Origin of the sequence: Malonomonas rubra DSM 5091 (assembly GCF_900142125.1) — a bacterium.
GTDB lineage: Bacteria > Desulfobacterota > Desulfuromonadia > Desulfuromonadales > Geopsychrobacteraceae > Malonomonas > Malonomonas rubra.
Window position 1 is genome coordinate 1 of record NZ_FQZT01000016.1, and the last position, 56,436, is coordinate 56,436.

58 protein-coding genes, 2 tRNA genes and 3 rRNA genes are annotated in these 56,436 nt (G+C 51.0%); 37 read left to right on the forward strand and 26 right to left on the reverse strand.

Annotated elements, in window-relative coordinates; genetic code table 11:
* The 5 genes from BUB13_RS15530 to rrf all read left to right on the forward strand — a co-directional run.
* A 16S ribosomal RNA gene (locus BUB13_RS15530) occupies positions 1-1,153 on the forward strand; the annotation flags it as partial.
* A 159-nt stretch (positions 1,154-1,312) separates the two neighbouring features.
* A tRNA-Ile gene (locus tag BUB13_RS15535) sits at positions 1,313-1,389 on the forward strand.
* Between the two features lie 9 nt (positions 1,390-1,398).
* Positions 1,399-1,474: transfer RNA gene (locus tag BUB13_RS15540), tRNA-Ala, on the forward strand.
* Positions 1,475-1,621: 147 nt separating this feature from the next.
* Positions 1,622-4,570, forward strand: a 23S ribosomal RNA gene (locus tag BUB13_RS15545).
* A 113-nt stretch (positions 4,571-4,683) separates the two neighbouring features.
* Positions 4,684-4,800: ribosomal RNA gene (gene rrf, locus BUB13_RS15550) — 5S ribosomal RNA — on the forward strand.
* 134 nt (positions 4,801-4,934) lie between these two features.
* On the opposite strand, the gene BUB13_RS15555 is transcribed toward rrf, so the two are convergent.
* The 13 genes from BUB13_RS15555 to glpX form a co-directional block, all read right to left on the reverse strand.
* Complete coding sequence (locus BUB13_RS15555) at positions 4,935-6,305, reverse strand: sigma-54-dependent transcriptional regulator (protein WP_208610190.1); 1,371 nt, start codon at positions 6,303-6,305, stop codon at positions 4,935-4,937.
* Positions 6,306-6,338: 33 nt separating this feature from the next.
* Positions 6,339-8,573: a sensor histidine kinase gene (locus tag BUB13_RS15560; protein WP_072909690.1), complete on the reverse strand. Its 2,235-nt coding sequence runs from the start codon at positions 8,571-8,573 to the stop codon at positions 6,339-6,341.
* Positions 8,574-8,706: 133 nt separating this feature from the next.
* Entirely contained in the window at positions 8,707-9,636 is a 930-nt protein-coding gene (lpxC, locus tag BUB13_RS15565; RefSeq protein WP_072909691.1) for a UDP-3-O-acyl-N-acetylglucosamine deacetylase, read from the reverse strand.
* Positions 9,637-9,829: 193 nt separating this feature from the next.
* A complete protein-coding gene (locus tag BUB13_RS15570; protein ID WP_072909692.1) occupies positions 9,830-11,521 on the reverse strand; it encodes an ABC1 kinase family protein in 1,692 nt (563 codons plus the stop codon).
* A 14-nt stretch (positions 11,522-11,535) separates the two neighbouring features.
* Positions 11,536-11,841, reverse strand: coding sequence for a phasin family protein (locus BUB13_RS15575; RefSeq protein ID WP_072909693.1), 306 nt, complete (start codon positions 11,839-11,841; stop codon positions 11,536-11,538).
* 95 nt (positions 11,842-11,936) lie between these two features.
* Complete coding sequence (locus BUB13_RS15580) at positions 11,937-12,473, reverse strand: epoxyqueuosine reductase QueH (protein ID WP_072909694.1); 537 nt, start codon at positions 12,471-12,473, stop codon at positions 11,937-11,939.
* 30 nt (positions 12,474-12,503) lie between these two features.
* Positions 12,504-14,783 (reverse strand): hypothetical protein, encoded by a 2,280-nt coding sequence (locus BUB13_RS15585; protein ID WP_072909695.1) that lies wholly within the window; start codon positions 14,781-14,783, stop codon positions 12,504-12,506.
* A 6-nt stretch (positions 14,784-14,789) separates the two neighbouring features.
* Positions 14,790-15,815 carry a Holliday junction branch migration DNA helicase RuvB gene (gene ruvB / locus BUB13_RS15590; protein ID WP_072909696.1) on the reverse strand — a complete coding sequence of 342 codons (1,026 nt, stop codon included), beginning with the start codon at positions 15,813-15,815 and terminating at the stop codon, positions 14,790-14,792.
* 9 nt (positions 15,816-15,824) lie between these two features.
* A complete protein-coding gene (gene ruvA / locus BUB13_RS15595; RefSeq protein WP_072909697.1) occupies positions 15,825-16,424 on the reverse strand; it encodes a Holliday junction branch migration protein RuvA in 600 nt (199 codons plus the stop codon).
* The gene (gene ruvC, locus BUB13_RS15600; protein ID WP_072909698.1) at positions 16,421-16,939 is read right to left on the reverse strand and encodes a crossover junction endodeoxyribonuclease RuvC; all 519 of its coding nucleotides are present in this window, start codon (positions 16,937-16,939) and stop codon (positions 16,421-16,423) included. The genes ruvA and ruvC overlap by 4 nt, the downstream gene beginning before the upstream one ends.
* 73 nt (positions 16,940-17,012) lie before the next feature.
* Positions 17,013-17,759, reverse strand: a complete 747-nt coding sequence (locus tag BUB13_RS15605; protein WP_072909699.1) for a YebC/PmpR family DNA-binding transcriptional regulator — start codon at positions 17,757-17,759, stop codon at positions 17,013-17,015.
* Positions 17,760-17,845: 86 nt separating this feature from the next.
* Complete coding sequence (locus tag BUB13_RS15610) at positions 17,846-18,673, reverse strand: cytidylate kinase family protein (RefSeq protein ID WP_072909700.1); 828 nt, start codon at positions 18,671-18,673, stop codon at positions 17,846-17,848.
* A gap of 44 nt (positions 18,674-18,717) precedes the next feature.
* Positions 18,718-19,698: a class II fructose-bisphosphatase gene (glpX, locus tag BUB13_RS15615; protein ID WP_072909701.1), complete on the reverse strand. Its 981-nt coding sequence runs from the start codon at positions 19,696-19,698 to the stop codon at positions 18,718-18,720.
* A gap of 264 nt (positions 19,699-19,962) precedes the next feature.
* Here glpX and BUB13_RS15620 point away from each other — a divergent pair, with 264 nt between their 5' ends.
* The 3 genes from BUB13_RS15620 to BUB13_RS15630 all read left to right on the forward strand — a co-directional run bounded on the left by BUB13_RS15620 (position 19,963) and on the right by BUB13_RS15630 (position 22,307).
* Positions 19,963-21,135, forward strand: a complete 1,173-nt coding sequence (locus BUB13_RS15620) for a class I SAM-dependent methyltransferase (RefSeq protein ID WP_072909702.1) — start codon at positions 19,963-19,965, stop codon at positions 21,133-21,135.
* Positions 21,136-21,206: 71 nt separating this feature from the next.
* Entirely contained in the window at positions 21,207-21,431 is a 225-nt protein-coding gene (locus BUB13_RS15625; protein ID WP_072909703.1) for a NifU family protein, read from the forward strand.
* A gap of 243 nt (positions 21,432-21,674) precedes the next feature.
* Positions 21,675-22,307 carry a DeoR family transcriptional regulator gene (locus BUB13_RS15630; protein ID WP_072909704.1) on the forward strand — a complete coding sequence of 211 codons (633 nt, stop codon included), beginning with the start codon at positions 21,675-21,677 and terminating at the stop codon, positions 22,305-22,307.
* Positions 22,308-22,362: 55 nt separating this feature from the next.
* Here BUB13_RS15630 and BUB13_RS15635 read toward each other — a convergent pair whose 3' ends face one another.
* From BUB13_RS15635 to BUB13_RS15645, 3 genes are read right to left on the reverse strand one after another with little or no spacing between them, the layout of a single operon-like run.
* Positions 22,363-23,532 carry a DUF362 domain-containing protein gene (locus BUB13_RS15635; protein WP_072909705.1) on the reverse strand — a complete coding sequence of 390 codons (1,170 nt, stop codon included), beginning with the start codon at positions 23,530-23,532 and terminating at the stop codon, positions 22,363-22,365.
* A complete protein-coding gene (locus BUB13_RS15640; protein ID WP_072909706.1) occupies positions 23,525-23,923 on the reverse strand; it encodes a secondary thiamine-phosphate synthase enzyme YjbQ in 399 nt (132 codons plus the stop codon). The genes BUB13_RS15635 and BUB13_RS15640 overlap by 8 nt, the downstream gene beginning before the upstream one ends.
* Positions 23,924-23,927: 4 nt before the next feature.
* A complete protein-coding gene (locus tag BUB13_RS15645) occupies positions 23,928-24,779 on the reverse strand; it encodes an esterase/lipase family protein (protein ID WP_072909707.1) in 852 nt (283 codons plus the stop codon).
* Between the two features lie 161 nt (positions 24,780-24,940).
* Between BUB13_RS15645 and xerC the strand changes: the two genes are divergently transcribed.
* From xerC to BUB13_RS15735, 18 genes are all read left to right on the forward strand, one after another.
* Complete coding sequence (xerC, locus tag BUB13_RS15650; protein ID WP_072909708.1) at positions 24,941-25,840, forward strand: tyrosine recombinase XerC; 900 nt, start codon at positions 24,941-24,943, stop codon at positions 25,838-25,840.
* Positions 25,841-25,955: 115 nt separating this feature from the next.
* Positions 25,956-26,558, forward strand: coding sequence for a peroxiredoxin (locus tag BUB13_RS15655; protein WP_072909709.1), 603 nt, complete (start codon positions 25,956-25,958; stop codon positions 26,556-26,558).
* A 149-nt stretch (positions 26,559-26,707) separates the two neighbouring features.
* On the forward strand, positions 26,708-27,667 hold the full coding sequence (locus tag BUB13_RS15660) for a type IV pilus biogenesis protein PilM (RefSeq protein WP_072909710.1): 960 nt from the start codon (positions 26,708-26,710) through the stop codon (positions 27,665-27,667).
* On the forward strand, positions 27,667-28,272 hold the full coding sequence (locus tag BUB13_RS15665; protein ID WP_072909711.1) for a PilN domain-containing protein: 606 nt from the start codon (positions 27,667-27,669) through the stop codon (positions 28,270-28,272). The genes BUB13_RS15660 and BUB13_RS15665 overlap by 1 nt, the downstream gene beginning before the upstream one ends.
* Complete coding sequence (locus BUB13_RS15670) at positions 28,269-28,937, forward strand: type II secretion system protein M (RefSeq protein ID WP_072909712.1); 669 nt, start codon at positions 28,269-28,271, stop codon at positions 28,935-28,937. The genes BUB13_RS15665 and BUB13_RS15670 overlap by 4 nt, the downstream gene beginning before the upstream one ends.
* On the forward strand, positions 28,930-29,304 hold the full coding sequence (locus BUB13_RS15675) for a hypothetical protein (protein WP_072909713.1): 375 nt from the start codon (positions 28,930-28,932) through the stop codon (positions 29,302-29,304). Before BUB13_RS15670 ends, BUB13_RS15675 begins: the two co-directional genes overlap by 8 nt.
* A complete protein-coding gene (gene mshL, locus BUB13_RS15680) occupies positions 29,301-31,037 on the forward strand; it encodes a pilus (MSHA type) biogenesis protein MshL (RefSeq protein ID WP_244151890.1) in 1,737 nt (578 codons plus the stop codon). Before BUB13_RS15675 ends, mshL begins: the two co-directional genes overlap by 4 nt.
* A 26-nt stretch (positions 31,038-31,063) precedes the next feature.
* Positions 31,064-31,975 carry an ExeA family protein gene (locus BUB13_RS15685; RefSeq protein WP_072909714.1) on the forward strand — a complete coding sequence of 304 codons (912 nt, stop codon included), beginning with the start codon at positions 31,064-31,066 and terminating at the stop codon, positions 31,973-31,975.
* Complete coding sequence (locus BUB13_RS15690; RefSeq protein WP_072909715.1) at positions 31,972-33,054, forward strand: tetratricopeptide repeat protein; 1,083 nt, start codon at positions 31,972-31,974, stop codon at positions 33,052-33,054. The genes BUB13_RS15685 and BUB13_RS15690 overlap by 4 nt, the downstream gene beginning before the upstream one ends.
* 22 nt (positions 33,055-33,076) lie before the next feature.
* The gene (locus tag BUB13_RS15695) at positions 33,077-34,852 is read left to right on the forward strand and encodes a GspE/PulE family protein (protein ID WP_072909716.1); all 1,776 of its coding nucleotides are present in this window, start codon (positions 33,077-33,079) and stop codon (positions 34,850-34,852) included.
* Positions 34,853-34,859: 7 nt separating this feature from the next.
* Positions 34,860-36,080, forward strand: a complete 1,221-nt coding sequence (locus tag BUB13_RS15700) for a type II secretion system F family protein (protein ID WP_072909717.1) — start codon at positions 34,860-34,862, stop codon at positions 36,078-36,080.
* Positions 36,081-36,117: 37 nt separating this feature from the next.
* Positions 36,118-36,660, forward strand: coding sequence for a prepilin-type N-terminal cleavage/methylation domain-containing protein (locus tag BUB13_RS15705; protein ID WP_072909718.1), 543 nt, complete (start codon positions 36,118-36,120; stop codon positions 36,658-36,660).
* A gap of 58 nt (positions 36,661-36,718) precedes the next feature.
* On the forward strand, positions 36,719-37,171 hold the full coding sequence (locus BUB13_RS19410) for a pilus assembly FimT family protein (RefSeq protein ID WP_072909719.1): 453 nt from the start codon (positions 36,719-36,721) through the stop codon (positions 37,169-37,171).
* 118 nt (positions 37,172-37,289) lie between these two features.
* A complete protein-coding gene (locus BUB13_RS19295; RefSeq protein WP_072909720.1) occupies positions 37,290-37,724 on the forward strand; it encodes a GspH/FimT family pseudopilin in 435 nt (144 codons plus the stop codon).
* A complete protein-coding gene (locus BUB13_RS15720) occupies positions 37,721-38,197 on the forward strand; it encodes a type IV pilus modification PilV family protein (protein ID WP_072909721.1) in 477 nt (158 codons plus the stop codon). The genes BUB13_RS19295 and BUB13_RS15720 overlap by 4 nt, the downstream gene beginning before the upstream one ends.
* 7 nt (positions 38,198-38,204) lie before the next feature.
* Positions 38,205-39,014, forward strand: a complete 810-nt coding sequence (locus BUB13_RS15725; protein ID WP_072909745.1) for a type II secretion system protein — start codon at positions 38,205-38,207, stop codon at positions 39,012-39,014.
* Positions 39,011-39,409, forward strand: a complete 399-nt coding sequence (locus BUB13_RS15730) for a pilus assembly PilX family protein (protein ID WP_072909722.1) — start codon at positions 39,011-39,013, stop codon at positions 39,407-39,409. The genes BUB13_RS15725 and BUB13_RS15730 overlap by 4 nt, the downstream gene beginning before the upstream one ends.
* The gene (locus tag BUB13_RS15735; protein WP_084092201.1) at positions 39,406-43,041 is read left to right on the forward strand and encodes a DUF6701 domain-containing protein; all 3,636 of its coding nucleotides are present in this window, start codon (positions 39,406-39,408) and stop codon (positions 43,039-43,041) included. The genes BUB13_RS15730 and BUB13_RS15735 overlap by 4 nt, the downstream gene beginning before the upstream one ends.
* Before the next feature lie 256 nt (positions 43,042-43,297).
* On the opposite strand, the gene BUB13_RS15740 is transcribed toward BUB13_RS15735, so the two are convergent.
* Together BUB13_RS15740 and BUB13_RS15745 are read right to left on the reverse strand one after the other, a co-directional pair.
* A complete protein-coding gene (locus BUB13_RS15740; protein ID WP_072909724.1) occupies positions 43,298-44,884 on the reverse strand; it encodes an acetyl-CoA hydrolase/transferase C-terminal domain-containing protein in 1,587 nt (528 codons plus the stop codon).
* 356 nt (positions 44,885-45,240) lie between these two features.
* Positions 45,241-45,990, reverse strand: coding sequence for an outer membrane protein assembly factor BamD (locus BUB13_RS15745; RefSeq protein WP_072909725.1), 750 nt, complete (start codon positions 45,988-45,990; stop codon positions 45,241-45,243).
* A gap of 211 nt (positions 45,991-46,201) precedes the next feature.
* Between BUB13_RS15745 and crcB the strand changes: the two genes are divergently transcribed.
* From crcB to BUB13_RS15775, 6 genes are read left to right on the forward strand one after another with little or no spacing between them, the layout of a single operon-like run.
* On the forward strand, positions 46,202-46,573 hold the full coding sequence (gene crcB, locus BUB13_RS15750; protein WP_072909746.1) for a fluoride efflux transporter CrcB: 372 nt from the start codon (positions 46,202-46,204) through the stop codon (positions 46,571-46,573).
* A 9-nt stretch (positions 46,574-46,582) separates the two neighbouring features.
* The gene (locus BUB13_RS15755; RefSeq protein WP_072909726.1) at positions 46,583-46,915 is read left to right on the forward strand and encodes a DUF190 domain-containing protein; all 333 of its coding nucleotides are present in this window, start codon (positions 46,583-46,585) and stop codon (positions 46,913-46,915) included.
* A gap of 17 nt (positions 46,916-46,932) precedes the next feature.
* Complete coding sequence (locus BUB13_RS15760; RefSeq protein ID WP_072909727.1) at positions 46,933-47,376, forward strand: tellurite resistance TerB family protein; 444 nt, start codon at positions 46,933-46,935, stop codon at positions 47,374-47,376.
* Positions 47,373-47,987: a tRNA 5-(aminomethyl)-2-thiouridylate-methyltransferase MnmM gene (gene mnmM / locus BUB13_RS15765; RefSeq protein WP_072909728.1), complete on the forward strand. Its 615-nt coding sequence runs from the start codon at positions 47,373-47,375 to the stop codon at positions 47,985-47,987. The genes BUB13_RS15760 and mnmM overlap by 4 nt, the downstream gene beginning before the upstream one ends.
* 21 nt (positions 47,988-48,008) lie before the next feature.
* The gene (locus BUB13_RS15770) at positions 48,009-48,917 is read left to right on the forward strand and encodes an MlaA family lipoprotein (RefSeq protein WP_072909729.1); all 909 of its coding nucleotides are present in this window, start codon (positions 48,009-48,011) and stop codon (positions 48,915-48,917) included.
* Positions 48,918-48,919: 2 nt separating this feature from the next.
* On the forward strand, positions 48,920-49,513 hold the full coding sequence (locus BUB13_RS15775; RefSeq protein WP_072909730.1) for an MlaC/ttg2D family ABC transporter substrate-binding protein: 594 nt from the start codon (positions 48,920-48,922) through the stop codon (positions 49,511-49,513).
* A gap of 99 nt (positions 49,514-49,612) precedes the next feature.
* Here the strand turns inward: BUB13_RS15775 and BUB13_RS15780 are convergent, their stop codons facing one another.
* The 3 genes from BUB13_RS15780 to BUB13_RS15790 form a co-directional block, all read right to left on the reverse strand.
* Positions 49,613-50,083: a DUF3124 domain-containing protein gene (locus BUB13_RS15780; protein ID WP_072909731.1), complete on the reverse strand. Its 471-nt coding sequence runs from the start codon at positions 50,081-50,083 to the stop codon at positions 49,613-49,615.
* Positions 50,084-50,102: 19 nt separating this feature from the next.
* Entirely contained in the window at positions 50,103-50,435 is a 333-nt protein-coding gene (locus tag BUB13_RS15785; protein WP_161947661.1) for a hypothetical protein, read from the reverse strand.
* A gap of 98 nt (positions 50,436-50,533) precedes the next feature.
* The gene (locus BUB13_RS15790) at positions 50,534-51,052 is read right to left on the reverse strand and encodes an SH3 domain-containing protein (protein WP_072909733.1); all 519 of its coding nucleotides are present in this window, start codon (positions 51,050-51,052) and stop codon (positions 50,534-50,536) included.
* A 191-nt stretch (positions 51,053-51,243) separates the two neighbouring features.
* Here BUB13_RS15790 and BUB13_RS15795 point away from each other — a divergent pair, with 191 nt between their 5' ends.
* The 4 genes from BUB13_RS15795 (at position 51,244) to BUB13_RS15810 (ending at position 52,442) form a co-directional block, all read left to right on the forward strand.
* Positions 51,244-51,516, forward strand: coding sequence for a type II toxin-antitoxin system Phd/YefM family antitoxin (locus BUB13_RS15795; RefSeq protein WP_072909734.1), 273 nt, complete (start codon positions 51,244-51,246; stop codon positions 51,514-51,516).
* Positions 51,497-51,766 (forward strand): Txe/YoeB family addiction module toxin, encoded by a 270-nt coding sequence (locus BUB13_RS15800; protein WP_072909735.1) that lies wholly within the window; start codon positions 51,497-51,499, stop codon positions 51,764-51,766. The genes BUB13_RS15795 and BUB13_RS15800 overlap by 20 nt, the downstream gene beginning before the upstream one ends.
* A 173-nt stretch (positions 51,767-51,939) precedes the next feature.
* Positions 51,940-52,191 (forward strand): YoeB-YefM toxin-antitoxin system antitoxin YefM, encoded by a 252-nt coding sequence (gene yefM / locus BUB13_RS15805; RefSeq protein ID WP_072909736.1) that lies wholly within the window; start codon positions 51,940-51,942, stop codon positions 52,189-52,191.
* Positions 52,188-52,442 carry a Txe/YoeB family addiction module toxin gene (locus BUB13_RS15810; protein ID WP_072909737.1) on the forward strand — a complete coding sequence of 85 codons (255 nt, stop codon included), beginning with the start codon at positions 52,188-52,190 and terminating at the stop codon, positions 52,440-52,442. Before yefM ends, BUB13_RS15810 begins: the two co-directional genes overlap by 4 nt.
* A gap of 118 nt (positions 52,443-52,560) precedes the next feature.
* On the opposite strand, the gene BUB13_RS15815 is transcribed toward BUB13_RS15810, so the two are convergent.
* The 5 genes from BUB13_RS15815 to BUB13_RS15835 form a co-directional block, all read right to left on the reverse strand.
* Entirely contained in the window at positions 52,561-52,962 is a 402-nt protein-coding gene (locus tag BUB13_RS15815) for a hypothetical protein (protein ID WP_072909738.1), read from the reverse strand.
* Positions 52,963-53,102: 140 nt separating this feature from the next.
* A complete protein-coding gene (locus BUB13_RS15820; RefSeq protein ID WP_072909739.1) occupies positions 53,103-53,762 on the reverse strand; it encodes a hypothetical protein in 660 nt (219 codons plus the stop codon).
* A gap of 88 nt (positions 53,763-53,850) precedes the next feature.
* Entirely contained in the window at positions 53,851-54,228 is a 378-nt protein-coding gene (locus BUB13_RS15825; RefSeq protein ID WP_072909740.1) for a hypothetical protein, read from the reverse strand.
* A gap of 129 nt (positions 54,229-54,357) precedes the next feature.
* Positions 54,358-54,927 (reverse strand): hypothetical protein, encoded by a 570-nt coding sequence (locus tag BUB13_RS15830; RefSeq protein ID WP_072909741.1) that lies wholly within the window; start codon positions 54,925-54,927, stop codon positions 54,358-54,360.
* A gap of 120 nt (positions 54,928-55,047) precedes the next feature.
* A complete protein-coding gene (locus BUB13_RS15835) occupies positions 55,048-55,797 on the reverse strand; it encodes a nuclease-related domain-containing protein (RefSeq protein ID WP_072909742.1) in 750 nt (249 codons plus the stop codon).
* Positions 55,798-56,067: 270 nt separating this feature from the next.
* On the opposite strand from BUB13_RS15835, the gene BUB13_RS15840 reads away from it, so the two are divergent.
* Positions 56,068-56,337 carry an SHOCT domain-containing protein gene (locus BUB13_RS15840; RefSeq protein ID WP_084092208.1) on the forward strand — a complete coding sequence of 90 codons (270 nt, stop codon included), beginning with the start codon at positions 56,068-56,070 and terminating at the stop codon, positions 56,335-56,337.
* Positions 56,338-56,436: the final 99 nt, after the last annotated feature.

Sequence of the window (56,436 nt, forward strand, 5' to 3'; positions counted from 1 at the left end):
AACCCTGACGCAGCAACGCCGCGTGAAGGATGAAGGCCTTTGGGTCGTAAACTTCTGTCAGTGGGGAAGAAATGCCAGTAATGGTGATGACGGTACCCGCAAAGGAAGCACCGGCTAACTCCGTGCCAGCAGCCGCGGTAATACGGAGGGTGCAAGCGTTGTTCGGAATTATTGGGCGTAAAGAGCATGTAGGCGGACTGTTAAGTCTGATGTGAAAGCCCGGGGCTCAACCCCGGAAGTGCATTGGATACTGGCGGTCTTGAGTATGGGAGAGGAAAGTGGAATTCCGAGTGTAGGAGTGAAATCCGTAGATATTCGGAGGAACACCAGTGGCGAAGGCGGCTTTCTGGACCAATACTGACGCTGAGATGCGAAAGCGTGGGGAGCGAACAGGATTAGATACCCTGGTAGTCCACGCCGTAAACGATGAATACTAGGTGTTGCGGGTAACCACTCCTGCAGTGCCGCAGCTAACGCATTAAGTATTCCGCCTGGGGAGTACGGCCGCAAGGCTAAAACTCAAAGGAATTGACGGGGGCCCGCACAAGCGGTGGAGCATGTGGTTTAATTCGACGCAACGCGAAGAACCTTACCTGGGTTTGACATCCCGATCGTACATTATGGAAACATAGTGGTCAGTTCGGCTGGATCGGTGACAGGTGCTGCATGGCTGTCGTCAGCTCGTGTCGTGAGATGTTGGGTTAAGTCCCGCAACGAGCGCAACCCTTGTCCTTAGTTGCCATCATTTAGTTGGGCACTCTAGGGAGACTGCCGGTGTTAAGCCGGAGGAAGGTGGGGATGACGTCAAGTCCTCATGGCCCTTATATCCAGGGCTACACACGTGCTACAATGGCCGGTACAAAGGGCAGCGATACCGCGAGGTGGAGCTAATCCCAAAAAGCCGGTCTCAGTTCGGATTGGAGTCTGCAACTCGACTCCATGAAGTTGGAATCGCTAGTAATCGCGTATCAGCATGACGCGGTGAATACGTTCCCGGGCCTTGTACACACCGCCCGTCACACCACGGGAGTCTATTGTACCGGAAACCGGTGGGCCAACCTTCGGGAGGCAGCCGTTTATGGTATGATCGGTAACTGGGGTGAAGTCGTAACAAGGTATCCGTACCGGAAGGTGCGGATGGATCACCTCCTTTCTAAGGAGCTTGCTTCGTGGCAACACGAAGGCCAAGCCAAAACGACAGAATCTTTATAAGTTCTTAGTCTGCTATTTAGTTTTGAGAGACCAGGCCTCTTCGGTGGAAGGGGTTTTGTGTTCTTTGAAAACAACGAATAACACGGATATGTGTGGATGTGGGCTAGTAGCTCAGCTGGCTAGAGCACACGACTGATAATCGTGAGGTCGGAGGTTCAAGTCCTCCCTGGCCCACCAGATCAATTCGGGGGTGTAGCTCAGTTGGGAGAGCGCCTGCCTTGCAAGCAGGAGGTCATCGGTTCGATCCCGTTCACCTCCACCATATTACGTAAGATTATTTGTTCTTTGACAATTGCATACGACTGATAGATTTAAGAGACATCATTGTTCTTGTGATGAGGCAATGATGAGCAAGCGATATACAAGTAAAGGTAAAAGCAAAGTAAGTACTTAGTAAAAGACTATTTATGGTCAAGCTACTAAGGGCGTACGGCGGATGCCTTGGTATCGAGAGGCGATGAAGGACGTGGTAAGCTGCGATAAGCTTCGGGGAGCCGCTAAACAGGCTTTGATCCGGAGATGTCCGAATGGGGAAACCCGGCGGGGATTATGCCCCGTCATCATGCACTGAATACATAGGTGTATGAGGCGAACGCAGGGAACTGAAACATCTAAGTACCTGTAGGAGAAGAAATCAATTGAGATTCTGCTAGTAGCGGCGAGCGAACGCGGATTAGCCCAAACCGAAACTACTACGGTGGTTTCGGGGTTGTGGGGCCCCGATGTGGGATTGATGATTGGTAGTTAAAGGCTCTGGAAAGTGCCGCCATAGTGGGTGATAGCCCCGTAAACGAAACCATGATTCACTCTAGGGTGTCCCCGAGTACCACGGAACACGTGAAATTCTGTGGGAATCTGGGAGGACCATCTTCCAAGGCTAAATACTCCTCGATGACCGATAGCGCATAGTACCGTGAGGGAAAGGTGAAAAGAACTCCGATGAGGAGAGTGAAATAGACCCTGAAACCGTATGCCTACAAGCAGTTGGAGCACCATGTATATCAGGTGTGACAGCGTGCCTTTTGCATAATGAGTCAGCGAGTTACGCTCAGTAGCGAGGTTAAGCCGTTAGGTGGAGCCGCAGCGAAAGCGAGTCTGAATAGGGCGCCATAGTTGCTGGGAGTAGACCCGAAACCGAGTGATCTATCCATGTGCAGGTTGAAGCGACGGTAACACGTCGTGGAGGACCGAACCCACTTAGGTTGAAAACTGAGGGGATGACGTGTGGATAGGAGTGAAAGGCTAATCAAACTCGGAGATAGCTGGTTCTCCCCGAAATATATTTAGGTATAGCCTCGTATGAATCGTCCCGGAGGTAGAGCACTGAATGGGCTAGGGCCCTCACCAGGGTACCAAACCTAATCAAACTCCGAATGCCGGGAACGTCTGTACGGGAGTCAGACTGCGGGTGATAAGGTCCGTAGTCGAGAGGGAAACAACCCAGATCGCCAGCTAAGGTCCCTAAATCTGTGCTAAGTGGGAAAGGTTGTGGGAATGCATAAACAACCAGGAGGTTGGCTTAGAAGCAGCCACCCTTTAAAGAAAGCGTAATAGCTCACTGGTCGAGTGGGCCTGCGCCGAAAATGTAACGGGGCTCAAGCACAGTACCGAAGCTGCGGATTTGTACTTTGTACAAGTGGTAGGGGAGCATTGTAGCGACCGCTGAAGGTGTACCGTAAGGAGCGCTGGAGGAACTACAAGAGCTTATGCTGACATGAGTAGCGAAAATGTGGGTGAGAAACCCACACACCGTAAGCCCGAGGTTTCCTTCGTAAAGGTAATCTGCGAAGGGTTAGTCGGCCCCTAAGGCGAGGGCGAAAGCCGTAGTCGATGGGAAACAGGTTAATATTCCTGTACCTCTTATAATTGCGATGGGGGGACGGAGAAGGGTAGGTCATCCGGGTGTTGGACGTCCCGGTTTAAGCGAGTAGGTGGGGAAGGCAGGTAAATCCGCTTTCCTATTAAACATCGAGACGTGATGACGAGAGCTTTAAGCTCATAAAGTGATTGATCCCATGCTTCCAAGAAAAGCCTCTAAGCTTCAGATTATAAGAGACCGTACCGAAAACCGACTCAGGTGGGCGGGCAGAAAATGCCAAGGTGATTGAGATAACTCTGGTTAAGGAACTCGGCAAAATAACACCGTAACTTCGGGAGAAGGTGTGCCTCCATTAGGTGAAGGGATTTACTCCCCGAGCCGAAGGGGGTCGCAGAGAAATGGCGGTAGCGACTGTTTACTAAAAACACAGCACTCTGCAAACTCGTAAGAGGACGTATAGGGTGTGACGCCTGCCCGGTGCCGGAAGGTTAAGGGGATGTGTTAGCGCAAGCGAAGCATTGAACCGAAGCCCCGGTAAACGGCGGCCGTAACTATAACGGTCCTAAGGTAGCGAAATTCCTTGTCGGGTAAGTTCCGACCTGCACGAATGGCGTAACGACTTCCGCACTGTCTCAACCAGGGACTCAGCGAAATTGAATTGGCGGTGAAGATGCCGTCTACCCGCGGCAAGACGGAAAGACCCCGTGAACCTTTACTACAGCTTGGCAGTGATATTCGGGACAGCATGTGTAGGATAGGTGGGAGACTTTGAAGCTGGCACGCTAGTGTCGGTGGAGTCGCCCTTGAAATACCACCCTTGTTCTTCTGGATGTCTAACCTAGGTCCATTATCTGGATCGGGGACACTGCCTGGTGGGTAGTTTGACTGGGGCGGTCGCCTCCTAAACGGTAACGGAGGCGCGCGAAGGTTCCCTCAGGCTGATTGGAAACCAGCCGAAGAGTGCAAAGGCATAAGGGAGCTTGACTGCAAGACATACACGTCGAGCAGGTGCGAAAGCAGGTCTTAGTGATCCGGCGGTTCTGTATGGAAGGGCCGTCGCTCAACGGATAAAAGGTACTCCGGGGATAACAGGCTTATCTCCCCCAAGAGTTCACATCGACGGGGAGGTTTGGCACCTCGATGTCGGCTCATCACATCCTGGGGCTGAAGTCGGTCCCAAGGGTTTGGCTGTTCGCCAATTAAAGTGGTACGCGAGCTGGGTTTAAAACGTCGTGAGACAGTTTGGTCCCTATCTGCCGTGGGCGTAGGAGATTTGAGAGGATCTGTTCCTAGTACGAGAGGACCGGAATGGACGAACCACTAGTGTTCCTGTTGTGGCGCCAGCCGCATCGCAGGGTAGCTACGTTCGGAAAGGATAACCGCTGAAAGCATCTAAGCGGGAAGCCCACCTCAAGACGAGATCTCCCTGGGGTTTACCCCCTGAAGGTCCGTTGGAGACTACAACGTTGATAGGCTGGATGTGTACGCACAGTAATGTGTTTAGCTTACCAGTACTAATTGACCGTGAGGCTTGACCATAATAGTTTTTTGTTGGGATGTGGGGAGAGGTTTTCCTCTCCCCCACCCCCTTTAAAAGTTATCGCAAAGAGTAATCTACAAGTCGTATAGCGATTGAAAACCAGTTTACGGTTTTCGGTGGTTATAGCGTAGGGGTCACACCTGTTCTCATCCCGAACACAGAAGTTAAGTCCTACAGCGCCGATGATACTGCATTGGAGACGATGTGGGAAAGTAGGTCGCCGCCGAAATTATTTTGAAGCCCTCAACCTTACGGTTGGGGGCTTTTTTTGTTTCTATACTGCTAATACTTCCGCCGCCGAAGACAAATAAAAGCTCCGGCACTTATGCACTCGGAGCTTTTTTGTTCTGGCTCTATTTTCCTTTAAGCTTTATTAGGCTCAATTCCGTAGGTCTTGATTTTGCGGTGCAGGTTAGAACGTTCCAAGCCGATCTCTTCAGCCGTTCGGGAAATGTTCCAGTTGTTCTTTTTCAGCTTTTCCAGCAAGAATTGCTTTTCAAAAAGCTCTTTTGCTTCGCGGTATGAATCAGGCATTTCTCCCATGGCATTGGTGCTGGTGGCTTTAACCGGTGCTCCTTTGGTGATGGCATGGGGCAGGTCAGCCATACGGATGATATGCTCCGGTGTCATGATCACCAGCCTTTCAATCAGGTTTTTTAGCTCACGAACGTTACCGGGCCAATTGTAGCTGATCAGACTCTCAAGGGCGCCTTTTTCCATCGATTTGATTTCGCGGCTCTCTTTGCTGCAGAAGTATTGCAGAAAATGTTTTGTGAGCCTCGGAATATCTTCCTTGCGTTCGCGCAGTGGCGGAACGGTAAAAGGAAGGACATTGAGACGGAAGTAAAGGTCTTCGCGGAAATTTCCTTCCTTTATTTCTTCTTCGAGATCTTTGTTCGTCGCCGCAATGACCCGTACATCGACCTCAATGGTACGGTTGCCACCTACACGCTCAAATTTATGCTCCTGTAGAATGCGTAAGATTTTTGCTTGGGTTTTCAGGCTCATATCGCCGATTTCGTCAAGAAACAGGGTTCCCCCGTTGGCTTGGTCAAACTTACCTTTACGGGCAGCTGTCGCTCCGGTAAAGGATCCTTTTTCGTGGCCGAACAGTTCCGATTCGATCAGTTCTTCGGGAATAGCGGCACAGTTGACTTCGACAAACGGTTTCCCATGACGCGTTGACTGGCTATGGATAGCACGGGCGACCAATTCTTTACCGGTACCGTTTTCTCCTGTGATCAATGCCCAGCCGGAACTGGGGGCTGCAATTGCAATCTGCTTTTTCAGTTTGGCGATGGCAGGGCTCTCACCGATCATTTCGTAGTCACGATTAATCTTCTCTTTCAAGGCCTGGTTTTCAGCAACCAGTTGGCCGATTTTCATCGCGTTCTGAATGGACAGTAAGACCTTCTCCAGTGAAAGCGGTTTTTCAATAAAATCGTACGCACCTAGGCGGGTTGCTTTAACAGCCGTTTCAATAGTCCCGTGGCCACTCATCATGATGACCAACTGGTTCGGACGCTGATGTTTAATACGCTTCAGCGTTTCAAGTCCATCAATTCCTGGCATCCAGATATCGAGCAGGACCAGGTCTGGGTCTTCTTCCTGAATCAAATTGATGGCATCTTCGCCAGTTGCGGCGAAAGCCGTTTGAAAGCCTTCGTCCTCAAGTATTCCCTCGAGGCTCTGGCGGATGCTGATTTCGTCGTCAACAATCAGGATACTTTTCATCAGTATCTTTGACTCCTTGTGCAGTCGTTGTGATCAGGAAATATTTGCCGGCAACTCGATAATGAAGCGTGACCCTTTCGGGCTGTTGTCCCTGACACGAATATAGCCGTTATGGTCAGAAATGATAGTCGAAACTATCGCTAAGCCCAATCCGGTCCCGGTTTTCTTAGTGGAAAAATAAGGTTCAAATAAGCGCGGTTTATCTTCATCGCGGATGCCGGTTCCGTTATCTGAAATCGTCAGCGTAATGATTTGAAGTTCCGGGTTATAGATCGATTCAATGCCGATTTTGCCCTTGTCATCAAGGGCTGCGACTGCATTTTCAAGCAGGTTGATAATCACTCGTTTGATCTGCTCGCGGTCGAGGTTTGACGTTGGTAGATTCTTGTCCAGTGACTTGGAGAAGGCGATGTTTTTATGCCCCTCCTGATAGAGAATCAGACACTCGTTGACAATTTCATTCAGGTTATTCGGGGTCGGCTTAGTCGCTGGCATGCGAGCGAAGTTAGAGAATTCGTTGACAAGATTTTTCAGCTCGTCGACCTGTCGACTGATCATCTGAGTACAATCGTCGAAGACGTTGTCTTCACTTTCAAAGCGGGAGAGATAACGTCTGCGTAGCCGCTGTGCAGAGAGCTGGATCGGTGTCAGCGGGTTTTTGATTTCGTGAGCTATGCGCCGGGCAACTTCACGCCACGCAGCCATTCGCTGAGCTTTGAACAGCTGGGTCAGGTCGTCAAACACAGCAACTGTTCCCATGAAATTACCCTGGTCATCTCGCAGGGTTGTCAGGTTGATCAGCAGAGTATACTTTTCGTTGCCAATTGGAATGGTCAATTGTTGACGAATCGTTCCCTTTTCAGAGTAGAACAGCTCTTTCAGGAGTTCCATGATTTGTGGCATGTATGGCGACGGAATAACTTTGCGGAAATCCTCACCGACAATCTTTTCCGCTTTAAAATGGAGCAGATTTTCTGCCGACTTGTTGACGGTTGTCAGGCGGCCATAGCGATCGACGGAAACAACACCTGCAGTGACATTTGCCAGCACGATCTCCATGTAATTACGGCGTTGCTCCAGTTCTGTGTTGGAATTCTGCAGTTCTAGATTTGCCGCTTCAACTTCGATGCGCCCCTGCCGTAAGTCGGTCGTCATGGTGTTGAAGGCCTTCACCAGTGTTCCGATTTCGTCGGTACTGCGGGTTTCCAGCTGAATGTCAAGATCGCCCGAGGCAACCCGGCTGGTCGCTTCGGCCAGTTCTTGAATCGGCACAGTGATCCCGCGTGCAAGGTGAAATCCGAACCAGGTGGCGAGAAAGATGATGATCAGAGCAATCAGCAGCAGGATGATAACGTAGCCTTGCTGGATTTCTCCCTTTATCTGTTTTGTGGTTTTGTACTGATCAACCGAGCTGGCAATCTCCTTGATTTTGTTTATCAGAGAGTAGGGAACATAGTAATTAACCACCACCACCCCGACGATATCCTTGGGATTCCAATTCGATTGGACTGGCACGATACCGCGGATCAAGTCGGCCTGGCCAACTGGTGAAATCTGGGAAAAACGCACACCTTGCAAGCCTTCCCGTACCGGGTCGGAGGTTGCTGAGGTGATTTTGATAATTGGTAGTTTCGGGTTGGCAACACGAACCAGCTCTTCGTGAGTGGCAGAGAAAACTTCGACGATACCCAGATTGTATTCCTGTTGCTTCAGTTTGATCAGCTGCCTGAGTTGCGGCAGATTTTCCTCGTTCAGGAGCTTGCCCTGTTTGATCTGCTGCGCCAGTTGATCGGCATAATAGAGGGCGTTTGCTTCCGAGTTGCGATAAAAAGTTTGGGCGACGTTAAGTGACTCATCAAGGGCGTTCTCGACCTGGGCGTTAAACCAGTTATCGATACTATTGCTGATAAAACCGGCTGAAACGAAGAACAACAGCATCGTTGGAACCAGTGACAGCGCAATAAAGGCGCCGACGAGTTTACTGCGAAGCTTCGCGCCCGGAACTCCCCGTCGTCTTTCCAGCATCAGTTTGAACAGGTTGCGGAAGATCAGGAACAGGAACAACAGAACCAGCAGTATGTTCAGGTTGATCAGTCCAAGTGCAATGATGTTGTTGCTGATCGGCAACTGAGAGGACAGGTCGATCAGCTCGGTTTCCAGCTGTGGTATCAAAACAAGAACCAAAACAATAAGAATCAGCAAAACCCATTCTCGGGCTCTGCGGCGCGGTTTTTTCAGTTTCGTGATCTTATCGTTTGCTTGGTTCATCAGATGCTTTCCGCTTAAATCGACAGAGAGCTGATTTTATTGAATACAGGGCGACAACACAAGAGCAGTGTCGGTTCTGCACAGAGATAAAAAAAGGCAGCCGGAAAGGCTGCCTTTGAAATGCTGGTGAAGCTTAGGCTTTACTCCACGCCAGGTCGATGGCAAATGCGCCGGCGTTGGCCCTGCGGGCTTCTCGCACCGCTTGCTCGCTGAACTCCACATAAGTCCAGTGAGATGGATGCTCGAGAATGGTTTGTACCATCTTGGCGTTCAGGTCGTGCCCTGCCTTGAATGCGCGGATGTGTCCAAGAATCGGGTGGCCGATCAGGCTGAAGTCCCCGCACGCATCAAGGATCTTGTGCCGGACGAATTCGTCAGGATAGCGCAGGCCCTCAGGGTTCATGACGCCGTCATTGTCGATAACAACAGCATTTTCCAGGGAGCCCCCGCGCGCCAAACCGTTCGCCTTGAGGTATTCGACTTCTTGCAGGAAACCGAAAGTCCGTGCGGAGGCAATATCTTTACAGAAGTTCTCAGTGGTGAACTTCATGCTGTACTGCTGGACCGATATTGCTTTGTGATCAAAAGCGATATCAAAGGTGATACGAAAGAAGCGGGACGGGATGATGCTGATCCGTTTTTCCCCTTCAATAATTTCCAGCGGCTTGCGAATGGCAATAAACTTGCGGCTTTGTGGCAAAGCTTTGATGCCTGCCTGCTGAATTTCTCGAATAAAGGGAGCTGCACTGCCATCCAGTACCGGAACTTCAGGTCCGTCAATATCGACATTCAGGTTGTCAATACCGAATGCTGACAGGGCCGCCATGAAATGCTCAATCGTAGATACGGTTGCACCTTGGCTGCCGATAACGGTCGCCATGCGGGTATCGACAACATTTTCGTGCGAAGCTTTAATCGCGATGGTCTGTTCGCCGTCGGTACGATAAAACACGATACCGGTATTCGCTTCCGCCGGTCGCAGTTTTAGATTGATACGAGCGCCGGAGTGCAGACCGATTCCCGAAATAGTAATACTTTTTTCAATGGTGCGTTGCAGAATCATCTATCTATCCAATCAAGTTTTTAAAAAATCCAGAATAGTATTTTAGCAAGGAATGTGCCACTAATTCTTAGTTTTTAACTTGTTGGATTTTATGAATTATTCAAAGAGGGCTGGTGGCTGATATTACAGACTGTTGCGTCTGCAACCGCAAAAGAGTTCGAGGAGTGTGCCGAAACCGCCACAACTGCAAGGGCTACATGCGGCCGGAGCGGAGGATAGCTATAGCCAGACCGAAACCGAGAAAGCCGGCGACAGTGTAACCAAACAGGCCAAGCACCGGGAAGCCGAATAGGATTGGACCTTTGTCGGTCTGCATGATCAGCGAAGAGCCGATGATCAGCGCGGCGATCACCATGCTGAACGAGATCCGGTTGGTCGATTTGTCCAGGTCAGTGATCATCCGCTCCAACCCGCGATGCTCCAGGTCGATTTTGAACTTGTTCCGATTGACCCGGTTGATAAATTCCTTGATGTCGCGCGGCAGACTTTTTCCCAGCGACTGGTATGACTGAACTGTTTTTGACAGTTCTTTCGACAGGTTCGCTGGTGAGTAGCGTTCTTTGACGATTCTCTCGGTAAAGGGACGCAGGTGCTCGACCATGTTGAACTCCGGGTCGAGCTGGCGGCCGATCCCTTCCATGGCGATCAGGGAACGGGACAGCAACATCAGGTTGGAAGGGAACTTGATACGGTACTCTGTCAGGATTTCGATAAAGTCGATCAGCATCTTGCCGACTTTCAGATCCTGTAGCAGCACATCGTAATAATCATCAATAAATTCGGCCAGGTCACGCTTCAGGTTCTTGACGTTCGATTCATCGACCAGTTCGCCGGAGTAGAGGAGTTGCGAGATGATGTGGTCGACATCACGTTTCAGCACCGCAAACAGCAACTCGGTCAGCTGGTACTTCAGGTCATCGTCGAGGCGCCCCACCATACCGAAATCAAAAATGCAGATGACATTGCCAGGTAGAATATGCAGGTTCCCGGGGTGGGGATCTGCGTGGAAAAAGCCGTGTTCGAAAACCTGTTCAAGGAAAGTTGTGGCACCATGACGTGCAATCAGCTTCGGGTCATATCCTTCTCGCAACAGTTCATCGACATTGGAGATTTTGATGCCCGACAGGTACTCCATCGTCAGCACGCTACGCCCTGAATACTCCCAGTAAACTTTGGGGATGCGAACATGCTCATTGTCTTCGAGATTGCTTGAGAAGCGATCTATGGTACGGCCTTCACGGGAAAAATCGAGTTCCCGGTAGATCGTGCGACGGAACTCTTTGACCAGCCCGATCGGGTCGTACATTTCGCCGCCCGGCAGGTGTTTGTCGACCAGGTAGGCCAGCCCCATCAGGATATCGACATCTGTCTCGATGACCGATTCGATGTTCGGACGGCGAATTTTCAGCGCCACCTGCTCGCCGGTTTTCAACCTGCCACGGTGAACCTGGGCGATGCTGGCGGTCGCGATCGGGGTTGGTTCAAAGGATTCGAACAGATCCTCGACCGGTTGTCCCAGTTCCAGATGCAGCTGGGCCCGAATCAGATCGCTATCGACTGCCGGCACGCGGTCCTGCAGCTTTTTCAGCTCATCCAGGTATTCAGCAGGGACAACGTCGGGGCGGGTGGAGAGCAGCTGCCCCAGCTTGATAAAGGTTGGCCCTAGTTCTTCCAGGGCCAGTCGCATGCGCTCCGCCTGAGACAAACGCTCCAGTTCGCGAGATGCAGTTCCGAGCGAAACAATCCGCTTGCCCAGCTCAACATAATAATCGATGTTGAGCTGTTCAACGATATGGCCGAAACCGTACTGAATCAGGATTCCGAGAACCTGACGGTAACGTTTCAGCGATCTGATGTTACGGTTGATCCGGGTAATGGGCAGCATGCGGTTCCAGTGATCTATTTGTTCATTGCTTTTAGTTGTTTTTCCAGCTCGGCCACTTTCTTCTTCAGCCCGGCGACGTCCTCTTCAGTGACCACGCCGACGCGCTCACAGGCTTTTTTCACCTCTTCACGGGCCATGTCTTCCAGTTTCTTCTGGCTCTCTTTGGCGGCATCCTGCAGTTTATCCAGCAGCTTTTTGCCTTCGTCTTCAGACAGGTTGAGCTTTTCCTTTAAATCATCAATCAGTTCTTCTGCTTTTTTCTGGGTCAGGGAAACAGCACCGATTCCGGCCAGCAAAGTTTTTTCGACAATCTCCAACATGGCAACCTCCTGTAACGGTAAATTGGAAAACCTGTAAAAATTATAACAGTTTCAGTGTCGTGTTCAATTGCTGCAAGCGTTCTGCGACCTTTGGCTTATTTTTTCTTGCGGTAGTAGCGATCTTTTTCCGAGTAGATGCAACCGCAGTATTGCTGCCGGTACAACCCCATCTCTTTGGATATTTGTATTCCTTCATTCCAGCCACTGCGAAAATCTTCATAGTGAAATGTTAAACCATAAGCCTGCGCCAGCTCGCGTCCGTAATCGATAATTTCCTGGTGTCTTTGGTAGCGCGAGTAGAGCAGGGTGGTGGTGAAGCCTTCAAAGCCCTGCCGCTTGGCTTCTTTGACTGTTGCCAGCAGGCGGGAACGATAACAGTATTCACAGCGGTTTTCCGATTCCTGGGCAACCGCAGCGAGAAACTCCTCCAAGCGATATTCTTCATCGTACGTGACCGGCAGGTCGACTGCGGCAGCATATTCTTTGGTCGTTTCCAGTCGTTTCTTGAATTCTTGGTAGGGATGAATATTGTCGTTGTAGAAGTATCCCGCGAGTTGATGATCCTGTTCGCGCATAACTTTGACGGGGTAAATGGCGCAGTTTGCGCAGCATATGTGTAATAAAATTTGCATTTTATGCTCCATGAAATGCTGCAGCCGAAATCAATCGACCTTGGGCAGATTCAGTTTTTTCCAGACCTTTCTTGCCAGTTTTTTTGCCGCCAGCGGACTTTTTAAGCGGCTGTGGCAAAGACTGTTGAGCTGTTTTTTCAGCTGGCCAAGATCTTTCCAATATTGTTGCTGTAGAACGGCTAACTGGTTTCTGTCTTTGGGAAGCTCGGCTTCCGATTTTCCCAGTTGGGCGCATAGTTGCAGTGCTCCAGCCAGTTCCTCACCGTAAACCTGCAGTTTGCTGCCGTTGGCATCTTCCAGTTCAATCTGCCCCAGCAATTCACTGACAACAGTTAATGGTGGAGAGAAATTGTACGTGACAATCTCCGGCTGTTCCAGAAAATAGAGATATTGCTCAGGGAAGGTTGGAATGCCGATACTTTCCAGCTCCAGAGCCAGTTCGTCTCGCAGCTTTTTGTCGGGTGACTTCTCGGTCGATTTACGTACTTCTCCATCGCGCAAGGATGCCGTCAGGTCTTCCAGCTGGGGCGCATGTAGCAGTTTGGCCAGATGCTGATCCAGGTTCTTCAGTTCATCAGGCTTTGTGCTGATAATATTATCAAGTTCCTGCAGAATCAAAGAGTCAGGACAGGGGATTGGTTCCTGTTTCTCCATGTCCGCATCACGATGAATTTCGATCTGAAGAATTTTATTGAACAGCTGACTCAGTGTGCTTTGCTGGTAAAATTCGAATCCCCTGTTGCTCTCTTTCTCAGCGTGCTCTGCCTGAGTCCAGTGGAGCTTTTCATCCAGCAGTTGATAGAGATCATCTTCTAGTTCCAGCGCCATTAATATCTGGTTGCGCAAAAAGCCGCTGCTGCTTGGCACAGGAATTTTTCTTTTTGCGTAGGCCGTTTTGACACAAATGCTCGTGTCCAGCAGTAACCCCGGTTCTAACTCGAGACGTATTTTATCTGATGACAGTTGTTCGACGCTTGTCAGCTGGTAGCTCTCATATAGCAGTTCCCAGAAAATATCATCAGCCTGACTTTCCAGCAGCTCTTTCGGTAGCTGCAGGCTCAAGCTCCGCTGTGATTTGGCCAGTCCGAGCAGATGCAGCAACTCCCAGTACCAGAAAGGTCTGTCTGCTGGAATGCGGAATCTGCGATTCGGCCAGGAGGTGCGCAGCAGCATGCCGCAGTGTTGCCGTTCTTCCCGCGGAAGCAATTGCTGATTGTGCAAAAAAGCGTGCACCGTGGCATTGTTTTGCCGACTCAAATCGAGCTGAAACAGGTTGCCTGCCTGCAATTCAACCGATGCTTGCTGGAGCAGGGCATTGCGTAGGCAGGCTGCCGCCAGGAGCGAGGGAGAGTCGGACAGGACCAGCCTGGTTTGGGCCGCAAATACTGCTCCTTCAGGATAAAGAAGGATGTCGCTTGGCGGCGCTGGCTGCTGGTTTCTGCTCCATTGCTCAATCAGCAGGCGGATGCTGTCGGTCGCTCTTTCTCCCGGCTGCAACCAGGACAGTTGCCGCAGGCGCAGCAGCAGGTGGTGGAAGCAAACGGCTGCGTCGAGGGGCAGTTCCGGCGGAGATTCGATCGTCTGCTGGGAGAAAACCTGTTGCAGATGAGTTGGTAGCTCCGGCAAAGAGAGGTGAATGGCACGCTCCAGCTTTTCCGGCAGAATGGCCGAGGGGAGCTTCTGGTACCAGGCCAGACCGAGCAACTGCAACAGCAGCAGGCGATTCGCTTCTTCCGCCAGCTGATCGGCGTCATCGGCGACAGTGGTTTCTTTTTCGGCGCGCTGGCGGCGGTAGCTGTCAACCAGTGCTGGCAGAGCATGATCGAGGGTGGTCTGAAACAGGTTGTGCAAATAGTGTGGCGACAGTTCTTCGTTGGTCACGTGGCCGATGACCGCGAGCAGCTTCAGCGCTTCCAGCACATCACCCAACAGGTGCCGGAAGCTGTCCGGGTGGTCACTGTTTTGCAGCGCAAAGCTCTTGTATTGCTCGACATCTTCTTCGCCTAATTGCCAGATGCGAACCTGATCGGTTTCCCAGGTGACGAAATGTTTCAGGCCGAGTGCATCGCAGAAGCTGCGTCCGCGATCGAGTTCCTGTTCCAGATCTTTTTCCGGTAGTAGCAGAATGCCGCCAGCCATCATACTCTGGCGATTGATCCAGAACACCAGCGGCGGGTGCATTGTCCCTTGGTCTGTGTGCACCTGCGGATAGAGATCGACGCGACGGAACGGTGTGCGACCGTTCTCGATGATCAACTCAGTCCAGAGAGCCAGTTGCTGAGCAAATTGTTGCAGGTCGGGGCGGTTCATGGTTACTTAATCGAACAGGTTGCCACTGCTGGACACATCTGCAGTAGTGCGCTGGAAGTGGCGGAAGCAGAGCTCGGTTGCCACCCGACCGCGCGGTGTGCGGTTGAGAAACCCCTGCTGGATCAGGTAGGGCTCGATGACATCTTCAATGGTATCGCGCTCTTCGCCGATCGCCGCCGCAAGAGTGTCGAGGCCGACCGGGCCGCCGGAGAATTTGTCGATGATCGACAGCAGCAGCAGGCGATCCATGTAGTCGAGGCCCTGGTTGTCGACTTCCAGCCGCTTGAGGGAATGATCGGCCAGGTCCTTGGTGATGACGCCGTCACCTTCGATTTCAGCAAAGTCGCGTACCCGGCGGAGCAAGCGATTGACGATCCGGGGTGTGCCACGGCTGCGGCGGGCAATCTCGCCGGCGCCATCGGCATCGATGCTGATGCCGAGAATTCCGGCGCTGCGCTTGACGATGGTGGTCAGCTCCTCGTGCGAATAAAACTCGAGCCGGCTGATAACGCCGAAACGGTCACGCAGGGGCGATGACAACAGTCCGGCGCGGGTGGTGGCGCCGACCAGTGTGAAGCGGGGGATATCGAGCTTGATGGTGCGGGCCGACGGGCCCTGACCGATCATGATGTCGAGCTGGTAATCCTCCATCGCTGGGTAGAGAATTTCCTCCACCACCGGCGAGAGGCGATGGATTTCATCAATGAAAAGGACATCGCCTTCCTCCAGGTTGGTCAGCACTGCCGCCAGATCTCCCGCTTTTTCGATGACCGGACCGGACGTGCTTTTGATGCTGACCCCCATTTCCTGGGCGATGATGTTGGCGAGGGTGGTTTTTCCCAGCCCCGGCGGGCCGAAAAAAAGCACGTGGTCAAGAGCCTCCTGCCGTTTACGCGCGGCATCGATGAAAACCTGCAGGTTCTTTTTGGCTTTGCTTTGGCCGACATATTCCTGCAGGGTGCGCGGTCGCAACCCGGTTTCGTAATTTTCTTCTTCGGGGAAGCTGTCGCCGGTAATCAGACGTTCGTCCATGATCGCTCCCTATTTGACCAGGATTTTGAGCGCCGCTTTGAGAATCTCTTCCAGCGGGGTGCCGGGAGCGATTTTCAGGCTATTGAGTGCTTTGCGCGCTAACGTCTCTTTGTAGCCCAGATTGACCAGCGCTGACAAGGCATCCTCGTGGCTGCCGGCGTTAACCGGCTTGGCCCCATCTTGTGGTGGGACAGTGCCTTCGACGGCGAAACGAGTTGCCTTGTCCTGCAACTCCAGCACCAGACGTTCGGCACTTTTTTTGCCGATTCCCGGAATCGCAGTCAGACGAACCACATCTCCCTGGCTTAGCGCCATGGCCAGTTCATCGGTTGGGATGTGGGAGAGGATGGTGATGGCCAGTTTGGGGCCGACGCCGGAGACTGAAATCAGCAACGCGAACAGGTCCTTTTCCGCATCGGTGAGAAAGCCGAACAGGTGGATGGCATCTTCTTTGACATGAGTGTGCACGCGTAGCTGGATTTTGCCCTTTTCTGGCAGGGCATAAAAGGTCGACAGCGGAATCTGCAGGCGGTAGCCGACGCCGTTGACATCCAGAATGATCTGTTCCGGGCTGCGGAGAGCCAGTTCTCCGGTGAGTTGTGCAATCATCGACGCGTCCTCTGTGCTAAACGGTTGGTTTGATTGACCTGGCCGGTCAAGTGGTGGCTGTGGGCATGACAGATAGCGACAGCGAGAGCATCAGCCGCATCTTCCTGGGCGATCTCCGGCAGGTTGAGCAGGGTGCGGGTCATCTGCTGAACCTGGTTTTTTCCGGCCCGGCCGTAACCGACCACCGCACTTTTAACCTGCAGGGCCGAATATTCAGCGACCGGCAAGCCGGCGTTGATTCCTGCCAGCAAAGCGACGCCGCGGGCATGTCCCAGTTTCAGGGCTGAGGCCGGGTTACGCGCCATGAACACCTGCTCCACGGCCACCGCTTCCGGTCGGTACTGCTCGATCAGGCGGCATAATTCCCGGTAGATCAGTTGCAGTCGTTCAGCCAGAGCATCTTTGCTGCGGGTAAAAATGGCGCCATTGTCGATATGGATCAGCCGGTTTCCCTGCTGCTCGATGAAACCGTAGCCGGTCGCTTTGCTGCCGGGGTCGATGCCGAGAATTCGCATACACAAGAAGAAAGGAAAAAGGACGAAGAGAGACCCCTTCATCCTTTTGCTCTTTCCCATTTCCTTTCAGGCGTTAGCCCATAATCTTCTCCATCTCCTCGTCGGAGATATCGAAGTTGGCGTGAACGTTCTGGACATCGTCGTTGTCTTCCAGTACGTCGATCATCTTCATCAGCGATTCCGCCTGCTTGCCTTCGACCGGGTTCATGTTCTGCGGGATCATGGTGACTTCGGCCGACTGGTATTCCAGCCCCTGTTCGGTCAAGGCGTTGCGGACGGTTTCGAATTCGGACGGGTCGGTCACAACTTCGATGATACCGTCCTCTTCCTTGACGTCTTCTGCGCCAGCTTCAAGGGCGGCTTCGAAGATGGTTTCGAAGTCGTTGCCTTCACCGAAGATAATCTGCCCCTTGCGGTCGAACATGAAAGCAACCGAACCGCTGACGCCAAGGCTGCCGCCGTACTTGTTGAAAGCGTGGCGTACTTCAGCAACAGTACGGGTGCGGTTGTCGGTCATGAACTCGACGATGACGGCGACTCCACCCGGACCGTACCCTTCGAATACGCCTTCTTCGTAGGTGACACCGTCGAGATCGCCGGTTCCTTTTTTGATCGCCCGCTCGATGTTGTCCTTCGGCATGTTGGCCTGCTTGGCTTTATCGATCGCCAGGCGCAGGCGGGCATTCGACTCCAGGTCGCCACCACCGATTCTTGCCGCGATGGTGATCTCTTTGATCAGTTTGGTGAAAATTTTGCCGCGCTTGGCGTCCTGTGCGCCTTTGCGGTGTTTGATGTTGGCCCATTTACTATGTCCAGCCATGGTTTCCTACTCCTTAACTTCTTTGGTCTTGTATGCAAAACGCCGGCAACAGCCGGCGTTTCTGTTTGTTTATCCAGAATCGGTTTTCAGTTGTCGTGTGGATCGTTGCGATAGCCGATGATTTTCAGGTTGTCGGTAACGCCAGTGACACCTTCAGTCTCCTGCACGTTGCCGAGAGCAACTTCACGTTCTGCTTCACTGTAGACATGGCCGGAGAGGGTGACGTGACCTTTTTCAACTTCGATGTTGAACCAGATTTCATCTATCCGCTCGTCGGCCAGCCGTGCAATCTGCAGCTTCTTCTGGATAATCAGATCCCGCAGCTTGGCTTTCCCTGCGGTTTTGCTTTCCAGCAGATTCTGGTCTTTGACTCCCTCGGCGATCAGCTTGACAGCAGTTTCGTTGGATAGGCGGACTGTATTGATGACCAGATCGTAATTGAGCGGGTCTTCCCAGTCCCTGTCGAAGTAGTATTTGATGAAGCCGGCGCGTTGCTGATCGCTTTTGCGCACCAGCGAACGGGCCAGGTCGGGGTCGATCCATTCGCGCTCGGCCCAGCGCTCAACCCGGTCTTCGAACGGAGCGATCACCCGAACGCGAAAGACGTTATTGAGTCCGGGGAGCAAGTCCTGCCCGCCGCGACCATAGATGATGACATTCCCTTTAAGAGCTTCTTCCAACACGATCAACTGGATGCGGTTGGTGCTGAGCTCTATCTGCCGGTCTAGCTTTTCAACGAATGCAGGTGGTTTCTCGTCTGCCTGCAGCAGGTGTTCATCAGTCAAGCCGTATTGCGCTGCGACGTCTTTAATCGCGTCGCCGTCGACCAGTTTATAGCCGAGTTCCTCAGCCACTTGATGAACGATGGGGATGCCGCCGCTACCCATTTCCCGGGAGATAGTAATGATCGCCATATCTTCTCTCTCTCTTGTAATACTTGCCGTAGTTGTTCGGTCGGCTACTTCTTTTTCTTGCCTGCTTTATAACCGGGCTTGTGGTCGAAGTAGTGAATAGTTTCAATGAAGCGGACGGTGCGGCTCTTCGAGCGCATGACCACCGTGTGGGTTTTTGCGCCGCCGGCAAAGTAACGGACGCCGCGGACCAGTTCCCCGTTGGTGACACCGGTTGCGGCAAAGAATACATCGCCTTTGGCCATTTCTTCCGTATTGTAGATCTTGTCAAAGTCGGTGATGCCCATTTTACGTGAGCGGGTACGTTCCTCTTCGCTCATGAAGACCAGCCGCCCCTGCATGAAACCGCCAAGGCATTTGATCGCCGCTGCCGTCAGAACACCCTCCGGAGCGCCGCCAACGCCCATCATCATATCGACTCCGCTGCCTTCGATGGCGGATGCGACTGCTGGAGCGACGTCGCCGTCGGTGATCAGTTGACAACGGGCGCCGGCTTTGCGGATTTCCGCAATCTGCTTGTCGTGGCGCGGGCGGTCGAGCAGGACGACCATCAGGTCCTGCGGTGAGCAGCCTTTGGCCTTAGCCAGGGCGAGAACGTTTTCACCTGCTGTTTTCTGGATGTCGCAAGCGCCAATCCCGGCCGGACCGGTAACCAGCTTGTCCATGTACATGTCGGGAGCGTGCAGAAAACCGCCGCGCGGAGCCATGGCGATGGTGGCGATGGCGCCGTTTATTCCCTTGGAACAGATGGTTGTTCCTTCCAGCGGATCAACGGCAATATCAACTTCGCATTCACCTTCGCCGCCGCTGCCCAGCTCTTCACCGATATAGAGCATCGGCGCTTCGTCCATCTCCCCTTCGCCGATGACGACGAGGCCGTTGATCTCCATGGCGCCGAGAGTACGTCGCATCGCTTCGGTTGCGGCGGCATCAGCGGAAATTTTATCTCCTTTGCCGACCCAGCGACCGGAGTCGAGGGCGGCCGCTTCTGTCACTCGTGCCAGTTCCAGAGCCAGGTTTTTATCCATTCGGCAAATCTCTTTTCACGTCGACTAAAAAGTGCTTCCATGTTGGCGGTAGTGTTAGCGGGTCATAATGGCATGAATTTCGCCCAAGTTCAAGTGGCGCAAAGGGGCTGAGATGGATAAGTTGCGAAAATGGTACGGATCATGTCTTTGTGTCGGCATTGCTTTGATCTTACTTATATTTCCGGGTAATCGAGTCTTGTTTTTAGCAGGGGGGGTGGCTATAATCGCGCCTTTCGAACCTAGCCCGTACGAGTGATGAATCTCATGACGATTTCAGTAGAAGAAAAACCGGAACTGGTCGAGCTGCTGCACAGGCGGATTGAAGAGGCCGGAGGCATCGATTTTGCCGAATTTATGGAGCACTGCCTCTACCACCCTGAATACGGTTATTACACTACGCCGCGGACCCGCATTGGCAAAGAGGGTGATTTTTTTACTTCATCCAGCGTTCACTCGATGTTCGGTCGTCTGATTTCCCGCCAGTTGGTTCAGATGTGGCAGCTGCTCGGTGAGGGCGATTTCACCATCGCCGAACAGGGCGCCGGGGAGGGACATCTCTGCCTCGATATCCTTGACGCGCTGGCGGAGGAGGCCCCGGAGTTTTACCAGCGTCTCAAATACCGTATCGTCGAAATCAGCCCCGATCACCGCTCGGGTCAGAATACCAAGCTTAAGCGGCATGTCGACGCTGGCCGAGTCGAGTGGTGCACTATTGATCAACTGCAGGGGATGGAAGGTTGCTACCTCAGCAATGAACTGGTTGACGCTTTTCCAGTCCACCTGGTTGATAAGAACAACGGTGAGCTGAAAGAGATTTTCGTTGTTAATAGCGAAAAGGGTTTCGTTGAAGATGTTCGGCCGCTGGAAAACAAGGCCATCAGCGATTATTTCGAGCTGGTCGAGCACGGTTTGCTCGAGGGCAACCGGGGTGAGGTGAACCTGCAGGCGCTTAGCTGGATGAAAAGCGTCGCGAGGGTGCTGAAGCGAGGCTTCGTGTTGACCATCGACTATGGCTATCCGGCAAAAGAACTTTATGCCCCTTTCCGCCGAAACGGCACGCTGCTTTGTTATCACAAACACCAGTCGAACGAAAACCCTTACCAGCGGGTCGGCTGCCAGGATATCACCGCACACATCGATTTTACCGCACTGCAGAAAGTCGGCGAACAGAACGGCCTGGATTCCCTCTACCTTGGAGATCAGTGTAACTTCCTGCTCGGAGTCGGTTTTCTTGAAGCGCTGATGGAATTGCAGATGCGCACCAGCGATCCTCAGGAAGCTCAGGCGATCCGCATGACATTGAAAAACCTGATCATGCCGGAGGGAGGAATGGGGGAGAGCTTCAAGGTGTTGGTGCAGGGGAAAGATGTTGGCCAACCGGATCTGCTTTGTGCCCGAAAGATTTCTGATATTCGCCTGCCGCCGGGAGCCTTTTAGGCCGTCGGCTTGCGTGAGAAAAGCAACAAGCGCTATACTGCGCTATATACCTACAACGGAGGAAACTCAAGATGAAAGAACGTGTACAGGAAGTTTTGGATCAGGTTCGTCCCGCTCTGCAAGCTGATGGTGGTGACTGTGAGCTGGTTGATGTCAGTGAAGATGGAATCGTCAGTGTCAAGCTGACCGGCGCCTGCGGTTCCTGCCCGATGTCGACCATGACCCTGAAGATGGGTATCGAAAGAACCCTGATGGAGAACATCCCGGAAGTTAAGGAAGTCGTTCAGGTTCGTTAAGCTGTTTGCGAAACCAGATACGTAGCTTGAAGGGCCGATGCAGATTGCATCGGCCCTTTTTGCGACAGGTGTCAAATGGTGCGAATTTATTAACAGGGAAGGACGGCAAAAAGAGAGGTTGATTTTGTTGTTTCAGTAACAAAAAGCTGGAAATAAGGCCACGAGAATGTTATTTTTACCACTGGTCGAGTTTTGCAGGGGCTGCCCCAATCTTTTTCTGCGAGTTTGCTAACAGGGTTGAAAATGAAATCGACAGAGCGACGTAAGGAATTATTGATCTGGCTGGAGGAGGAGGGGACTTTGAGCCTCTCCGAAATGGTCGAACGTTTCGGTGTTTCGAAGATGACTATCCATCGCGACCTCGATCTGCTGGAACAGCGGCAGGTGCTCAAGCGGATTCACGGTGGTGCGGCCCGTATCGAAAAACTGGTGCGAGATCGGGACGGCCGTTACGAATCGCGGCTGGAACAGGGTAGCTGCCTGGTCTGCTTCCGCCCGCCAACCCAGCAACTGCTTTACACTCTGACACTGAAAAATGGCGAGCAGAAGGTCGCCTGCTGTCCGCACTGTGGTATTTCCGCGCATCTTATGCTCGGAGATCGTATCGCCATGGCGCTGACCGCTGATTATTTGACCGGAAAGCTGCATTCGGCGCAGCACTCATATTTTGTTTTTGGCAGCGTCGCTGTGCCCTGCTGCCGCCCATCGATTCTGACCTTCGAGGATAAAGAAATGGCGGATCGCTTCCAGAAAGGTTTCGGCGGGCAGGTCGGAAGTTTGAGCGACGCCATGACGTTTCTTGAACGGGATATGAGCTTGGATAAGACTGATGGCTGCCCGCATTGCGCAGCGGCGAAAAGTCAGCAGGATGGTTGAGTAGAAAAGTGATAAAGGATAAAAGCGCTGTCGGGTAATCGTCGACAGCGCTTTTTTAATGCTTGAAACCTTGTAGGAAGCTGTGCAGTCGCAGCAGCAGCCCCTGTTGGGTGTGTAACGCGCCGTGCGGGCAGAGTTCCTGGCAGCAGAAGCAGCGGATGCAGCGATCGTAATCGATCAGTAGCTTGTGGTTTTCGATTTTCATCGCTTCAGGTGGACAGTGATTGACGCAGTCGTTGCAGAGTTTGCACTCACTGACTGTGACCACCGGTCTGGCGGTGATCGAATGTTTCAGGCTGTTTTTCAGGAATCCCTTCAGACCGAAATTGACGTCGGTCATTTTGGCTGGGCGAAAGTTGTCGATCTTCAGTTCTGATAGCGGGGCGCCGACCAGTTCTAACTCCTGCAGGTTGGTGAACGGGCGCCCGGTGTCGATTGCTTTCTGCTGGGTCCAGACCTGCTGCGGTTGCATGTCGACTAATTCTGTGGCGACGGTGTCGACTGCCTGCGCATTGCTCCCTGCCAGTAAAGCGCCAATCTGTACCGGATCGCCACTGCCGGGGCCTTCCCCCTCCATGCCGACGACCGCATCGACAATGTTCAACGTCGGCTGCAACTGCTCACACAAGTCCAACAACATCAACGCAAAAAAACTTTTGTCGGTTCCAGCCTGCAGGTGAAGGCGCGGTTTGCGCAGCCCGACCACCGCGCCGAACATGTTTTTCACTGCGCAGGTCAGACCCATCATTTGGTGGGTTTTGAGCTTTGGCAGGTTGATGATGACGTCGGCGTCGAGAATGTCCTGCGCGACTTCCAGTTCGTGAAAGGTGCCGCTGCGGGTTTTGATTTTGACCGACTGCTCGAACGGAGCAAAGCGCACCCCGGTTTCATCAATCACGTCCATAATACCCGATTTACGGGCAACGTTTTCGGGGGTGCCTATACCGGGGGAGTCGCCGACGCTGACGATCCCGCCTGCCTGCTTGGCGAGTTCAATCACTGCGCGGACAATTTCAGGATGAGTGGTTACCGCCCTGTCTGGTGTTTTGCCGGCCAACAGGTTCGGTTTCAGCAAGACTTTCTGACCAGGTTTGACAAACTGCGGCATGCCGCCGAGGGAGGCCAGCAGCTCGGTCAGCCTGTCTTTGACAACATCAGGGTTGTAGCTGTCGAGGGCGACGAGAGAAACGCGGTTGTCGATGTCTTTGCCCACTCGGTCAGCCATCAATCAGCTTGACCATCAGCTTGCGACTGCGTGGGCCATCGAACTCGCAGAAGTAAATTCCCTGCCAGGTGCCGAGCAGCAACTTTCCGCCGCGGAAGATAATTTGTTCTCCGGCGCCGATAAGGCTGCTTTTGATGTGGGCGGCGCTGTTGCCTTCTAGATGGCGATATTGGTTTTTCAACGGAACCAGTTGGTTGAGGCCGTTGATCATGTCATAGGCGACATCGGGGTCGGCGTTTTCGTTGATGGTGACAGCAGCCGTGGTATGAGGAACAAACAGTTGCACCAATCCTTCGCTGATGCCGGATTCTTTCACCAGTGTTTCGATCTGACGTGTGATTTCGACCAGCTCGGTTTGGGCACTGGTCGAAATTTTGAGTTCCTTTAGCATTGAATCAATCCTGCTTTTTCAGTGCGGCATAGACCGCTTCCAGTGCTGGCTTGCGGTAAATCAATCCCGTGTGACCAATGTTGTCGAGTTCAACCTGCTCACACCAGTCAAGCCTGGTGTTGGCATTCGGTAGCACCATGTTGTCTTTTCGTGTGTAGATATTGGTGACCCGGACACCTTCTGGTGGCGGCGCTGAATTCAACCGGCGCAGGAATTCCGATCCGGGAATCAAGACTTTGCCGAGAGAGGTAAAAGAAAGCGGCGCCAGTTTGGACCCATGGTGAGGCGAGCCAAGGATGACGCAGCGGTCAACTTTGCTGGCACCACCGCGAATCTGCATGTAGTTGCGGGCGATGATGCCGCCCATCGAATGGCCGACCAGGTGAACTTTGTTGACACCGAGTTTGTGCCGGAGTTCATCGATTTTTTTTGCGACCAGCTCAGTCAGCACTTCCTCATTGTGCCAGCAGGAAAGATTTATGGTGGCAATATTTTTAAATCCTTGCTGACGCAGTCCGGCTTTCAGGCAAAACCAGCTGGCCCTGTTGTTAAAGAGCCCGTGGAGAAGGAGAACCGGCGTTTCGCCTCTCTCTTTTGGCAGCTTGCGTGATTTCCTCATGCCGAACAGGGTGATCATCAGGGTGAACACGTTGAAGCAGGTTTCCTGTGCGATCAAGGACAGGGCCATGCGTATGTTGCGCGACCTGAACCGATCGTCAAACAGCTTGGGATCGGCGTTAGCGTACTCGTACCAGCACGTGCTATAAGTCAGAATGACAATTGCCAGGTTGGCGAGGATGAAAAGGACGAACAGTGTCGCTAGAATAAGAGTAAAAATGGACCAGAAACACCACATGATGAGGTTTTCTCCTGGGCTGAATGTAGCTATGATTTCAGGGTAGGTTTTTTATTTGCCGACGGGAAGCTAATCGGCGTCATTTCATCAGTTTGAAATTATGCCACGCGGGCTGATGAGCGTCAATCGGAACAGCAGTTTGTTAAGTGTTGGGACTGTAGATGGAAGCGCAGCTGAAAAAATTTGAGCAGCATCTGGCTGTGGAAAGAAACCTCTCGCCGCGAACGGTGGAGGCATATCTGCGTGACCTGAAGGATTTTTGTGCTTTTCTCCAGCAGGTAAAGTTGCCCGGTCCGGAAAATGCCTGGTGCAAGCAGGTTGACCTGCTGCTGTTGCGGCGCTACCTGGCCCAATTGCATGATCGCTGTGGGCGAACCAGCATCGCCCGGAAGCTTTCGTCATTGCGCGTGTTCTTCCGCTACCTTGTACGGGAGGGAGATCTGCAGGCCTCCCCGGTTGACGCTTTGGCGACTCCTAAAAAACAACAGTATCTCCCGCGTGTGCTCAGCGCTGAGCAGGCCGGCCAGCTGCTCGATGCGCCAATGAGTGGAAATCTTCTGTTGGTGATACGTGACCTCGCCATCTTTGAACTGATTTATTCCTGTGGTCTGAGGGTCAGTGAGCTGACCGGTCTTGATGTCGGCGCCATTGATTTTGCAGGTGCTTCCGTGCGAGTGCTGGGAAAGGGGGGCAAGGAACGCCAGCTGCCGATCGGTCGGACCGCCTGCGCCGCTTTACAGCGTTATCTGCAGGAGCGAGCTGACAGTCAGCTTGATGAACCGCTTTTTTTGAATCATCGCGGTGGGCGTTTAACGCCGCGCAGTGTGCAACGCAAGCTGAAAGATCGATTGCGCCAGCTCAACCTGCCGGGAGATGTGACGCCCCACGCACTGCGCCACTCTTTTGCCACCCATCTACTCGATGCCGGAGCCGACCTGCGCGCTATTCAGGAATTGCTCGGGCATGCCTCGCTGTCGACGACGCAGAAATATACCAAGGTCAGTTTTTCCCATCTGACCGATGTTTATGACCGTGCTCATCCGCGCAGCAGGAAAAAGTGACAAAATCGGTAATAATTATCTTGACTCCGCGCTATTAATCGTTAGACTGGCTCGAAGAAAATATAACGATAATCATTTTCATTCGCCAGTTGCCAAACTGAAAGGAGACAAGCCAATGAGCGTTTTGGTTGGAAAGCAAGCCCCTGATTTTACTGCAGCAGCCGTTATGGCTGATGGTTCTATAAAAGAAGATTTCAGTATTTCTGATTACAAGGGCAAGTATATTGTCCTGTTCTTTTACCCCCTTGACTTTACCTTTGTCTGCCCGACCGAGCTGATTGCGTTCAGCCACCGGATCGCCGAGTTTGAAGCGAAAGGCGTTCAGGTTATCGGTTGTTCCATAGACTCCCAGTTTACTCACATTGCCTGGCGCAACACCCCGGTCAGCGAGGGTGGTATCGGTGAAGTGAAGTATCCTCTGGTCGCTGACGTCAAGCATGAGATCTGCAAAGCTTATGATGTTGAATTTGATGCCGCTGGTGTCGCTTTCCGTGGTTCTTTCCTGATCGACCAGGAGGGGACCGTCCGCCATCAAGTTGTCAACGACCTGCCGCTCGGCCGCAATATCGATGAGATGCTGCGCATGGTTGACGCCCTGCAGTTCCACGAAAAGCACGGCGAGGTCTGTCCAGCAGGCTGGAATCAGGGTGACAAGGGCATGGTTGCCGACGGCGCAGGTGTTGCGAATTATCTGGCCGAAGAGGCTGAAAAGCTCTAACTCAAAATATTTCTATACAGCTTTCAGGCTGTTGTTTAGCATCACTTAAAAAAGGCGACCTCATGTGTCGCCTTTTTTTTGTTGATTATTAAGCTATAATAATTGTAAATTTAGTGTAATATTAGTAGTTCCCAAAAAACGGTTTCTCTTTGGAAGCAAAACTGGGCTTCTGGAACAAGAAAAAAAGTAGCAGCGGTGCCATTGCCGCGGTATGTCAGTTCCCATTCGGGACCAGTGTCGCTTCTGTTCAACGCAAGGCACAGAGCATACCGGAGTTGCAGCATGTCAGCTGGGATGCTGCGGTTGCACCGCAAGAGCGCACCGACGCGTTGAGGTCGCTGGTGAAACAGCAATCCTGGCAGGGGCGGTCAGCCGTCTCGGTTCTGCCGCCAGATTTTTATCAGTTGATGCAGATTGAGCTGGCTGCCTTGCCGCTTGAAGAACGTCGTGATGCCGCACGCTGGCAAGTGCGGGAGATGCTTGAGTTTCCGGTTGAACAGGCAGTTGTTGATATCTTCGATGTCGCCCCTTTCGGTGGTGAAAAGATGCCGCTGAGCTATGTTGTTGCTGCAAGGTTAGGGCTTTTGCGTGAACGCTATGAAATGCTCAGCGAAGCCGACCTTGATCTTACGGCAATCGATATCCCAGAGTTTGCCCTGCGCAATCTGACCGACCTGTTCGCCGAGCAGGACGACCGGGGAACGGCGATTCTTTATCTGGAAAAGCAGGGTGGTTTGCTGACCATTGCACGTGATGGAATCCATTACCTGACCCGTTACCTCACGTCAGGCATGGACGATCTAATCCCTTATGCCGATGGCGATTTCGAAGCGCTGACCGAGCAGCTTGATGGGATTGTTCTGGAAGTGCAGCGTTCTTTCGATTATTGCGAGAGCACCTATCACCTGCCCATGGTTTCTCGTCTGCTGGTTGCTCAGAGCGAGCGCGAAATCCCCGCAGTGAATACCTATCTCAATGATTATTTGGCAACCCGGGTTGAATCATTCAGTTTCGATTCGGTCCTGCAGCTCCCGGAAGGGGTCGAGCAGATCGAATTGAACCGGCACCTGCTGGCGATCGGCGGCGCATTACGGCAGGAGGGCGAGTGATGAGACAGCAGATAAACCTGTTTCAGGCGGTCCTGATCGACAAGCCGGAGCCGTTGCAGGCGGCCCAGCTTAAATTGATCCTGCTACTGTTTCTTGCCCTGCTGGGACTGCTGAGTCTGTTCGGTTGGTGGCAGCTGAATTCGGCAGCAGGTGAACTGGCGGGATTGCAGCAACAGCAGCAAGGGTTAGAAAAAAAGGTTCAGCTGCTGGAAGAAAAATACCCCGAACGCCGGAAAAGCTCTTTGCTGGAGGAAGAACTCAGGCGGAGTGAGCAGAGACTGGCCGGGCAGAAGCAGCTGCTCGGATATTTCTCCGATCGCAGTGAGCAAGGTAACCAGATCTATCTAGAAACCCTGTCTGGATTGGCACAGTATCGGACTAAAGGGGTCTGGCTGCGCCGCATTCAGCTGAGTGCTTCCGGGCAGGCCGTTGCCTTGGATGGCAGCGCGCTGAAACCGGACCAGGTGCCGCAGTATTTGCAGCTGCTCGGCAAAGAAAACGTTCTTGGCGGCAAGGTTTTTTCCCGCTTGGCACTGACTCGGCTAAACGAACAGGCCGGGAGTGTCGATTTCAGTCTTGAGTCCTTAACGGAGGAGCAGCAGTGAAAACAGCGTCGATCAAAGATCTGCTTCAGTGGTACGAAAGTCGTCCACTGCGTGAGCGGGTGATGCTGCTGATCTGCCTGTTGGTCGTGCTGTTTTTCATCTGGGATACGCTGGTGATGAATAATCTCAGTGTACGTAGAAAAGATTTGCAAAAACAGAGTCAGCAGTTAAAGAACGAGATAACTCAGCTGGAGGCTCGTCAGCAGATAGCGGAAGGCCGCAAGGGTTATGACCCGGACCGGGAAAATCGTCTCAAACTGGAACAGTTGCAACAGGAGCTGAAAGAAAACAGACAGCAGCTTGAAAGCAATATCGACAGTTTGATTTCGCCACAGGATATGGCCGAGTTGCTAAAAGAACTGTTGCAGAAACAGGCCAAGTTGACTTTGCACAAACTGGAAAATCAACCGGCAGAGGCTTTGTCGCTGGGCGGCGCTACTGCTGACGCTGATGTCGACCTCGGTCCGGTCCTCTATCGGCATCGCCTCCAGCTGGAGTTCTCCGGTGATTATTTGGCGACACTGGAGTACCTGAAAAAGCTTGAACAGCTTCCGCGCAAGTTGGTTTGGGAAGATTTGGAAATCAAAACTCAGACGTATCCTCGCGCCTATGTGCGATTGTCGGTTTACACCCTGAGTATGGACAGGGGGTGGATCGGTGGTTAACAGGTTCTTGCTGATACTTCTACTGTTGGCCCCTGTTTGTGCCGGCGCGGCCAAGCTACAAGACCCGATGCGACCGCTTGGATACCAGGTGCCGGCAGCAAAACAGCAACCTGCTGGCGAGGCTGAGAAAAAGCAGCGTGAATGGCGTTTGGGAGCCGTATTGATAGCTGCCGACCGGAGCGTTGCCGTGATCAACGGGCAGTCATTGCAGCTTGGTGAAAAATTAGAAGGGTTCAAACTGATCAAGGTCGAGCCTGACAGTGCGACGCTGCAGCGCAAAAACAAAAAGATTGTTTTGCACCGGGCAGGTACCGGTTTGAAAAAGGCATTCTTGTCACGGGATGTCGGGGAAGGGAGTCAACCGTGAAATTGTCGTTTATAAAACGAATTGGATTGCCGGCGATGCTGTTGGCCGGACTGGTGCTGTTTGCCGGCTGTGCTCCGGCGCCGAGAGGCGGCGAAGCGCTCAACGCGATCAACCAGAGCCTGGCAGAGCCGCAGCAGGTAGAAACGGCAACTGTTCCGCCTCCGCCCCCGGCTGCAGTCCGCTCGGCTTTGATCCCACAGGCGCAGCAACCGGTCGCTGCTTCTCTGCAACCTGCTCCAGAGGCCCGATTCGATATCGCCGCCAGCGAAATACCCGCGCGCGAGTTTTTTATGGGACTGGTTGAAGGCAGTTCCGTCAACATGGTCGTCCATCCCGATGTTCAGGGAGAAATCAGCATCGATCTGAAAAAAACCAGCATCGAAGAGGTGCTGAATGTTGTTCACAATGTTTACGGCTACCCTTATTTCCGCACCGGCAATATTTATCAGGTGATGCCGGCCGACCTGCAGGCACGCACCTTTCAAGTGAACTATCTCAACCTGATACGCAGAGGGTCTTCCGATACTCGCGTCAGTTCCGGCCAGGTGACCCAGGTTGATGGTGGAGATAATGGCGATAACGGCGGTGGCAGCTCACAGACTGAAAATGTCTCGGGTAGCCGTATCGAAACGGAATCGACGGCAGATTTCTGGGGTGAACTGAAGCAGGCGATTGTCGGCTTGGTCGGCAACGAAGGCGGCCGCAAAGTGATTGTCCAACCGCAGGCGAGCGTGGTGGTTGTGGTTGCCATGCCGGATGAACTGCGTTTGGTGGAAAACTACCTGAAAACGATCCAGAGCAACCTGCAGCGGCAGGTCGTGATTGAAGCCAAAGTGATTGAAGTCAGCCTCTCGGATGGTTTCCAAAGTGGCATCAACTGGGGCGCGTTGGGGCAAGACAGTAATGGATACAGTGTTCTGACCGGTCAGACCGGCGGAGGTAGCGCTTTCAGCAACGGGACGGGCAGCAATTTAACCACGGGAATCGCTGGAAACAGCGGCGACCTGACTCCGGGTGAGAGTTTACCTGAAGCCTTGGCGACTTCCGCTTTCGGCGGCATCTTCAGCCTGGCGCTCAATTTCAACGATTTCCAGGCTTTTATCGAGCTGATGGAAAGCCAGGGGGATGTCCAGGTTCTTTCCAGCCCGCGGATTTCCACCGTCAACAATCAGAAGGCGGTGATTAAGGTCGGATCGGATGAATTTTTCGTCACCGATATCTCCAGCGATACGACGACCGGAACTACCACCAGCAGTTCAACCGATGTGACCCTGACGCCGTTTTTCTCAGGCATTGCCCTCGACGTGACACCGCAGATCGACGCCGCAGGCCGGATTACCCTGCATATCCATCCGACAGTCAGCGAGGTCGTTGATCAGACCAAGGAGATAAATATCTTCGGAGTGAACCAGTCAATTCCGGTGGCTTATAGCACGGTGCGCGAGTCGGACAGCGTAGTGCATGCCAGCAGCGGGCAACTGGTGGTGATCGGTGGCCTGATGCAGGACAAAACCGTGACCAATGAGGCGGGCGTTCCGGTGTTGAGCAAAATCCCCGGCCTTGGGGCGTTGTTCCGCCAAAGCCAGACCAGTTCTGCCAAAAGCGAACTGGTGATTCTGCTGCGCCCGCAGGTGATCGGCAGTAACGCCGATTGGTCGCAGCGGATCGATACAACCCGGCAGCGGATCGACCAGCTGGCCCCTCAGTTCCAGCGGGATTGGCTGAGCTACTAGCGAACGTTATCAAGCGGGAACAGCCGATGTATGAGCAGTTTTTCGGCCTTAAAGAGAAACCCTTCTCCCTGACGCCGGACACCGAATATTTTTACCGCTACAGCGGCCACCAGGAAGCGTTGAATGTGCTGTTGGTGGCACTACGCAACGGTGAAGGATTTGTCCGCGTGGTTGGCGAAGTCGGCACCGGCAAAACACTGCTCTGCCGGCAGATGCTCCGTATCCTGCAGGATGATTGCGAGACGGTCTATCTGCCAAATCCTCTGTTGACCCAGCTGGAACTTTACCAGGCGATCGCCAGCGAACTGCAGCTCGATGTTCCGGCGGCAGCCACAGTACAGCATCTGAATCAGCATATTCTGGAAGCCTTGATTCGATTGCGCGAGCAGGACCGGCCACTGGTGGTGCTGATTGACGAAGCGCAGGCAATGCCTTTCGAGAGCCTGGAAGCGTTGCGGTTGCTGAGCAATATCGAGACGGAAAAAGAGAAATTGCTGCATATCTTCTTTTTTGCTCAGCCTGAGTTCGAAGAGCGCCTCGCGGAAAGACAATTACGGCAGCTGCAACAGAGAATTACTTTTTCCTATTGCTTGCCGCCACTCAACGAAGAAGAAACTGCGGGCTACCTGCAGCATCGCCTGCAGGTAGCCGGGCATCCGGATGGACTGCTGTTTAAACCGACCGCTGCAAGTTTGTTGCACAAAGAGAGCCGCGGCTATCCTCGTTTGATCAACCTGCTGGCTCACAAAGCGATGCTGGCAGCTTACGGCAAAGGGCGAAAAAAAATCGACAGGCGTCTTGTGCAGATGGCGATCGACGACAGTCGCAATAAGAAAAATTTCCTCGCTGGCGGGCGTGCGCTTTCAATGGTGTTGGAAGTTGGTACCGTCCTCAGTGTGGCTGCAGTGACCCTGTTTCTGCTGAAGGTGCTGCTATGAGCCTGATCAACCAGATGTTGCGCGATCTTGAAGAACGGCGCCAAGTAGAAAACCGCCAGCAGTCGGGTGGAGAGCCCGCCCCAGTCGTAACTTCTTCGGCTGGTTTTCGGCGCCATCTGCTGCTTTTGCTAGGTGGGGTGTTGTTGGCAGTAGTGATCTGGGGTGGCAGTGAGTTTTTGCGGCAGAAACAAGAGGACGTGCCGGGTGTCGGCCCCCTGTTTGTTGTTGAGCAGAGGTCTTCGGTAGAAAAGGTTTTGCCTGTCAGCAAACAGGAACCGAAATCGGTTCCTGTGCCGGTCCAGCCGAAATCTGAGCCAGTTGTGATCGTGGCTGTCGAAGCTGAAAAAGCCTCTGTGGCTCCTTCTCCTTCTCCTGCGCCAGAGCCTCCGGCAGTAGAGAAGAAAAACGAGAATGTTTCGCTGCCGCAAAAGGAAACGCCTGTTGTTGCTGAGTCAACATCGACAAATGTGGAGGACGCTCGATTCCGCAAGAAAACTGCCCCACTGAGTCCGGAAGAACGGGCACAGGCTCTTTACCTGCAAAGCCTGTCGGTACTACAGCAGGGGGACGACGTTGTTGCAGAAAACAACTTGCTGCAGGCGCTAGAACTGAATCCGAACCATCAGGCTGCGCGTTTACAGCTGATCAATTTGCTGCGACAGAACAACCGTGTGGCGGAAGCGTTTTCTCAGGTTGAAATGGGGCTGCAACTGCATCCGCAGAGCCATATGCTGCGAAAAGATATGGCGCGCCAGCTGCTATCAGCAGGGCGGTTGGATGAAGCTATCGCAACGTTAAATTATACGCCGTTCCCGGCGATGGCACAGGACTTGGAATATCACGCACTGCTTGCAGCCTTGTTGCAGGAGTCTGGCGATTATCAGCATGCGATCCCGATATATCGGGGCTTACTCAGTTATCAACCGCAGGAGTCGATGTGGTGGCTGGGACTGGCGATCTCCCTCGATCAGAGCGGTGATGCCGAACAGGCAAAATCAGCCTATCTGAAGGTGGCCGGGCAACAGGGCCTGCGCGCTGATCTGGCAGATTATGTGGCAAGTCGGTTGCAGGCTCTGTAGCCTGATTTCAAGAGGATAGAGGATGGCAGAACCGAGGAAAAAAATTCGTATCGGCGACCTGATGGTTCGCAACGGGGTTATCACGGAAGAGCAGCTGATGCACGCCCTGTCGGTGCAGAAGAAAACCGGGGCCAAGCTCGGCAACACGCTGATCGAGCTGAACCTGGTCACGTCGCAGCAGTTCCACGAGTTCCTTGCGACCCAGCTCGATCTGCCCTACATCGATCTGAAGCATTACAACTATCAATCCGAAACGGTGCGGATGATGCCGGAGACCGCAGCGCGCCGGTTTCGTGCCATTGCTCTGTCAGTGGAGAACGAGCGGATGCTGGTCGGCTTGGCTGATCCGACCGATCTGCATGCCTACGATGAACTGGCAAAAATTCTCAAACGCCCTGTCGATATTGCGGTGGTCAACGAAGCCGAGCTGCTCAAGGTTCTCGATACCGTTTACCGGCGGACGCAGGAAATTGTCAATATCGCCGAGGAGTTGGGCGAAGAACTGGCGCAGGGTGACAGCAATCTCGACCAGTTGCTGGCTGAGGCCGATGTTGAAGATGCGCCGGTTGTGCGCCTTCTGCGATCGCTGTTCGAAGATGCGATTCAGGTCGGCGCTTCCGATATCCATATCGAGCCGGATGAGAAAGTGTTGCGCATCCGTCAGCGGATCGACGGTATTCTGCATGAGCAGGTGATGAAGGAAAAACGCATCGCTCCGGCGTTGGTATCGCGGCTGAAGCTTGTTTGTGGCCTCGATATTTCCGAACGGCGACTGCCGCAGGACGGACGTTTCAACATCCGTGTCAAAGGCAAGAGTGTCGATATCCGTCTTTCCACCATGCCGCTGCAGTATGGCGAGTCGGTGGTTATGCGTCTGCTGGATCAATCCGGCGGCTTGCTGCGGCTGGAGCAGGTCGGGATGTCGTCGGAACTGCTCAAACGATTCCGTCGGCAGTTGCATCGCCCGAACGGATTAGTGCTGGTCACCGGCCCGACCGGTAGCGGTAAAACGACCACGCTTTATGGCGCGCTGAATGAGTTGAACAAGGAAGAGAAAAAAATCATCACCGTTGAGGATCCAGTCGAATACCGGCTACCACGGATTAACCAGGTGCAGGTTCATCCGAAGATCGGACTCGATTTCGCCCGTGTTCTGCGTGCCGGCTTGCGGCAGGACCCGGACATCGTCATGGTCGGTGAGATGCGTGACAAGGAGACCAGCGATATCGCCCTGCGCGCGGCGATGACCGGCCACCTGGTGCTTTCGACTCTGCACACCAACGACTCGGTCAGTACTGCGCTTCGGCTGGTTGAGATGGGAACAGAAGGTTATGTGGTTGCCAGTTCGCTGCGTGCTGTTCTGGCCCAGCGGTTGGTGCGGCGGATCTGCTCCAGCTGCCAGAAGGCCGATCCCTTGGATGCCGCCAGCCGCAGTTGGCTGGAAGCTTACGATGGTCAAATTGAACTGCCGCTGGATCAGGCTCAATTTATGACCGGAACCGGCTGTCCGTCCTGCAACAACACAGGCTACTCCGGGCGGATCGGTATTTTCGAACTGCTCGAGATCGACTTCGATCTGGCTGATGCCCTGCGCCGTAACGACAGTGCCGACTTTGCCGAAAAGGCACAAAAGCAGCCCGGATTCCGCAGCTTGGCTGAGAGTACCCTGATGCTGGCGTTGAACGGTGTTACCAGCATGGAAGAGGTGCTGCGGATTGCAGGTCAGATTGATGAAACCAGCATGTCGGGGCAGAAATCAGAGGTTGTACGACCGGAAGATGTGGTGACAAGCGAGTAAACGACTGATGCCTTTTTATCGCTACAAAGCCAGGGACAGCAGTGGCAAGCTGCTGGAAGGGCAGCTTGAAGCTGTTTCGGCGGAAGCGCTGGCCAACCAGCTGCAGGCCGGCAATATGTTGCCGATCAATATTGAAGAGACTGTGGGCAAGCAGGATCTGCCGATTGGTCAGTTGCTGAAGCGGCGTAGGACCAAGGTCGGACTGGATGATCTGATCCTTTTCTGTCGTCAGATGTATACGTTGACGGCAGCGGGGGTGCCGATTACACGTGCCCTGCGTGGGCTGGTTGATACGGCGCGGAATCAGACTTTGGGCGACGCGCTCGATGCCGTGGTTGATGACCTCGAATCGGGCATGGAGCTGTCCGGCGCTTTTGCCAACCATCCTAAGGTTTTCCCCGGTCTGCTCTGCCGCCTGGTGCAGGTTGGTGAGGCGACCGGTAAGCTGGACGAAGTCTTTCTTCAGTTGGCGGTTTATTTTGAGCGGGAAAAAGATACCATCAACCGGGTGAAGTCTGCGTTGCGCTACCCGACCTTTGTTGTTATCGCCATATTTTTCGCCATCATGTTTATCAGCCTGTTCGTTATTCCGGCGTTCGAGAAGGTTTTCTCCGGAATGGGTGCAGAGTTGCCACTCGCGACCCGAATATTACTAGGTATTTCAGGGTTCATGCAGGCGAATTGGCCATTCGTTATTGGCGGAGTCGTACTGACGATTGTTGGGATCAAGCAGGGATTGAAAACCGAGCAGGGACTTTATGTCTGGGACCGCTACAAACTGAAAATCCCTTTGGTCGGCGATATTATCCTAAGGTCGACCTTGGTGCGTTTTTCTCGGGCATTCAATATGAGTTTTACTGCCGGGGTGCCGTTGACGCAAGCGCTTGGTTTTACCGCACGCTCTGTCGGAAATGTGTTCGTCGGTGAAAAGATTGAAAGTATCCGCAACGGTGTCGAGCGGGGGGACACTCTGACCCGCAGCGCGACCCAGACCGAGATGTTTACTCCACTGGTTCTGCAGATGCTGGCTGTCGGTGAGGAGACAGGCTCTGTCGATACCATGCTGGAGGATGTCGCCCAATTTTACGAGCGCGAGGTCGATTACGACCTGAAGAACCTTTCCAGCGCCATCGAGCCGATCATGATCGTGATTATTGGTGGGATGGTGCTGGTTCTGGCGCTCGGCGTATTTTTACCGATGTGGAATCTGTCAACTTTAGCAAGATAAAAGTTGATTAATAAACAAATTTAAGAGATACTCATAAGTGAATGTTTATTTTAGCAATTTGACGCAAATACGCGGACAGCGGGGATATACCCTGCTCGAAATTGTCGTTGTCATTGCCATCATCAGCATTCTTGCTGCTTTTGCTCTTGATAAATACGCTCGTCTGCTGGTTGACGTGGAGCGTACGTCAATGCAACACGATCTTGGAGTGATGCGCAGCGCAGTCAGTATGCAGTTCGCCTCACATTTTGTTGCAGGGGATGTGCAAGGACTGAATGCTCTGATTGACACTAACCCGATGGACCTGCTGTCGGAGAAACCGAGCAACTACCTTGGCGTATTTAAAGCAAGCGAAGCAGGTAAGCTTGAGGCGGGCCACTGGTATTTTGACAACGATAACAGAGCCTTGGTTTATCTTGTCAGGCACGTAGAATATTTTGAGACCAAATTGAGACCGAAACAGGCACGATTTAAGATTTTTCCTGTTTATTCCGAAAAGCAGAAAGAGAATAAGAAAAAACTGTTTCTCGCTGGTTTAAGACTTAAAGCGATAGACCCTTACCGTTGGATAAGAGAATAAATTTAACAGACATTTATCCTGCCACAAAAAATGGCAGAGCACTAAAAGGAGCTTATTGATGCGTAACGAAAAAGGTTTCACCTTAATCGAACTGGTTGTCGTTATTGTTATACTCGGCATTCTGGCCGCCGTTGCAGTGCCGAAGTTTGTCGATATGCAGATTGATGCACGCAAGTCAGCAGTTAACGGCCTTTACGGTGCCGTCCAAAGTGCTTCTGCGCTGGCCCATGCTCAGGCGCTAGTTAAAGGGCAGACCGGTGCAGCTGGAGAAATTGATATGGAAGGTGTAACGATTGAATTGATCAACGCTTATCCAGCTTCAAACGATGATGGTGATAAGGGAACGGATATTTCTGATGCTGTCAATATCGATGGTTTCACTTACACTGCTGGTGCAACAGGTACATTTGTCCTTGATGGGTATTCCGGAAGTAACGGTTGCGAGGTGACTTACGCTGCTGCCGGCGCAGGTGGAGTGCCAAGTATTAATGTTGATGATGATTGCGATTAGTTGATCTGTTTTACAAGCAACTTGGTCGTAACTAAAAGGACCCCAAAAGCGAAATCCAAATTTTTGGGTTTCGCTTTTTGTTGGAGCATTCATTTTTTCAAGGAACAAATTTGTAGTGATGAAACAGGAAGCGGGATTCACTCTGGTTGAGCTGGTTGTTATTATTATCCTGCTTGGGATTCTCGCAGCTTTTGCCCTTCCACGTTTTGTCGATATCGAGACTTTTCGCGCCCGCGCTTCTTATGATGAAGTCGCGGGTGCGCTTCGTTATGCCCAGAAGCTTGCTGTTGCCAGCGGTTGTAATGTTCAGTTTGTTGTCTCCGGGAACAACTTCGCGTTGCAACGGCCTGCTGCAGATTGCAGCGATACCTCTTACATTGATATCAGTGGCCATCCGGTCAGTGGCAACAGCGTTGACGTCGGCATGACGTCCAGTCATTCCAGTTTCATCTTCGACCCAATGGGGCGAAGCTCTGAGACGGTCACTCTCACTATCGGCGGCACTGAAACGATCAGGGTCGTTGCTGAAACCGGCTACGTGGATGCGCCATGAGCAGACGAGTTTTGCATAACCAATCGGGGGTGACCCTGATCGAGCTGATCGTGGCGATGATTGTCATTTCGATTGCGGTTGGCGGCGTTCTGCTGGTGATGAATTACACCACTCTGCACTCGGCAGACCCGGTGCTTAGGCACCAGGCTATTGCCATTGCTGAAGCTTATATGGAAGAGATTACTCTGAAAAATTACCGTGATCCGGATGATGGTAGCCTTTGCCCTGCGGCTGAGGCAAGCCGGTCCTTATATGATAATGTCTGTGACTATAATGGATTAAATGATTCAGGGGCCCGGAATCAGACTGGGACGGCGATTGCAACCTTGGCCAGTTATAGCGTGTCGGTTACGGTTGGCTCTTTGAACTACGGACCGGCAGGCAGTCAGGTTGCCGGACTTCAGATCGATATCATAGTAACGGACCCTGCCGGCGAGGACTTTACTCTGACCGGTTATCGTGCTGACTACTGAGGTTGAATTGACGACTCGGCTAATTTCAAATCATCGAGGTTTCACCCTGATCGAATTGATCGTCGTTATCGTGATCGCTGGAATTCTTGCGGCTATGGGCGGCATGCTGATTGTCAAGCCGGTGACCGGTTACGTCGATTTAGCTCGGCGCACGCGTTTGGTCGATCAGGCAGAGATGGCGCTGCGCAGGATGCAGCGCGATATTCGACACGCTTTGCCGAATAGTATACGGATCGATGTCTCCGGGCAGTATCTTGAAGTTTTGAACACGGTCGGCGGGGGGCGCTATCGACGTTACCCGGATCCTGGTGGAGGCAGTGATATCCTCAATTTTGGCTTGGATGACACAAGATTTGATGTTCTCGGCTCACTTAGTCAACCACCTGTGACGGGTGACCAGTTGGTGATTTATAATGTTGCTCCGGCGGGAGCAAGCAGTAATGCCTATGCGGCGACAGCTGACAACAGGGCAGCGATTGCGGCAGGCAGTGATCAGAATAGTATTGTCCTATCTCCAGGGTTTCAGTTTGCTCATATCTCTCCTCAGCAACGTTTCTTCATTGTCGATCAGCCGGTCAGCTATGCCTGTGAAGGGGGAGCCTTGAATCGTTATGACGGCTATGCGATCAGCGCTGTTCAGCCAACCGCTACGCTCTCCAACCCCGACCTTGTGACCGATGGAGTCAGTTCATGCCTGTTCAGCTATGATCCGGGGGCGAGCCAGAGAGCAGGGCTGGTGACATTGCAGTTGTCACTGAGTGAAGCGGGGGAGACAATCACCCTGTTGCATCAGATTCATGTGGTGAACGTGCCATGAAAAATTTTTCCGTTCTGAAAAACGAATCAGGTTTCACGTTGGTTCAAGCTGTTTTCATTCTCGTTGTTCTTGCTGTGCTCGGGGTTGCAATGATGAGGTTGAGCGGAATTCAGAGTTCAACCAGTATTTTTGCTCTTCAGGGAGCGCGTGCTTACCAGGCCGCTCGAAGCGGCCTTGACTGGGGAGCGTCGAGAGCGAGCATAGGGAGTTGCAGTACCGGAAGTAGTTTTGCCATAGGTGGATTCAGTATTTCGGTCGATTGTTCCAGCCAGTCTTTTAACGAGGGGAGTGGTCCTTACGATGTTTACACAATAAAGTCCACGGCAACCTTTGGAAGTTATGGCAGCCCTGATTATGTCTCCCGGCGACTTGAAATGAAAGTTGGCTTTCCATGATTGGCTCATTTTTGAGAAATGCTCTTATTGGCTTTGCGCTGCTGGGTTGTGTTTCCCCTTTTTCTCCCGTTGCCCACGCAGCTTGCTCTCCCTATATTGGGTTGGCGACGATCAACGAGGTTAATGTCCATAACCAAAGTGCCAATGCTGGGCCTTATTTTGTCGAAATAAAAGCGTTGTCTAACAGCATCTTATCAGCGGCTCCTGCTCTTTGGAACGACTGGACATTGAGTATCTGCTCTGCTGAGAGCGGTAACAGTTGTCGAAACGGAATCCCTTTGTCTGCAGGAGTTTTGCAGGGGAACTGGCTGGTAATCGATCAGGATGTTATCCAATGGGATTATCTTGATCTGAATGATGGCAATGGTCACGGGATGGAAATAGTCCTCTACGACGGTAGTGGGCATGCCGTCGATTACCTGTCGGTTGATGGCTACAGCATCATTGGCTCATCCGGGTGCAGCTACCCTTATGATACCAGCTACGGTGGGGGCAACAATTTTAATATTCAACGCCAGCCGGATGGGGTCGGCGACTGGGATTCAAGCGGCGCAGGAAATTCCGGTAGCGAAACTGAAAATGACACGAACGACCAAGCCCCGGTGGACAGCCCTGATATCTCAGTTTCCGATGTGACCGCTGCTGCAGGCACATCAATGCAGTTTACACTCGAGTTGAGCGCACCTTACGATTCAGATATTGTCATTGCGTATGAAACCCTAAACGGTACAGCAATTGCCGGTAATGATTATTGGCAAGAGAGTGGTACTGTGACTATCCCCGCAGGTGAAACGTCTGTTGAGGTTTCGATTATTACCCTGCCTACGGCAACAAATAGCTCATATTTCTACCTGGTGTTAACCGACGTCGTTTCCGAAAACGCAATTATCCTGAATAACCTCGCCAAAGGAACAATCCTGCGGTTAGGGAACGCGGTTACTCATTTTCGGATGGATGAACCGGTTGGCTCTTGGTCCGGCTCTTCAGGAGAGGTCTTGGATAGTGGCGGGACATCGCTACACGGGCAGTTGAATAGCACCAGTAGTGCAGCAGCGCCGGTCGATCCGGACCCTTCTATAGACTCTCAACACTCGAGCGTCATAGGCAGTTTTTGCAATGCCGCACCTTTTGATGGCAACTCTGTCATTGAAGTTGCCGACAGTCCCCTGTTCGATTATACGACGCATCTATCGGCAACCGCCTGGATCTATCCAACAGCGTACCCGGGTAGCGGGCTGTATTCGATTCTTTCGAACGATGTCAATTACGAGTTTCATCTGAACAGCTCCGGTAAACTTTTCTGGTGGTGGCAGGCGTCAACTTTGACTTCGGCAGCGACGATTCCTTTGAACAAGTGGACTCATGTTGCTATTACCCTCGATTCAACACCCGAAGGGCGCAGCCAGAAAATTTATATCAATGGCGTTCAGGATGCGAATACGAATAACTGGCAAGGGACCCTGAGAACCAATGACTGCCAGGTTCATATCGGTGGCGATGTCAATACATCGAACTGCGCCGTGATGACGGAGAGGAATTTTCGGGGCATGATCGATGAGGTCAAATTATACGATTTTGTCTTGAATCAGTCCCAGGTGTTGATTGATATGAACTTTGGGCGATCATGTTCTGGTGCTTTTGACCATATCCGCATTGAACATGATGGTCATGCGTCGGTTTGTGCACCGGAAACGGTCGTTGTCAAAGCTTGCCTGGATGAAGATTGCACGGCGCTTTATCCAGGCTCGGTGACAGTTAACCTGTCACCAGATGGGTGGTTGGATGGGGGAAGTTTTACTTTCTCCGGAGGTATCACAACCCGGCAGTTGAGCATTGGGACTGATGGCAATGTGACTCTCGGAACAACAAGCGTTTCTCCGGTCCCTTCAGCTCCGACCCGTTGTTTTGCATCTGGGACTGAAAGTTGTACCCTTAATTTCGAACTTGCTTCCTGTGACTTCGATGCAGTAGAGTCCGCGGCTTCTCCGTTGACACCTATTTATACAAAACTTTCTGGTGTTCCCTTTTCGATCGATATTCTCGCGCTGGATGACCCGACGACACTAGATACGAAATATAAGGGAACCGTTGTGGTTGACCTTGTCGATGCGTCAGGTGTTTCTTGTCCAAGTGGTCCAGGTTTAATTTCTGCGACAGATGTTGAATTTAAAAATCCTGATAATGGTCGGATGACGGTTGCATTTGACTATCCAAACGCAGCACCAAATGTGAGAGTCCGTATGATTGTCGGTTCATCATTGCCGGCCTGCTCCTCAGATAACTTCGCCATACGCCCACAATCCTTAGCTGTTTCCTCTTCAGATGCAAATAACACTGATTTAGGTGGCTCTCCTACGATCATCGCTGGCGATCCATTTACTTTGGCGGCAACAGCGTTGCCCGGCTATGACGGTACTCCATTATTGGATGCTGCACTGGTCAGTGGGACACCACACGCAGGGAGCCTGTCCGGAGCATTCTCTCCCGCAAGTGCTGCAACCGGGATTGCAACCGGATCTGATTTCAGATACTCAGAAGTCGGTCACTTTGGTCTCGGGTTACATGCCGTGTATGACGACAGCTTTACTCAGGTTGATGCTGTGAAAAACGAGTGCACGTCCGATTTTTCCAATACTTTGAGCGCTGGAATGTATGGTTGCTCATTTGGTAGCCCGGCGATCCCATTTGTTCAAGGGAATACCGGCTTTGGCAGATTTATCCCCGCGCGTTTCAATGTTATGGCAAACAGCCCTTCCTTTGCAGCGGCCTGTAATGGTTTTACATATCTGGAGCAAAGCTTTGGTTTTCTGACAGAGCCTCAACTAACACTGACCGCATTAAACAGGGCGGGAGGTGTGACCCTCAATTATGGCGATGATTACTGGAAAATGACGTCTCTTCTTCTGAGTCGAAGTTATAGCAACAATGTTGCAGCAACAGCATCAATTTTATCGCATTCTGTTGCTGGTACCGTGGCCTGGAGCGGAACAGGTGACAGCGATGGTGTTGGTGTCGTCGATATTTCCGGAGATGGTCTGACCTACAGTAAACCGATCAGCCCCGAAGCTCCTTTTGATGCCGACGTCTCTCTTGATTTCAGCGCGGCGGACCTGACAGATGCAGATGATGTCTGTTACGACCCTGATTCTGATGGAAGCTGCGACAGTTATAGCATCAGCTCCATCAGTGGTACGGAATTGCGCTACGGTCGTCTTCTTCTACAGAATGCTTATGGTCCAGAAACCCTTTCTTTAGCGGTCCCACTTCAGTCGGAATATTACGACGGCTCTGCCTTTACCCTGAATGACCTCGACAACTGCAGCACGTACAATTCGGGAAATCTGGCCCTTGGCCCATATCAGGGAAGCCTGTCCGCTGGTGATACATCCGTATCTGGGAGCGGGACGCTTGCTGCCGGATACGGTCCCGACCTTATATTAAGTGCCCCGGGCGCCGGGAATGATGGGAGTGTCATTTTAACATTTGACCTGACTGCGGCGGGGGCCAATATGCCTTGGCTACAGTACGATTGGGACGGAGACGGAAGTGTCGATAACCCGAGCGGTAAAGCAACCTTTGGTATCTTTGGTGGGAATCAGCAAATGATTTATATGCGTGAGTCGATCTGGTAGCGTGAGCGAGCGCCAGCTGCAGCGCATCTACTGCGTCGATCTTCGATTCCCTCTTTTCTAAGAGCGCAGCTACGCCTGCAGTCTAGTTCTTCATAGCGCCTTGTCGCTTCAGCACTTCAGCGCGTTTGACGCTCGCCCAGAAGTTGTGTGGCAAAGGCGCAAAGTCGCTTTGCTTTTTGCCTTAAATTTATCCGCAAAAAGAAAGCCCCGCCGGAAAACCGGCGGGGCCATTTTATTGCAATCTTTAACTCTTTGCTTATTCGCAGAGATCGATTTTGATGTCCCAGTTCTTGATGCGCATGGTGCCGTTTTCGGCCAGGTTCTGCTGCATCTTGAAGGCACGGTCGAACAGCTGCGGCTCGTGACCAACGCCACGCTCGAGGCAGTCTTTTGCAGCCATTTCGAAGTAGTCTTCGAGGATTGGCTTGTACTCTGGGTGAGCACACTTCTCGATGATGAGCTTAGCACGCTCCTTTGGAGCAACGCCACGCAAGTCGGCCAAGCCCTGCTCGGTGACCAGCACGTCGAGGTCGTGCTCAGTGTGGTCGATGTGCGGAGCCTTCGGCACGACGCAGGTGATACCCAATGGATCGGTCTTGCTCGGGCGAACCGACGGGCTGTGCATCATCTTGATGTAACCGTTACGCAGGAAGTCACCGGAACCGCCGAGGCCGTTGATCATCCGGGTACCACCGACCAGAGTTGAGTTGGCGTGTGCGTAGATGTCGAATTCGACCGGGGTGTTCATGGCGATACAACCGAGACGACGGATCGGCTCAGGTGCGTTCGAGATCGACAGCGGACGCAGAACGATCTTGTCGAAGTATTTTTCCCAGTTGTCAAAGAAGCGCGGGAAACCCGGATCTTCTGACAGAGACAGCGAACATGCAGAGGCGTAGTTCAGGTTGCCACCGTCAAAGAAGTCGAGCATGGTGTCCTGCAGGACCTCGGTGTAAACTGAAAGGTCATGGAAAGGACCCTTGGCCAGACCGCCGACAACGGCATTCGCGATGGAACCAACACCCGACTGCAGCGGCAGCAGGTTCTCCGGCAGACGACCCATCTTGATCTCATGGCTGAAGAACTCCATGATGTGGCCTGCGATGGCTTCGGAGGTGTCGTCCATGTCGGCGAAAGCGCGACCTTTGTCACGACGCTTCGACTCGACCACGGCGATGATCTTGTCCGGGTCACAAGGGACGTACGGAGTACCGATGCGGGTGTGAGCTTCGGTGATCAGGAACGGAGCACGATGCGGCGGCTTTTGCTGCATGGCGATGTCGTGCATGCCTTCGAAAGAGGGCTGCCCGGTGTTAACCTCGATGATGATCTTGTCGCACAGATTCAAGGCTTCGGCGACGATACCACAGGAGGTGGTCAGGGCCAGACCGCAGTCTTCGGTGATAGCGGAGACTTCGACGATACCGATGTCGTAGCGACCGTTCTCGGTGTAGAAGCCATAGCCGGCGTCCTGAGCGAACAGGCCGAGGTGCTTGTCACCCATGCGGATACGACCGGCATTGATGCCTTTGGCGATGTTCTTACCGGTCTGGTAAGGCCAGCGGCGGTCGATCATGTCCAGAGTTGCCCAGCGGTCTTCAGTTTCCGCACCGACGGAAGCGCCGATGAACAGGTTGAACTTCATCTTGCCCTGCAGGTTGTTGGCTTCTACGTGATCAGCCAGAGCGATAGGCACTTCTTTCGGGTAACCGGCCGGGGTGAAACCGGACCAGAGCAGGTTCTGACCAGCCTGGAAGTACTGGATGGTGTCCTCAGCTTTGCAGACCTTGCTGAGCAGTGACTTGCGACGTACTCGACTTTCAAGTGTTCCGAATTCGGACATTCTCTCTCCTCCTATAATTAGGATAATTGGTGCCATCGGCACCTGTTTAAAAGTGCTGCTAAACAGCGATGAATCGAGATGGCGACTACGTAAATAGTTGTGTTGAAAGAATTCTAGATCCGCCGGGGGGCTTCAGGCAGGGCCGGAAAAAACCACGTGGCAGACCGGGCAATAGCACTAAAAGAACAGCGTTTTTATATAATGTGTATACAATTCAAGTCAAGGGAAAAGATAATTATGAAGATGTAATTATCACTTCTGGTAGGGGCTGTGGTTTTGCATACTGTCGACAAAAAACAGCCGCCGTGCAATTTGCTTCGGCGGCTGTTTTTATCTCTGTTAGAGCAGGAGAGAATTTAGCTGTCTTGGTTTTCTTCGGCGAGAAGTTCCATGGCTTTCAATTGGTATTCGCTGCCTGGGAATTGCTCAGCCAACTGATTGAAAATTTGTTCCGATTTTTCCTTCTGATTAGCTTTCAGGTAGGCTTTGCCCAAATAAAACAAAATTTCATCTTGGTAATAGTAGTTGGGGTATTCCTGTAATGTGCTCTCAAACCTTTTGATAGCGGCTTGATAGCTCTTTCTTTTCAGGTAAAAGTTGCCAACGTAAACTTCATGCTCGGCCAAACGGTTACGGCAGCGCTGAATCAGCATCTCAGCTTCTTCTGCTTGTGGATACTCAGGATAGCGGCGCAGCAATTCTTCAAATGACCGCATGGCGTTCCTGGTGCTGGTCTGGTCGCGGTCAGCGGACAGTATTTGCTGGTAATGGCTTAAACCCAGACGGTACAAAACATCATCCAGCCGATTGTCATTGGGATGCTGTTTTAAAAAATCTTCGTAAGCGGTTGCCGCCTCTTCATAGCGCTCGGCCTGGTAATAGCTTTCAGCAATTTTCAGCTCGGCCAACATGTTCAGAGCAGGAGAGTAGTAGGTGTCGCGCACTTTTTCCCAATGGCCGATCGCATCTTCGTAGAGGCCTGATTCGTACGCTTCTTCACCTTTCTGAAAATATTTTTCAGCAGTATTGTCGTCAGCGTTCTTGGGGCTGCTGCAGGCCGCAATAAAGAGGGTAAAAGCAATCAGAAACAGATATTTATGAGACATTAAGAATTCCTTTGTCAGTGTTGGATGACAAGAAGCTACGGAATCTCTCGAGTTTTGTCAATCACTCTTGTTGGCTGTTGGCGTTCGTGCAGATTTGGCTGTGGGAAAAGGGTGGCAGGGAACGAAATCCTGCATCCGATTGACAGTATAAGGCGGCTCCACGATAATAGAGCGCTTATTGATTTTCCTGTTGCTGCAATTGGGTATTTACATGCAATTGATCTATATTGGCATCTTCGGCGGCCTCGGTTGTATCAGTCGTTTTCTGATGTCCGGCTGGACTTATCAGTTGGCTGGTCGTGGTTTGCCGTACGGCACGTTGCTGGTCAATGTCGCAGGCTCTTTCCTGCTTGGGTTTCTGGCGACTTTCGGCCTGCGCTCGACTTTGCTGTCTGCCGAGTTGCGGGTTGGTCTGAGTGTCGGCTTCATGGGGGGCTTCACGACTTTTTCCACTTTTTCCTACGAGACGATCAAGCTGATAGAAGAGGGCAGTATCTGGCAGGCTGGCGCAAACATTCTGCTGAATGTCGCCCTCTGCTTGGTGTTTGCCCTGCTCGGTGTCTGGTTGGCGAGGCAGCTCTAAGGGGGATTTATGGGACGTTTGGATGGTGAGCAGGTGCTGATGAGAATTTTCATCGGTGAGTCGGATCGCTGGGAGAATCGCCCGCTACATAAGGTTCTGGTTGAATTGTTCCGCCGCGAGGGCTTTGCCGGAGCGACGGTTCTGCGCGGTGTCGCCGGGTTTGGTGCTGCCTCGGTGCTGCATACGGACGGCCTGCTGCGGTTGTCACAGGATTTGCCTTTGGTGATTGAAGTCGTTGATAATGAAGAGAAAATCGAAGCGATCCTGCCACAACTTGATGACATGCTTCAGGGTGGGATGATTACCTTGGAGAAGGCGCGCGTTATCCGTTACTCCAAATAAAGAAAGATAGATTTTAAATGATCAAACACTTACTGAAGGTATTTGCCCCTGCCACAGAGCGGGAAGCGAGAACGCAATTCGACCGGATTCCACTGGCTGCTGCTGTGCTGCTGCTGGAAGTCGCACATGCCGATGGCGATTACCATGTCGAAGAAGAAGCGCTGATCGGCCAACTGCTGAAAGAGCATTTCAATGTCGCTGACGAGCTGCTGGCCGAACTCCTCGAATTAGCCGAAGAAACCCGTAGCGATAGCAGTGACCTGCATCAGTTTACCCGTGATATCAATAAAGCCTATAGCCAGCCGGAAAAAGAGCAGATCATCGAGGCTGTCTGGCAGCTGGTGTATGCCGATGGTCGCCTCGATCACTTCGAGGAGGCGCTCATGCGCCAGCTCGGCACCCTGATTGGCCTGTCGCATCGTCAGTTGATCGATGCGAAATTGCGGGTCAGCAAGGGGTGAGCAAACATCTGACCCGTATTGTCGGCTGGGGGCATGAGCTGCTCGCAGAAAAAATTAGCAATGGTCAATTAGCGGTCGACCTGACCGCCGGAAATGGTTATGATACGCTAATGTTGTGGCGGCAGGTTGGGCCATCCGGGCAGGTGATCGCTTTTGATATCCAGCAGGAGGCGCTGACCTCGACTTGCCTGCGCTTACAGGAGCAGCAGGCCCCGGTTCGACAGTGGGCTGAAGGCTCAGGCGTCTTGGTGGCGCAAGCCGGGGTTGATCTGATCGCCGCTGGACATCAGGATCTGGCCACTTATTTGCCGGGGGCTCCGCAGGCGATTGTTGCCAACCTGGGCTATTTCCCCAGTGGCGATAAAAGCATTACGACTTTGCCGAAGACAACGTTGCAGGCGCTGTCACAATCTGTCGAGGTGCTGGCACCTGGCGGTCGTTTGGCTGTGGTTGTTTATACCGGCCATCCCGGTGGTGAAGAAGAGGGAAGGGCGGTCGATCGATTTTTTTCCGAGCTGGATGAAGTGAATTTTCAGGTGTTGCAGTTGCGGGTGCTGAATCGCCCCGATGCACCATACCTGCTGGTCGCAGAAAAACGCGAGCGGAAATAGTTGAGTATGAGTGGAGGGATGATGCTACGAAAAAACGACAAAAAAACAGGGGCGGTGCGGGTTCTGGCTGCGGTGCTTCTGGTTCTGAGCCTGACCGTGAGCAGTCTCTGGGCTGCTGACAAAGGTGGAGTGAAAACACAAGTTATTCCGGCGGGGCAGATCAACGATCAGTTCGATGCGGACTTCGCGGATGATTTTGATAATGAATTCGACGATGCTGGCGATGTGGAAGAGATCCTTATCAGCGATCCTCTGGAGCCACTGAACCGAGGCTTTTTCTGGTTTAATGACAAGCTCTACTTTTACCTGATGAAGCCAGTAGCCAGAGGCTATCGTCTGATTCTTCCTCAGTCGGCGAGGATAGCCGTCGGCAATGCCTTTTACAATGTTGCTACTCCGGTTCGTGCAGCGAACGACGTGATGCAGTTCAAGTTTAAGTCGCTGGCGACTGAGCTCTATCGTTTTATCGTCAACAGTACGGTTGGACTTGGCGGCCTGTTCGATCCGGCCGCAAAGCTGGCCGGCGTTGAAAAAGTGGATGATGAAGATTTTGGCCAGACCCTCGGTTATTATGGCACGGGGCATGGCTTTTACCTGGTGCTGCCGGTTATTGGCCCTTCCAGCGCTCGTGATGCCGTTGGCAGCCTGGTCGATACCTTCGCAGATCCGATCCGCTATGCGAATATCACCACTTTGGAATACTACGGGGTGAAATCCTTTCGCGTTGTGAACAGTTTGTCACTGGATCGGGACACCTATGAAGGCATCGTACGCGACTCCCTCGACCCCTACCTGTTTGTCCGCGCCGCCTATGCCCAGCGTCGAACAGCGCAAATTGGCAAGGTTGATTACAATCTCTATGATATACTCACGTTCGAAGATGATTTCTGGGATGAAGACTTTAATCCATTCAAGTGGCTAGGAAATTAATGATGAAGAAAGTTCTATTCGCTTTTAGTTTGTTGTTGCTGTTTGCCCCCATGGCCTTGGCGATTCCTCAACCGCAAGCCGAGGTTGAGATGATGGTCAGCTCTGTTCTTGATGTCCTGCAGCAGGAAAAGCTTTCGCTGGAAGAGAAAAAGGCCCAGGTAAGCGGCAAGGTTCAGGAGTTCCTCAATGTTTCTTCCATGTCGCAACGGACCCTCGGTGCACACTGGCAGGGTGCGACGAATGAACAGCGCCAGCGTTTCTCTGAATTGTTCGTCAAAGTTCTGGAAGGGACCTATCTGAACCGGATCGGAGACTACACCGATGGCGAAGTACAATACCTGAAGCAGCGAGTCAAAGGTGATAAGGCCATTATCGACACAAAAATCGTCACCGGGGAAATGTCTATTCCCGTGCAATACAAGATGATTTATGTCAATGAGCGTTGGCAGGTTTTCGATGTTATCATCGAAGGCGTCAGCCTGATTCGCAACTATCGTGCAAGTTATGGCGAGATCATCCGTAAAGAGGGTTACGAAGGCCTGTTTGCTTTGATGGAACAGAAGGTGATTGCCATGCAGGGGACTGCAGGAGAATAACAAGATCTAGCTTTTAGGAAAATATATGCCGCCCCGTGCTCGGGGCGGCTTTTTTGTTAGAAATTCCTTCGTCCGGTTAACTGCTTTGTTCGCCGGCTTTCAGTTCGTGTTTTCAGCGATAACCTTCCCCTGGCTGACAAACGAGATTCCCTGGCCTGATCGAGCCCCGATCATTACGCTTTCAATGATAGGTGCATTGATTGCTTTGGAGGCCGCCCACCTGACAATGAAGTTCGCTCCGAAGCCACCTGCTTCGTCACTTTCTTTTATGGAAAAGTGATGAGATGCAAGGGGAGCAAGAGCTATTGGTTTGGGGGCATATTCCTTCAAAGAGTGGCCACTATTATCAAAATATTCTGCTGAGAGAATCGTTATCGGGTTATGCAGGTCGGTATTTCTGATACTTAGCATTGCCGCCAGGTTGAACGGGTGCTCTTTGGGGCCGGTAAAAACGTGTGAATAAATAGCGACATAAACGGTTTGCCCGGAAGATAGACTTATTTCTTCTGCCGAAAAAGCAGGAGCTGCGAACATCAACACAAGAGAAATTAGCGCGGCGAGCTTTTTCATTTTTAGATCCTTTGTCGTTTTAATTCTCTAACCACCGGTATGCTTCGTCGGAGCATTTAAATACCTGAACTTCAAAACCATCTTTCTCGGCGAGGGTTTGATACATTCGAGCAATCCCAAATTCTAATAACGACTCAACAACAATTGCTTTGCGTACTGGCAGGTAGTGATCAATAAATTCATCAAGGTGTTTTTCAAGAAGAGAAACAGAATTGTAATTTGCGCCTTTGAGATCGGCATCGGTAATATCTGTATAAATTCTTAAATCAGGCTTGATGTTGAACTTTCTCATTTCTTTAAAAATTGACGCGAGATCAGGGATGCTGCAGGCGCCATGCAGAATTTGCCGCATAAGGTTTCTTTTGCTGTCAAAATTTAGATCTAAATTCATTTCCTAGCCTGTTTGTTAAATTTAACACAAACGCATTTTCTGAAGGGGTGATTGGTTTGTTAAAGTTTTTTTGTCGTGTTTGATCCATTTTCTAATTTACTTGAAATCCAGCCTGTATGAGGCTCATTGTTTTTACAATATTTAATTTCATACCAGACTGTCCCGAATCCGAAAATACCAGCACTTTTTGAACGTATAATTTCAAATTTTTCCCCTTCAGATATAGAGTCTATTTTAGGTGCAAAACTATTGAGGGTCGGGGCATCTTCACGGACATTGATTGAGGCTACGATAATTTTATGAGATGACTCTATTTGGCATTCAGCCGATTTTTTTGTATCGTTTTGATCAGTTTTGGGGGCTGAAGATTGAGTTAGGAAATTGTTTCTTTTGGCAAGACTCACCAGTTCTCTTTGAACTTTAAGCTGCTCCTCCTGGGTTTCGATTAATTTGGTGAGTCTGTTCAGCTGCTCTCTATTGGGATCGATTTGAGTTTTGTCATATACAACAAAAGCAAAACCAACTATAGAAGTAATTGAGGCTATTATTCCTATTGCTTTGCCAAAGCCTAATTTCACCACTGTCCCCCAAATATATAATTGAGCTTTAACGGTTCACGATAAGCGGGTGGCGACGAACTGCCTGCCGACCACCACAATTTTAGATTTTGTTTTTCAATTTAGCACAGACGTATTTTTCGTCCGGTTGATTTAGTTTATTAGGGCGTGTTATTGTGTACCGAAAGGCAGTACATAATAGGAGGTGCCCTATGGAAACTGTTAGCGTAAACCAGTTTCGTTCAAACATGAAAAATTATGTCGAACAAGCAGCCAATGAGCATGAGCCGATTAAAGTGACCCGCCGTAGCGGGGGCGACTTTATTGTTATTAGCGCGGAAGATTGGGAACGTGACCAGGAAACCCTTTACGTTCTCCAAAATTCCAGTTTGATGAAGCAAATTTCCGAATCTGCTCGTACGCATGTAGAGCGTTCCGGTTATACACCAACGGATGGAGAAATGGATGAGATCCTTGGTGTTTGAAGGTAGCACATGGGCTACCTATGAAGAGCTTAGAACAAAAGACAAGCGCTTGCATAAAGCACTTTGTTCAATTTTGAAAGAAATGCTTCGGGGGGACCCGACAACTGGCACGGGAAAGCCCGAAGCGCTTCGCCACAATCTTACCGGCTTTTGGTCACGCAGACTGAGCCAAAAAGATCGTGTCGTTTATAAATTTGACGACAACTACATCTACATTTTCGCCATTGGCGGGCATTACGAACAATTTTGAGCCCTAAAGGTTTGTGATAACCGGCGGCGACTCGAAGGTTCTGCCACCACCGCAATTTTAGGTTTTGCTTTTCCATTCTGCACAGACGTATTTTTCGCCCGCGTTGATTAGTTTGTTATGTGCTTCTTTTTGTGGTACAGTAATTTGTACATGTACCGAAAGGAGGTCAGCACATGGAGGCTATTTCGTACACTAACGCAAGAAGTAACTTAGCAAAAACAATGGAAAAGGTCTGTGAAGACCATGATCCTGTCATTATTACGCGTCGTAACGAGAGTTCGGTTGTAATGATGTCTCTTGAAGATTACCAGGCCCTTGAAGAGACCGCATATTTGCTGAGAAGTCCGAAAAATGCTCGACGGCTTTTAGAGTCTATTGCTCAGCTGGAATCTGGCGACGGCACTGAGCGGGAGCTTTCTCTGTGAAGCTCATATTTTCTGAAAATGCTTGGGATGATTACCAGTATTGGATAAAGACTGATAAGAAAATCCTCAAGCGGGTGAACGCTTTGATACAGGATATTCAGCGTTCACCTTTTTCCGGAATCGGGAAACCCGAACCCTTGAAACATGGCCTGTCCGGATATTGGTCCCGACGAATCAATGACGAGCATCGAATCGTTTATAAAGTCACGGAAGATTCCATTCTTTTTGCTCAAATTCGCTACCACTACTAATTTTTGCACATAACGGTTCATGATAACCGGCGGCGACGTGCTGCTTGCCAACCACCGTAATTTTAGATTTTGCTTTTTGGATTAGCAGCTTGTGTTTTCTGTCCGGTTGATTATGTTGTTAGGATGATATTTTGAATATCAATAGTGCCCATCCCGTCAATATGATTATAAAAACAAGTATTTGGACTGTAAGTAAACCATGGGCCTGTTTGTACAAAAAACCTTGATTCTTATAGAAACATAAATTTTTTTCAATGCCCCACTTTTCCTCAAGAGCTATCAATGCTTCTCTTGAACATTTTGTAGGAAGACTATAGTAATAAATTATGTAAGCCCAAACTGAATAAAATATTATAGATCCAACTGCAAAGAACCAAACATATTCATGATTTTTAATTGCAAGTGCAAAACAACCAAGAGATAGTGGAATAAATATTCCTGATAATGTCCAAGCTAGAGTATTTGCCATACGCAACCAATTGCTTGCGTGCTCATAAACTTTTAATTCTTTTTCTTCCATTGTTAATCCTAACGGTTCATGATAACCGGCGGCGACGCGAAGCTTCACCCACCACCGCAATTTTAGATTTTGCTTTTTCGTTTAGCACAGACGTATTTACCGTCCGCGTTGATTGGTTTGTTAGGCTTTGTCTGTGCTTTTTATATTATTTTCTCAATGTATTTCTTGTGAACTTTTTCAAAGTCAAAAGAGTGCAAAAGAATTGGAATGCTTAGAAATATTATCATTCCTGCTTCTGCGGCACCGAAGTCCTTAAAAAGTGAAAAGTTTTCAAAAGCTATAAATGATAGGATTATGCTTGATAGAAACAATAGCTGAATTGTAATAATTACACGATAAACTATATAATTAAAATTAGGTAAATATTCTTTTAGTGGTTTGAATCTTGGGTCAAAATGGTCGTCTCCGAAAATATCTTTATATCTTGAATTTAGATTTGACTTTCTTATTTTAAAATTAACATTTTGATCTCTTCTGAAGCCATATCCTATATTTATATTTATTAAACCTAAAAGACACAAGATTGATTGAGCAGCAAGGTATGAAAGTAGCAGGTGGATTATGCTGTAAACCTTTTGACCGCTAACTTTGCCAATGATTACATTGAATAATTCTGATTCACTGGAGATGTTGGAATATACGATTGCATATCCTGTTATTACTATTGCAAGAGAAGATACTACTTGAATAAGTAATTTCTGGTGATGATTTTGATTTTCTGCGAATTGCCTATGGAAAGACCCAAGAAGGTCATCTTCAAGGGTAGTTAAGCAATGCTTCTGTTTGACAACTCTTCTCATGTAGTTGGCCTTTTTGATTGCCTAACGGTTCATGATAACCGGCGGCGACGAACTGCTTGCCAACCACCGCAATTTTAGATTTTGCTTTTCAATTTTGCACAGACGTATTTTCCGTCCGGTTGATTGCTTTGTTAGATGCCTTTTCTGGCCAGACATAGATGAAAAAGAAAAATGGGAAAGCGAGCACATTCCCCATGAATAAAACGATGCCCCATAATGATTTTTTTTCTTGTGGTACTCGGTCACTTTTAAAAAGAAACCAAATATAAAAACCAATAAGCGCCCAGCCCATAAGGATTGTAATTAAATGTAGATTGAAAAAAGTGTCAAAGTTGTTGTGGAGAATATTTCCTTTTGATTCATCTGAAACGGAGAACATTGCAAACATGAAAAATATGAAATAAATAATTGGCCATGCGGTGAGTAAGCCAATTATGATTTTTATTGGTTTTTTCAGGTTTTGCATTTATTCCTCTTTTGGCATCTAACGGTTCATGATAACCGGCGGCGACGTGAAGCTTAGGCCACCACCGCAATTTAGATTTTGTTTTTTGGCCAAAAGCAGACGCATTTTCCGTCCGCGTTGATTAGTTTGTTATACGCCCATTCGGATACCGAGCCGGTTCAAAAAATTGTCTACGGTTTCGTCTTCCATTGAATAAAAATGTTTTTCTGCACTTTCTTGAAGTGCTTTTTTTAGCTCTTCATTGGTTTCCGATTCTTCCACAAATTTAGCCATTCCTAAACGAAATGCTTGATGTAGGTCTTCGATGTGTAGAGCGATAATGTTTTTCTCACCAGTTTTTTGTAGGGCGGCATGTAGCTCTTCGTGAGTGGCTGCACCCCAACAATAAGCAACTCTTTGTGCTTTTCCTGCTTTGCTTAAATTTGATTCGCTTGTCATTGTGTGGAGGATCGCACAACGAGCAGAATAAATGTCTTCTGCGGTACACGGGAGCTTTTTTTCCGGAAGCATATATTTTTCAACCCACGAAATGAATCGTGTACGGCCATTATTGCTTTTGTCCATTGATGCAGCCCAGCTGAAAGAATCAATGCCTGAGTAGATGAGCATTAAAGCTGGCATTTGCAACCGATTGGCTATGCACCAGTCAATAGCTGTGACCGCTTGAATGAAATTTTGGTAGAAAGCTTTGTTTGCCAAGATCCCCTCCATTTCTTGGCGTATAACGGTTCATGATAACCGGCGGCGAAGAAAGTTTTCGAGTGCCACCTAAGTTTACAAAATTTTGCAGAAGCATTTTCCGTCCGGTTGATTAGTTTGTTAGGTGACCTTTTTCACCATTCTACATTTTGGATATTCTGAGCAGCCCCAGAATTTGTTGCCTGCTTTTGCCCCTTTTTTTGCTGTCCGTAAAACCATACTGCTTCCGCATTTTGGGCATATTTGTTCACTGTTTGGGTTTGACCGAGCTTTTAGTTGTTGCACATGGTTCCGATTCGTTTCGCGAGATGGGGCAAGCCGACCTGATTGGATTTGTGAAATTACCTTATTTACTTCTGCGTCAGAAAGAACCGGTTCGTTGAAGGATTTGATGTATTTACAGTAGCCACCGCCATTAAATACATTGGCAGGCATTGGGGTTTTGAAAGTACAGTCTCCGGCGAAAACGACAACTGAATGTATGATTTCCGAAGATATATTAAGTGCGGCTTCCAATGCTTTTACGTGCTTGTAGTTTTGATGCAGTGGGTTTTGAAACTTGTAAGTTTTTTTATAAATCGTTTGTGTCCACTGCTTTTGTTTCTCCCCGCCGAAAATCCAACCTTTCATGTTTTTAGTTTCAACAACGAAAATGCCAAATTGTGAAACGAAAATATGGTCTATTTGTGTTGTGCCATCCAGGGTTGGCAAGGTGACATTATGAATCGGGTGGTAAATATTTTCTGGCAGTAGAGATTTGGCCGAATACTTGACCGTTGCTTCACCCACCATTCCCTTAAACCAAGGGGATTTGATGATGATTACAGCTATGGCCAAAAGTAGAAGTATGATGATTGAAATGTAATTCATGTTTTTCAGTCACCTAACGGTTCATGATAACCGGCGGCGACGTGAAGATTCGGCCACCACCGCAATTTGGTTTTGCTTTTCAGAAAAGTCGGCTGCCATTTTCCGACCGGTTGATTAGTTTGTTAGCAGGCTTTTCAGTGCCGCGCTTTACAAAACTTTACGCAAGCTTCGCAACAGTTAACATTTTGAAGTTTTTTTCTGTTGTATATTGCATGTATCGGAATTGTCACTTTCGCACCCCATTTAACCAAGACAAAAGGAGTAGGTCCAATGCATATGAATTCATTCGGTAGCTGGTTCTGTGGACCCAACGGCTTTTTTTCTGGGTTTCATTTTGGTGGTTTTATGCCTCTTTTGTTTTGGGGCATTATTCTTTTTCTGCTGTACAAAATTGCTCAGAGCATCATTTCGGCGAATAAAGCCAATAACATAAATATGGAACACCCCGATTCGCCAATTTCTATTCTTGAAAAGCGGTACGCCTCTGGAGAAATTGATCAGGAAGAATTTCTCCAGAGGAAAAAAGATCTGAACGGTTAGTGCCACCACTCCTTTTTTTATTCTTGCCTGCTAACGGTTCATGATAACCGGCGGCGACGAACTGCTTGCCAACCACCGCAATTATAGATTTTGCTTTTC

Coding starts and splice junctions, on each gene's coding strand:
- BUB13_RS15745 (WP_072909725.1), bottom strand. CDS start 45,990: ATGTCTCATAAATATCTGTTTCTGATTGCTTTTACCCTCTTTATTGCG.
- BUB13_RS19410 (WP_072909719.1), top strand. CDS start 36,719: ATGCGTAACGAAAAAGGTTTCACCTTAATCGAACTGGTTGTCGTTATT.
- BUB13_RS15815 (WP_072909738.1), bottom strand. CDS start 52,962: ATGGAAGAAAAAGAATTAAAAGTTTATGAGCACGCAAGCAATTGGTTG.
- BUB13_RS15630 (WP_072909704.1), top strand. CDS start 21,675: ATGAAATCGACAGAGCGACGTAAGGAATTATTGATCTGGCTGGAGGAG.
- BUB13_RS15585 (WP_072909695.1), bottom strand. CDS start 14,783: ATGAACCGCCCCGACCTGCAACAATTTGCTCAGCAACTGGCTCTCTGG.
- BUB13_RS15740 (WP_072909724.1), bottom strand. CDS start 44,884: ATGTCCGAATTCGGAACACTTGAAAGTCGAGTACGTCGCAAGTCACTG.
- BUB13_RS15755 (WP_072909726.1), top strand. CDS start 46,583: ATGGGACGTTTGGATGGTGAGCAGGTGCTGATGAGAATTTTCATCGGT.
- BUB13_RS15775 (WP_072909730.1), top strand. CDS start 48,920: ATGAAGAAAGTTCTATTCGCTTTTAGTTTGTTGTTGCTGTTTGCCCCC.
- BUB13_RS15795 (WP_072909734.1), top strand. CDS start 51,244: ATGGAAACTGTTAGCGTAAACCAGTTTCGTTCAAACATGAAAAATTAT.
- BUB13_RS15770 (WP_072909729.1), top strand. CDS start 48,009: ATGCTACGAAAAAACGACAAAAAAACAGGGGCGGTGCGGGTTCTGGCT.
- BUB13_RS15695 (WP_072909716.1), top strand. CDS start 33,077: ATGGCAGAACCGAGGAAAAAAATTCGTATCGGCGACCTGATGGTTCGC.
- BUB13_RS19295 (WP_072909720.1), top strand. CDS start 37,290: ATGAAACAGGAAGCGGGATTCACTCTGGTTGAGCTGGTTGTTATTATT.
- BUB13_RS15665 (WP_072909711.1), top strand. CDS start 27,667: ATGAGACAGCAGATAAACCTGTTTCAGGCGGTCCTGATCGACAAGCCG.
- BUB13_RS15785 (WP_161947661.1), bottom strand. CDS start 50,435: ATGCGGCAAATTCTGCATGGCGCCTGCAGCATCCCTGATCTCGCGTCA.
- BUB13_RS15575 (WP_072909693.1), bottom strand. CDS start 11,841: ATGTTGGAGATTGTCGAAAAAACTTTGCTGGCCGGAATCGGTGCTGTT.
- crcB (WP_072909746.1), top strand. CDS start 46,202: ATGCAATTGATCTATATTGGCATCTTCGGCGGCCTCGGTTGTATCAGT.
- BUB13_RS15735 (WP_084092201.1), top strand. CDS start 39,406: ATGATTGGCTCATTTTTGAGAAATGCTCTTATTGGCTTTGCGCTGCTG.
- BUB13_RS15555 (WP_208610190.1), bottom strand. CDS start 6,305: ATGAAAAGTATCCTGATTGTTGACGACGAAATCAGCATCCGCCAGAGC.
- BUB13_RS15635 (WP_072909705.1), bottom strand. CDS start 23,532: ATGGCTGACCGAGTGGGCAAAGACATCGACAACCGCGTTTCTCTCGTC.
- BUB13_RS15605 (WP_072909699.1), bottom strand. CDS start 17,759: ATGGCTGGACATAGTAAATGGGCCAACATCAAACACCGCAAAGGCGCA.
- xerC (WP_072909708.1), top strand. CDS start 24,941: ATGGAAGCGCAGCTGAAAAAATTTGAGCAGCATCTGGCTGTGGAAAGA.
- glpX (WP_072909701.1), bottom strand. CDS start 19,698: ATGGATAAAAACCTGGCTCTGGAACTGGCACGAGTGACAGAAGCGGCC.
- BUB13_RS15570 (WP_072909692.1), bottom strand. CDS start 11,521: ATGCTGCCCATTACCCGGATCAACCGTAACATCAGATCGCTGAAACGT.
- BUB13_RS15620 (WP_072909702.1), top strand. CDS start 19,963: ATGACGATTTCAGTAGAAGAAAAACCGGAACTGGTCGAGCTGCTGCAC.
- ruvC (WP_072909698.1), bottom strand. CDS start 16,939: ATGCGAATTCTCGGCATCGACCCCGGCAGCAAAGCGACCGGCTACGGT.
- yefM (WP_072909736.1), top strand. CDS start 51,940: ATGGAGGCTATTTCGTACACTAACGCAAGAAGTAACTTAGCAAAAACA.
- BUB13_RS15800 (WP_072909735.1), top strand. CDS start 51,497: ATGAGATCCTTGGTGTTTGAAGGTAGCACATGGGCTACCTATGAAGAG.
- ruvB (WP_072909696.1), bottom strand. CDS start 15,815: ATGGACGAACGTCTGATTACCGGCGACAGCTTCCCCGAAGAAGAAAAT.
- BUB13_RS15640 (WP_072909706.1), bottom strand. CDS start 23,923: ATGCTAAAGGAACTCAAAATTTCGACCAGTGCCCAAACCGAGCTGGTC.
- BUB13_RS15685 (WP_072909714.1), top strand. CDS start 31,064: ATGTATGAGCAGTTTTTCGGCCTTAAAGAGAAACCCTTCTCCCTGACG.
- BUB13_RS15780 (WP_072909731.1), bottom strand. CDS start 50,083: ATGAAAAAGCTCGCCGCGCTAATTTCTCTTGTGTTGATGTTCGCAGCT.
- BUB13_RS15720 (WP_072909721.1), top strand. CDS start 37,721: ATGAGCAGACGAGTTTTGCATAACCAATCGGGGGTGACCCTGATCGAG.
- BUB13_RS15700 (WP_072909717.1), top strand. CDS start 34,860: ATGCCTTTTTATCGCTACAAAGCCAGGGACAGCAGTGGCAAGCTGCTG.
- BUB13_RS15645 (WP_072909707.1), bottom strand. CDS start 24,779: ATGTGGTGTTTCTGGTCCATTTTTACTCTTATTCTAGCGACACTGTTC.
- BUB13_RS15760 (WP_072909727.1), top strand. CDS start 46,933: ATGATCAAACACTTACTGAAGGTATTTGCCCCTGCCACAGAGCGGGAA.
- ruvA (WP_072909697.1), bottom strand. CDS start 16,424: ATGATTGCACAACTCACCGGAGAACTGGCTCTCCGCAGCCCGGAACAG.
- BUB13_RS15820 (WP_072909739.1), bottom strand. CDS start 53,762: ATGAGAAGAGTTGTCAAACAGAAGCATTGCTTAACTACCCTTGAAGAT.
- BUB13_RS15560 (WP_072909690.1), bottom strand. CDS start 8,573: ATGAACCAAGCAAACGATAAGATCACGAAACTGAAAAAACCGCGCCGC.
- BUB13_RS15825 (WP_072909740.1), bottom strand. CDS start 54,228: ATGCAAAACCTGAAAAAACCAATAAAAATCATAATTGGCTTACTCACC.
- BUB13_RS15730 (WP_072909722.1), top strand. CDS start 39,011: ATGAAAAATTTTTCCGTTCTGAAAAACGAATCAGGTTTCACGTTGGTT.
- BUB13_RS15690 (WP_072909715.1), top strand. CDS start 31,972: ATGAGCCTGATCAACCAGATGTTGCGCGATCTTGAAGAACGGCGCCAA.
- BUB13_RS15655 (WP_072909709.1), top strand. CDS start 25,956: ATGAGCGTTTTGGTTGGAAAGCAAGCCCCTGATTTTACTGCAGCAGCC.
- BUB13_RS15625 (WP_072909703.1), top strand. CDS start 21,207: ATGAAAGAACGTGTACAGGAAGTTTTGGATCAGGTTCGTCCCGCTCTG.
- BUB13_RS15610 (WP_072909700.1), bottom strand. CDS start 18,673: ATGGCGATCATTACTATCTCCCGGGAAATGGGTAGCGGCGGCATCCCC.
- lpxC (WP_072909691.1), bottom strand. CDS start 9,636: ATGATTCTGCAACGCACCATTGAAAAAAGTATTACTATTTCGGGAATC.
- BUB13_RS15835 (WP_072909742.1), bottom strand. CDS start 55,797: ATGAATTACATTTCAATCATCATACTTCTACTTTTGGCCATAGCTGTA.
- BUB13_RS15840 (WP_084092208.1), top strand. CDS start 56,068: ATGCATATGAATTCATTCGGTAGCTGGTTCTGTGGACCCAACGGCTTT.
- BUB13_RS15580 (WP_072909694.1), bottom strand. CDS start 12,473: ATGCAAATTTTATTACACATATGCTGCGCAAACTGCGCCATTTACCCC.